This is a genomic window from Micromonospora sp. NPDC049662 (assembly GCF_040675055.1).
Lineage (GTDB): Bacteria > Actinomycetota > Actinomycetes > Mycobacteriales > Micromonosporaceae > Micromonospora.
The window spans coordinates 247,415-304,859 of sequence record NZ_JBFAOC010000001.1; the positions used below are offsets into that span (position 1 = coordinate 247,415).

Consider the following 57,445-nt stretch of genomic DNA (forward strand, 5'->3'; position numbering starts at 1 on the left):
TCACGGGAGCCCGCCATGACGCCGGTGAGCCGGTCGGTGGATACACCAGCGCCACGACCTCACGACCATCTGTGACGCGGACCCGCAGCTCTGTCGGCGTCGACACCTCTACCCGGGCAAGCCCGGAGTGCTCCGATCGGGCAAGCACCTCCACCTGCGGGTCGTCATCGGCTAGGTGAACGAGCGCGATCTGGGGCGCCGCCGTTGGTGACGAACCGATCAACGCCACCGTCGTACCCAGCGCGGCCAGATAGGGCTTGATCGACGTGTACGGCAGATTCACCTGGCGGACGGCCCCGCGAGTGTCGATGACAACGAGTCGGTGTCGCGGCCCGTCCTGCACTGCCACGACGATTCGACCGTCGTCGAGGAAGTCGTATGACGCGTAACCCAGCTCCCACGGCTCTGCGGCGCACTCGCCGGCGATGGATGCCACCGCCTCGACCTTGTCTCCATCCCAGCGGAACAGACTCCACCAGCCGCTGCGGTCTGACATGAAGTACAACGCGCCGTCGGGTCCCCACCGAGGCTCGATCGCTGACTCGTCGGCACCGCCGGCGACCTTGACCGGTGCCTCAATGTGCCCGTGCGATGAATAGGGCGCCACCCATACCTCGCAGGCATCCCAAGGCATGTCGCGCTCGGTCCAAGCACACCAGGCCAGGGAACTCGGACCTGGCCTGGGTGCGCTCAGGAAACCTCTGCTGGCGACCAGGGTTCTCAGCTGTCGTGCACCCGTGAGTGGAAACGCGATCAGCTCGTCGCCGTGGTCTGACTCTCGCACCGCCAGCAACTCGCCGTCGCCGAGCGTCAGATCTCCCAAGGACGCCCGGCTGACCAGGTCGAGCTCACCACCATGACGACCCTCGTACAGGCCACCTTCGCCGACACACCACAACGACTCCCCGGCGATGGCGAAAGACCCGCCACCGTATGCGTGCACGTTGTTGGTGACGTTGAAACCCGCAGGGCTGGCATCGAACTTGCCCTCGTCGGCCCGCCAACGCGTCAATGTCGTGACCCCGCCAGCGTCCGGACGGGTTTCCAACCAATAGAGCGTGCCGTCAGAGACACGAAGCTGGTCGTAGCTGACAGACGCGCTGACAGCGTCGGCCAACGAGACGGCGGCGACAGAATCCGCCACTTGCACGGCCCTCCTCGAACAACTCTGGCATGCCCCACCCGTCGCCGGCCCGGCCGGGGCGAGTGTCCCTCGGACATCGGCGACTCTACGCCGGACTTGCCTGCCCCGGCCGCCGGACATTCTGTGCGACCTGGCCGCTGGCCGGGTCGCCGCGCAGAACCCTCTTCATGCGGACAACTCCTCTGTCCGCATTTCCGGTATCGACCCGGCTATCCATTCCGAGCGACCCTCTCGAGGTGGAAAGGCCCGCAGGCCTGACCGGCGATGGCTGTCCTGCCCGAACCAATACGAGATGAATCGGAAGGACTTCGATGCAATTGCAAGAGGAATTGATGCGTTACGGCTACCGCCAAGAATTGAGCCGCCGTTTGCGGTTCCGGGACCTGCTTGCCTACGGCCTGGTGTACATGGTGCCGATCGCGCCGATGGCGATCTTCGGCAGCGTGTACGCCGGCTCCGGCGGGATGGTGGCGCTCGCGTACGCGGTCGGTGTCGTGGCGTTGGTGTTCACGGCGTTCTCGTACGCGCAGATGGTGAAGGCGTTCCCGATGTCGGGCAGCGTCTACAACTACGCCGGCCGGGGCATCAGCGCACCGGTGGGTTTCCTCGCCGGCTGGGTGATCCTCCTCGACTACGTGCTCGTACCGGGGCTGTTGTACCTGGTGGCATCAGTGGCGATGCACGCCACGGTTCCGTCGGTGCCGGTGTGGCTGTGGCTACTCGGCTTCGTCGCGGTCAACACGATCGTCAACTCGGTCGGCATCCGCATGACGGCGGCCGTCACCCGGGTGATGCTCGTCGGCGAGCTGATCATCTTGGCGGTCTTCTTGGCCGTCGCCGGCTGGGCCCTCGCGACCGGGAAGGGCCGGTTCAGCTTGGACGCGTTCTACGACTCCGACACGTTCACCTGGTCTCTGGTGGCGGGAGCGGTGTCGATCGCCGTGCTGTCCTTCCTCGGCTTCGACGGCATCTCGATGCTGGCCGAGGAAACCAAGGGTGGCTCCCGGCAGATCGGGCGCGCGATGGCCACGGTCCTCGTACTGGCGGGTGTGCTGTTCGTCGCGCAGACGTGGCTGGCCGCGATGCTCGTTCCCGACCCGGGCAGGCTCCTCGCCGAGGGTGATACGCACGGGACCGCCTTCTACGACGCCGCCTCCGTGGCTGGCGGGGGGTGGCTGGCGACGGTGTGCGCGGTCGCGACGGCGATCGCGTGGGGGTTGCCGAACTCGATGGTTGCGCAGGTCGCCACGTCTCGGTTGCTGTATGCGATGGCTCGGGACCGGCAGCTGCCGGCGTTCCTGGCGAAGGTGTCGATCCGCCGCAACGTGCCGATCAACGCGACGCTGCTCACCGGCGCGGTGTCCCTGGCGCTGGGCCTGTACATGGCGACCCGTGCGGATGGGATCACGCTGCTGTCGTCGCTGATCAATTTCGGGGCGATGGTCGCTTTCCTGGTCCTGCACGTGTCCGTCGTGGTGCATCACCTCATCCGGAAGCGCAGCGGGAACTGGTGGGCGCACCTGCTCATGCCCGCGATTGGCTTTACGATCTTGGTGTGGGTGGTGGTCAACGCCAACATCGCCGCCCAGCGCCTCGGCCTGGCCTGGCTCACCCTCGGCGTCATCGTCCTGGCTGGCCTGTACCTGTCCGGCCGCCGACCTGCGCTGTCGGGGTTGGCGCCTGCGCAGCCGCAGGCGCGTCACGTGGAGCGGGTGTGACCGGCATGGGCAGGTTCACTTACCGGCCGGCTCGGGATGAGCTGGCGTACACCTTCGGCGGTCGGATGCCGGTGGCGCACGTGCGCGGCGGGGACGTGTTCACCGTCGTGACGGAGGACTGCTTCGGTGGTCTCGTGAGGGGGCCGGCGGACCTGCCGTCGCAGGTGTGCCGCATGCCGTACCTCAACCCGGTGTCCGGGCCGTTCTTCGTCGAGGACGCCGAGCCCGGCGACACGCTCGCCGTGCACCTCGCCGCTATCGTCCCGGCGCGGGACTGGGGTGTGTCGTCGACGTTCCCGCACTTCGGGGCACTGACGTCCACCGCGCATACCGCCTCTCTGCAGCCGCCGCTTGAGGAGCGGGTGTGGATGTATGGCATCGATCGGCAGGCCGGGACCGTAAGGTTCGAGGCCACCCGCAGCGACCACAGCGTGGACCTGCCGCTGGACCCGATGATCGGCACGATCGGTGTCGCCCCCGGCGCGTTCGAGGCCCGCTCCACACTCGTGCCCGACACCCACGGCGGGAACCTCGACACCCCGCAGCTGCGTTCCGGCGCCACCCTCTACCTCGGGGTGAACGTGCACGGGGCGATGCTGGCCCTCGGCGACGGGCACGCCCGCCAAGGCGAGGGTGAGGCCTGCGGCGTCGGCGTGGAGATCGCCACGACCACCACCCTCGCCATCGACGTCATCAAAGGCGTCACCACACGGTGGCCGCGGTTGGAAACCGACCGGGACATCCTGACGATTGGGTGCGCCCGCCCGTTGGAGGACGCCTACCGCATCGCCCAGCACGACCTCGTCGGCTGGGCCGCCGCCCTGACCGGCCTGGAAACCCTAGACGCCTACCAGCTCGTGTCCCAGGCGGGGCGGGCGCCGATCGGCAACGTGTGCGACCCCAACTACACAGTCCTCGCCGCCATCGACAAAACCCTGCTCCCCGCCCCCGGTCCCGCGTACGGCGGGGCACACGAGCGGCTGCGGCGGCTCACCGCCGGACTGCGGTAGGAGCCGCGCCGATGACCGCGTCGATCCCGCGCCTGCCGCTGCGCGATGACCTGTTCCTCCTCGGCCACGACGACGACACCGGACACCCCCACGTGCACCGGCAGACCCTCGCCCTCGGCCTCGCGGGCGCGGTCCTGATCGACCTGTACCTGGCCGGGCGGGTGAACCTCGACCCGAACGACGACACCCGCCCGGCCAGCCACCAACGGATACACCCACACATCGACCGACCGGTCGGGGACCTGATCGCCGACGCCGCGACCGCCACCATCCGCCACACCCACCCACCCCTGCGCGGGTGGCTGCGCGGGTTCTCCGACGACCTCTACGACCGCACCCGCGCCGGCCTCGTCGCCAGCGGAATCCTGCGCCACCACACCCGACGGCGCCTCGGCGGCCTCATACGCGCCGACATCTACCTACCGACCGACACCAGATGGGCGGTCGTCGCTCGTTCCCGCCTGCGCTACCTCGCCACCGGCCGCGAACAGCCCACCAACCACAGCGCCGCCCTCGCCGGCCTCGTCGCCGACCTCGGCTTCACCCACCACCTTTACCTCGACGACACCGCCACCCTGGCCGCTCGTCTAAAGGCCATCGCCGGGCAGCACTACCAGCCGGTACGCGACATCACCGCCGCCGTAGACGCCGCCATCGGTGACCTCGCCACTGCCGCCTACCGCTGACTCTGCCGCCGTCACCTACCGGAAATCACCGTGAGCAACTGCCTCAGGTGAGACCCATAGCAACCTGCGCATCACAGGAGTAAGCATGACGAGCATCAGCACCAACGTGACCGCACGTCAGGCCACGCCCGACGACGCGGGCAGACTTATCGGCGTCCTCGCCGAGGCGTTCTTCCACGACCCGGTCGCCCAGTGGCTGATCTCCGACCATAACGATCGCCGCTTCGTCTCCTACCGCTACTTCACCCACGTTGTGGGGCACAGCCTGCAATACGGCCACGTGGACACAACTTCCGACGGATCCGCCGCCGCAATCTGGTACGCCCGCCCGGCACCGTCTCCCAGCATCGCCGCCGACCGCCACGTGGGCGTGCAGGAAGCGACCGGCGCGTACGCGCCGAAGTTCCTCCTACTCGAGACGATGTTCGAAGCGCACCACCCACCCGAGGCGCACCACTACCTCGCCTACGCCGCCGTCAGCCCCGAACATCAAGGCCAAGGAACTGGCACCGCGCTGTTGAGTAACCACCACCAACAAATTGACCCGCTAGGCTTGCCCGCCTACGTGGAGGCCACCAGCCCCCGCAACCGCGACCTCTATCTGCGGCTCGGATACCTACCCGGTCCGTCGATGGTCCTGCCCAACGGAGGACCGAAGATCTGGCGGATGTGGCGCGCACCGGTGGGCGGCACGATCCCAGCCAGATTCTTCACCCCGCTTCTACCCTGACCGGCGAGCGCAACGAACGCGGTGGGGACCATGCTGGTTCAGCTGGCTATCCCTGCTGACGTCGCAGCCATCGCGGCCATGCTGACCGCCGAGTTGCAGGGTGATCCGCTCGCCGAGGGCCATCACCGCGTTCATCTGCTGCAGCCCGAAGCCCGGGCCACGGCGCGCCGGGTCTGCCAGGTAGTCATCGCCAATCTGGTCGAAGCACAGCAGCGCCCGCCAGAACGGCAGCACATCAAAGCCGACGAGCGTGTCGAGATTGCCTTGAACCTCTCCCCGCACTGGCAGCGACCGGAGCTGTGCAGGCCAAAAAAGAGCCATACGATCTGCGTGAGCAGGCGGCGACAGAGCGACTGACCGGGCGCCTCAACCAAAGCCTGGCCGGGCCTGTGGTCGCAAGTCAATGAAACAACTGCCGATGAGAGTGCGACCACTGAGCGACATCAGACGCGTATGTGTACCCGAGTTCCGGGCCGGTTCGGGTTCACCCAAAGACGTGGACAATGTGCTCAATAATTGCCCGAATTCCGGTCCAGTCCGATTCCGGCGTGATGCCGTCCCTTCGTGCGCACTCCACCTTCCACTTAAACGCGTCTTGGACGGCCTTCTTGTCTGGTTCCATCAGTGTGCCGTGGTATCGCTTCAGCAGCGGATTGTAACTTCGCCACTGCACCGGAACCAGACTGCCGTCGACGGTCAGAATGTCATGTCCGAGATACATCTCCAGGGAGCCCGCACGGCCGTTGACGTCGGCGAGGACCGGCTCGTCGGAGTATGGCCCAACGGTTGGGTAGCTCGACAGCAGGGCCAGGTCAGGGTAATGGGCCACTCGGCAATTCTCTGGAAGGCTTTCGCGTTTGAGTTTGGCGAGCCCGGCATGGCCTTCCGTGTCGTTGTCGGCGATGGCAACGAAGCGGTTGACCACTCCGGCGGCAATGAACGAGTAAACGGTCTTGGCCAACGCGCTCACATTGCCCTCGGCCCCGCTAACGCCGTCAAAGTCAATAAACTTTACGAATCCAACCAGATGTGGGTGTGTGACGGCCATTGCCATCTGGAGAAGGCGAGAGTCCGTTCGTCCTTCCGTAAGCACGATGAGTGGTGCGTTCGTCGAGACGGTAGCCAACTGAGTCACCCGCGCCGCCTCAGCAACGGGCTGGTCCGCGTCCATTTCAATGCAGCACCCAATCAACTCGTGCAGATCGAGTCCCACCTCGGTTTCTTCGGAAGCCGATTCAAGGAGTAGACGCAGGAGACTCCGTGCGTCCACGTGGAACCGGAGCTCGTCGATGGCCTCGACCACTTCTCCTGCCCGAGAATGGTCCTCCCATTCGAGCTCGGGATCCTCGAACACAGGTTGAATTGCGATGACATCGCGCAAGGCGGCAATGAGTCCGTCCGCATCAGGTAGCGACCTGGGCTCTGAACTTCCAGAACGTTCTCGCTGTTGCCGTTCCGCTTCGTCAACGCGCCACTGCTCGATGCCGCTCTTGAGGTCAGCCAACGCCCGCGCATCGGTGAAACCCTGGACGTGCAGTCGCTGACGCAACTGCCAAGCCAGGGCGTAGTACCCGTATCGGTCGACGTCGTCCTCGACAATCGCCTGATGGTACACCCTCTCGTTCTCTTGGAACAGCGCCGCCAATTCCGAGTCGTATCCGTCGCGCGAGAACAGGAACGTGCGCCGACCGACCGTGATGTATGAGTGGTGGCCCATCCTGCCAAGCCCTCCATCCAAGACCTGAACAGACTGCTCAAGTATGACCAGGCGTCGAGCGGACTTTGGGACCTACCCCTCCCCACTTGTTGACGCGGAGGACGAACCCGACCAGACCGAGAACCTAAAGTCGCTCCAGGACATCGTCCGACACGCAGATTTTCGCGCGGCAACACCTACCCCTGCCCGAGTCACTAAGGGTGGCGACGTGGTGGTCTGCACGTATCACACGTCGTGGCCGCTGGGCAACGTGCGGCAGCAGCGCGGTGTCGACGAGGTCCATTCTGGACATCGACGAGCGCCAGCAGTCGCTACATCGCTATCTCTCGTCAGCAAGGTCACCTGCACTGATCTGCCGCGATCCGCGCGTGCCCTGCGGCCCACGGTCGGTTCGTCGCTGAAGGTACTGTGGCCGTACTCGCTAGGCTCAAGGTTGTAGTGGTCCACCAGCAGTGTTGCAACGACCGCCAGAATCCGCCCCGTCCCGGTGGTGCCATTCCGGGCCGGCAGAATCACGCACCAGAATTTCCGGCCCAGGCACCGGTGGCGGTCCCGCCCACCGAGGGCCACCCGACCTCCAACGCGCCCTCTCGACGCGGATCTGGTCGTCGACATCGTTGGTCGCAGGCGGTGCCAGACATCAAGGACCAGGACCACCTCACCGACGCGAGACCGGCAGCGCGGGCAGATAGCTACCACAGACCCCGCCCGGGCCAGCGGGCGATCGAGCCAGAAACGTCAAACGGACGGCGCCTTCAGATCAGTTTCGCTCGACTTTGATGTGGCCTTCTTCGAGGGCCTTCTCGATCATTGCCAGCATCTCGGCCCTCTCATGCGCCTCAGCTGTCAGCGTCCAGCTCAGGTACCCGCGTCCGTCGTCGATCTGGTCGACGAGCCCAGCCTGGCGCATCTGCTTGAGCGCCTTGGACAGGTGGCCGTCGCCGGGTCTCGCTCCCCAGCGCTCAACGAGGGCGGCAGCGAGCTCGGTGTATCGCAGTTGTCGGTCAGCGAGCGTAAGCAAAATCGAGGCCCACCAGCTGTGTCCGAAAACCTGCTCCAAGATCCGAAAGTGGATCAATGCCACAGTTCACCGTCTCCCCCGCACAGGTGCCCAACGCCTGACCCGAGACGTCAGCTGTCGTGAATCTGACATTGCGCGAAAGACTCACTTCACCGAGTAGTCGCAGCGGTGTCAAGGCCCCTCGCTTATCGACCTGACGGAGAGTTGCCGGTTAGAGCCGCTTTGGGTGAGAACGAAATCCAGCTGTAACGAGCAGTGGTTGTCGATGGCTCCGCTCTGTTCAGCCCCTGCTCGGCGCTGATCAGTCCGTCGCGGTGGCGCGATGCGGCCCTACCAGCGGTGCGCACGATCGGGACGCACGATTGGCGCGCGCGGTTGTAGCGCACTCACGTGCCGTAGCGGCAGGCTCTGATCCTGGGATAGGACAGAACATGTTGACCGTGATGGAGGCAACTGGTGGCACACCGTAGGGGGAGGGTGGTGGCCGTGCTCGCGCTCGTCGGCCTGGTGGGAATCGGGGCAGGTTGCACACGTGGTGACGGTGACGAGGAGAGCTCATCGACGCCGACGCCCGGCAACCAGTCCACCTCACCTGCGGAATCAACTACGCCCGGGGATCTCGCGCTCGCCGCGTACCGCGGCATGTGGTCCGCCTACGACGAAGCCGGGCTGACGTCCAACCCGGACCATCCGGAGCTGGTCAAATTCGCGGCCGGCGATGCGCTGGAGGTCTTGAGAAGCGGCCTGGAATCAGATCGTCGCGAAGGGCTGGTCGGGCAGGGCGAAGTCGTTGTGAACCCGTCGATCCAGTCCCTCACGCCCGCGGCCGCGCCGACCCAGGCGAAAGTCCGAGACTGCGCGGATACCTCCGGCGCGACCAGGGTGAGAGCGACTCCGAATGGCACTCCGTTCACCGACTCACCCGGCGGGCGCCGGATGGTCAACGCCACCGTGAGCATGGTCGGCGAGAGCTGGAAGGTGACGTCCTTTGGGGTACAGGGAGTCGGCTCGTGCTGAGGCTCCGGCTCCTGGCCGCTGCCGGTGTCATGCCCGCAGCCTGCTGCCTGGTGCTGCTGGTGGTTGCGTCCCCCGCACAGGCCGACAAGTGGAAACCGGTGGACTGCGGCATAACCCCTGACGTGCCTGAATGTTCCGTCGAGGTGGGTACACCGCCCTCGATCGGCGACGGGAAATCCGGGGACGAACACAACGGCGGGTCGAACAGCGGCGGCTCCGGTGGTGAGCACAAGGGTGCGGACGGTTGCCGTTACATCTTGATTGGCCGGGACGAACCGCCGGCGGGTGCCCCTCAGCCCGGAGCGTGGTACTCACGCCACTGCGTCAACGATAGCGGGGCTTCGGCGAGGCTGCCCGTGTGGATCGCAGATGCACAGTCGCCGGATCCGGCGGTCTTGGCACGGTCTGCGATTTCACGGCTGAATCTGCCTGCGCCGGCGATCCGGGCCAATCCCGCGCCACCAGCGGCTCAGCTGCTGAACGTGCCGACGTGGCTGTGGCTGGACAGCCCCTCTTATCGGGCACGGTCAGCGACGGCTTCGGTCCCGGGTCTCAGCGTGACGGCGACCGCTTCACCGAAGCAGGTGCGGTGGTCGACTGGTGACGGGGCGTCCTTCACCTGCTCGGGTGCGGGGATGCCGTGGAGCGCGGGCATGGATCCGGCTGCAGCGTCGAGTTGCAGCCACACGTACAAGGCACCGTCGAGTGGCCAACCGGGCGGGGTGTACGAGGTGCGGGCGACGGTGACCTGGGAGATCGGCTGGGTCGGCGGTGGCACGTCGGGGTCGGTCGATGCAGTGACGACGACCGCCACGGTGCCGCTTCGGGTGCAGCGCTCGTCCGCGCTCAACGGGGCGGGCTGACCGATGGCCGTGTCGTTGACGAGAGCACCGGCCATGGCGGCGAACGGGCGGTCGTCGTCCACACCGGCGCCCGTTGGGGTGCGCCGACGTTCACCGCGCAACGTGGTGTTGGGGTTGGTTCTCGCGATCGCGTGCTCGCTGCTATTCGCCGGCGCCGCGCTGCGGACCGATCCGGCGACTCCGGTCCTGGCGCTGGCCCGCGACGTGGGGGCAGGCCAGACGATCCGGGACCCAGACCTGAAGGTCGTACGGATCGTGCCGGGTGACGCTGTGCAGGTGGTAGGCGAGTCGCAACGCGAGACGGTTGTCGGTCGGACGGCGGCGGTGCCGCTGGTGGCCGGGAGCCTGTTGTCGCCCGGCCAGATGGGTGGTTCGGCGTTTCCGCCGGTGGGTCAGTCGGTCATAGCTGTCGGCGTCAAGGCGGGCAAGGCGCCGGCCGGCATGACGGTGGGTTCGCGGGTGACCGTCCTGGTAGTGCCCCCGACAGCCAACGGATCTCCATCTGTGCAGCCCGTCCGGGCGTCCGCGTCGGTGTCAGCGATCGAGGTTCCCGACGCTGCCGGGCTGACGGCCGTGTCGCTTCTGCTGTCGTCAGACGCGGCACTGCAGGTCAGCGTCGCTTCGGGAGACGTGTCGCTGATTCTGCAGGGCTCGGGCGGTTGAGCGCCGTGTTGATCGGGGTGACGAGCGCGAAGGGCTCGCCGGGCGCAACGACGCTCGCCCTGGGGCTGGCACTGCGGTGGCCCGAGCCAGGCGCCGTTGTCGTGGAGGCGGACCCTGCGGGCGGCGACCTGATGGCACGGTTCGGTCGCACGTACCACAATGGCGGGCGGGAGCCAGGGCTGGCGTCGATGGCCGCCGATGCCCGATCCGGGGCCGGCGTTCGGGTCGATCCGTCTCGGTGGGTGCAACCGCTGCCATCAGGGGTGGACGTGGTCCTGGCGGAGCCTGGGGCCGCGGCGGCAAGCCTGCGGGCGTTAGCTGTGCGGGGACCTCGGATGCTGCGAATGCTGGCCGCTGGCAGGCCAGCGGTCGTGCTCGACGTGGGCCGGTGGGAGCCGGCTTCGCCGGCGTCGGCGCTGCTATCGGTAGTGGACGTCCTGCTGGTGGTGCTGCGGCCCGTACAGGATGAGGTACGGGTTGCGGATGTGCGACTGAACGGCCCGACGGGCCGACCAATCCCATCAGCAAAAGGTAGAGACCTCAGCCAGGGACGCGAGCACGTCGAGCAGCTGACCGGGTTGGTCCGGGACGTACAGCTGGTCACCGTAGGTGGCGACGGGTGGCCGGCAGTGGAGGTGGCCGGCAGCCTTGGGCTGCCGCTGGCCGCGACCGTCCCGAACGACCGCCGAGGTGCCGGGATTCTGGCCGGACGCATGGTGCCGCGGCGCGGTTGGCAGTCGACGGGCTGGACGCGGTTGCCACTGCTGCGGGCCTGTCGCGGCCTTGCACTGGACCTCGATCGGCACGCCATTACCGAAGCGTCCGTCGCGCCGGTGACGGAGCACGCCGGGGTGAGCGGCCGATGAACGCTCGGCATTCCGCTCCGGGGAACAGCATAGGCGTGGGAGGCGCCCACGCGCTGACCAGTGGCGAGCGAGACGTCCTCGATGCGTTACGAGCCACGGTCGCCGTCCGGCTACAGGTGTCGATCGTCGGCGGAGCAGACAGCATGGGCGACGTCGACCTGTTGATATCCAACGCCCTCGACGAGTACGCGCGCGAAGCGTTGCACCGCGGGCAACCCCCGCTGAGCGAGATGGCCGAGCATCGGATTCGACAGGCGTTGCGCAACTCCTTCGTTGGTGCCGGTGGGCTGCAGCCGCTCCTCGACGACGAGGCGATCGAGACCATCAACATCAACGGCTGCGACAACGTGCAGGTGCAGTACCGCGACGGCCGCCGCGCCCGGGTGGCCGCAGTCGCACACTCCGATGCCGAACTGATCGAGCAGTTGCGCGACATGGGCGCCCGGCTCGGAGCCCATGAGCGGCGATTCGACCCGGACGCCCCCGAACTCGCCATGCAGCTGCCTGGCGGAGCGCGTCTGCACGCGATGCAGGTCATCAGCGACCGGGTCGCGGTGTCGATCCGTCGGCACCCGATGGTGAAGGTGAGCCTGGATGACCTGGTGGGGATGGGCGAGCTGACGCCGACGATGGCGGATCTGTTCACCGGCCTGGTGTTGGCCCGCCGGAACATCGTCATCAGCGGCGGCCCTGCTGCAGGAAAGACCACATTCCTGCGAGCCCTTGCCTCCGCGATTCCCACGCAGGAACGCCTCATCGTGATCGAGGACTCCCGCGAGCTGTCGCTGGACCCGCAGGTCCACCCGGACATGATCTCGATGCAGGCACGGCAGGCAAACATCGAAGGCGTGGGCGAGTTCAGCCTGGATCAGTGTGTCCGCGCCGCGCTGCGCTTGACGCCGGACCGGGTCATTCTCGGCGAGGTCCGCGGTGCTGAGGTCGTACAGATGGCCAAGGCAATGTCGATCGGGGTGGACGGGTCGATGGCGACGGTGCATGCCTCGTCGAGTTCGCAGGCGCTGCTGCGGATGACCACCTATGCGATGGAGCCGCCGGCGTCCTATCCGCGAAGCGCCGCGACGGCGCTGCTAGGCGAAGCCGTGCACATCGTCGTGCACTTGGACCGCACTCCCAATGGCCTTCGAGTGGTCTCCTCCGTTCGCGAGATCGTCGGCACTGACGGGGATCAGATCCTGTCCAACGAGGTATACCGGCCCGGTCCTGGCCGCCAGGCGGTACCGGCGACGAGGCTGCGGGACGAGACCATGGACCGGCTCGTCGATGTTGGCCTGGATCCTGCTGTCCTCGACCGTGATGGGCGGTGACACGGATGGCCATGCCGGTCGTACTGCTGGTCGGACTACTCACAGGCCTCGGCCTGTGGATGATCCTCGACGGATTCCGACGGCGCGACCGTGACAGCACGGCACCGGTCGACGGTTTGCTACGACGAGCTGGTGCGGCCGTAACTCCCGTGCGGGCCGTAACGGTGATCATCGCGGCGGTGGTCTCGGGGCTGGTGACCGGCTGGCTGGTCGGCGCGATCTTGGCTGGCCTGGCAGCGTGGAGCCTGCCCACGGTGCTCGTCGGGAACCGGGTTCATCAGCGTGAGCAGGAACAGTTGGAGGCAATCGCGGGCTGGACGGAGGGCTTGCGCGACACGCTGGCCGCGGCAGCTGGGCTGGAGGAGGCGATCGCCGCGACGGCCGGCACGGCGCCATCGGCGATCCGACCGCAGGTCGTCGCGCTGGCGGAGGCGATCGACGCTGGGGTCCGCCTGCCGGTCGCGCTGCGCGCGTTCGCCGCTGATCTCGATCATCCGACCGGGGACATGGTCGTGGCGTCGTTGCTGCTGGCGGCCACCAGGCAGGCTCGCAACCTCGCCGAGCAGCTCGGTGCGCTCGCGGCAACCGCACGGGAGCAGGCCGCAGCACGGATGCGCATCCAGACCGAGTGGGCGACCACCCGCACATCAGTGCGGATCATCATCGCGATCACCCTGGTCATGGCCATCGGACAGGTACTGCTCAACCGCACGTTCCTCGCTCCCTACGACACCCTGGCCGGGCAGGTCGTACTCGCCATGGTGGGCGCGATGTTCGCCGTCGGGTTCATCTGGCTCAGCCGGATGTCCCGGATCGCCCGTGACGAACGCGTGCTGGCCGGCGCCAACCCCCACCCCCAGGTGGTGACGAGGTGATCCGCGACGCGCTGCTGCTGGGGGCCGGTACCGGAACCGGCCTTACGCTGGTCCTGCTGGGATTGCGTCCCAACCGACCTGCCCTGGTCGACGTGCTCGACGGCCTACGTCGTCCGGCGCCGCCTCCAATGACCGCCCGACAGCGCCGCTATCAGGTGCTGGGGGCGCCCCTCCTACGCCTGGGCCTGCCCACCGCCCGCACCCGGACCGATCTGGCAGTGCTGCAGAAGGATGTCCCCACGTTCCTTGCCGAGCAGGCCGCGGCCATTGGGCTGGGGGTACTGGCGTTACCCGTCCTGGCTGCGTTGTGGGGTGTCGGTGGGCTGGTGCCGCTGTGGCTCGTCGGCCTGGGCGGACTGATCGGCTACCGATGGGCGGTCACCCGGGCCCGCGCCCAGGCGGAGAGGCGGCGTGCCCAGCTGCGCCACACCCTGTCGGTAATGCTCGACCTGGTCACCATCAGCCTGGCCGGTGGTGCCGGCGTCGAACAGGCCCTCGACGATGCGGCAAGCGTCTGCACCGGCTGGGCCGCCGACCAACTGCGTGCCGCGCTACGCACCGCCCGGCTGACTCGGCAGCCCCCGTGGCGACCCCTTGGCCAACTGGGCCTCGATACGGGAGTTAACGAGTTGGCCGAGTTGGCCGCCACGATGCAGTTGGCCGGCGCGGAAGGCGCCCGGGTCCGTGCTTCCCTCGCTACCCGGGCCTCGGGGATGCGCGCTCGCACAACCGCCGCAATGGAATCCGCTGCCCGCTCGGCCGGGGTCCGGATGTCCCTACCCGTCATGCTCATCGCCCTCGGCTACGGCCTGTTCCTGCTGTACCCGGCCATCGCGGCCATCCGCACCGGCCTCTGAAGTGTCCGAGAGCTCACGAATTTTGAAGTGTCGTTACGCCGGAACTGAAGGGAGGTACGCAGCTATGCGGCTATCCGAGTCCGTCGGTTCACGAACTGCTTGCAGGTTGATCGCCGTTCATCGATCAAAGGCGGCAGATGCCGGACGACCACAGCCGGTGGCGCTACCTCAGCCGGTGGTAGACGACGCCTTCGAGGTCGTCGCGGTTGAAGGCAGCTGCGTTGGTGAGGTGGCCGTCGTATGGGCCAACCTTGGTCACTGCTCGGCCGTCTCGCAGAACGATCTGGAGTCCGTGTTCGGGCTCCCAGTCGCAGTTGCATTCCACGGTGACGTACACATGCTGGTCGCGGAAGCTGTCGCGCTCGACGGCAGCCTCGACGGGGTGGATGTGTGCCCAGACTTCGTCAGGATTGGAGATCGTTACGAGCACGGTGCCGTCGGTGGCCTCGGATACGACGTCCTGGTAGTAGTCGAAGATCGCTGGTGCGGCGGCCTTGAGGACGGAGTCGTCGACGTCGAGGAACGCCGCGATGGCCGTGTGGAACTCTTCCTTGGCCGGGTCGTCGTCGTATCCGTTAACCATCACGTTGAGTACGCGGTCGCCCAGGGCTGGCACGTGGACGGGCTCGCTGCGGTACCACCCGTCGAGGTCCTCGAAGACCGTCCCAAGGCCGGGGATGTCCATGCGGGCACCCTACGGCAGCGGCGGCGTGGTACGTGGTTCGGCAGGTTCGATGCCGCCGGACGTATACCGCTCGGCGGTGGGAACGGACACGCCGAGCATGTCAGTCAGTCGGCGCACGTCTCCGGGGGACGTGATGGCTTCGTGCACGATGCGGTCCATCCGCATCGCTTGGGCCGAGAAGCCGATCGTCTTGGTGGTCCAGTGGGTGCTGGCCAATGCGGTGCGGGTGGCGCTGTAGTGGTTGAGAAACAGGTGCGGGTTGACGGTGTTCGGCCAGCGCCGCTGTCGTTCGTGGAACCACGCGGTGAGTCGCTGCCTGACGGGGCGGCGAGCGCCGTGGCGCAGACGGCTGTCAGGGATCTCATGCAGCTGGATGGCGACGACCTGGTGGGATCGCTGCGGGCGGAACGCGATCAGGGCAGCGAGTGCGCCGCCGCCGCGATACTCACCGACCCGCCACCTGAGAGTGGCGATCACTCGCTTCGAATCAGAGAAGCGTCGGAAATCTCGACAAGCAGTCAACGGTGGCTCCACGAGGCGACCAGCGCTGCCACCTCGACCTCGACCGGCATCCCGCAAGCGAGCCGTGAAACATCCCACGGTGTGACCGACAAACAGCATCCTTACGGCTGCTCGAAGGAGTTGATCACCATGATCCGCCGCCTACACGCCAACCTTGCCTATGGGCTCAGGACCATCCGTGAAAATCCCGAGCACGGAGCCGAGACCGTCGACACAATCATGTGGATCGCCATCTTCATCGTTGTCGTCGGCGGAATCGGCATGCTCTTCCGGGACACCGTGACGCAGTACTGGAACTCCCTGGTCATCACCATCGGTTTCTGATCGTCACGATCATGGGCAGTCCGAGCAGGATCAGAGAGCACCTCCGCAGCAGACTCTGCGGCGACCGGGGCTCCGTCACGACCGAGACCGTCGCCCACACCGTCATCTTCCTGCTCGCACTGACCGTTATCGTGCAAGCGGCCGTCTGGTCGCTGGCCGATCAATCGGCCCGGCACGCCGCCAAGGAGGCACTTCAGGCGGCGCGGGTCTACGGGGCGACGGCCGAATCCGGCCGCAGTGAGGCCGCTGAAGTCCTGGCCGAGACCAACCCGGCCGGCATCGACGGCATCCAGATCACCGTGGAGCGTGGGCCGGTGACCACAACCGTCACGATCACCGGCACGGCGAACCGTGTCGTTCCCGTGCCAGGGCTCACCGTGCCCATCGAGGTTCAAGTCCAGGCTCCCACCGAAGATGTCCCACCCGTGAGCTGAGACCGGGCGAAAGGAACGAGGCGTCGATGACGAAGCGCACCCGGGGACGACCTCCTCAACGGAGTCTGTCCGGAGACAGCGGCTCGGTGTCGGTCGAGGTCGTCGGGCTCGTCCTGCCGGTCATGGTGATCTTGGCGATGCTGATCGTCGGTGCATGGCGGTTGTCAGCCACTCGCCTCGACGTACACGCCGCCGCCGCATCCGCCGCCCGCGCCGCATCCCAGCAGCGCACCGCCGCTGCCGCGCAGTCCGCCGCTGAGGAAGCCGCCCGCGCCGACCTCGCCGGCCGTGCACGCGGATGCACCCCGTTGACCGTTGTCACGGGCCTCGACGACTTCGGCCGTGGCGGTTCGGTCACCGTCACCGTCACGTGCCACGTCTCCACCGGTGACCTGATCGGCGTCAGCGCCCCGGGCGGCGCCGACACGACCGCGACCGCCAGGGCCCCACTGGACACGTATTCGGAGATCGTCCCGTGAGCCGCACCTGGTTGGAGACGGTCCGCCGGCAGCTGCGCGAAGACCGCGGCTCGGGCACCGGATGGGCAGCCGGCATGTTCCTCGTCGGCATGCTCGCAGCCGCACTGATCGTCGACGGCGGCGCCGCGATGACGATGCGCGTCGACGCACGCCACGTCGCCCAACAGGCCGCACGGGCCGGAGCAGACCAGATCGATCTACTCCTACTCCGCACGGCCGGCACCGTACAACTCGACCCGGTCCTGGCCGAAGCTGCGGCGACCGAGTACCTCGCCCAGGTCGGAGCGACCGGCACCGTCTCCGCCACCACGACGTTGGTCACGGTCACCGTCGCCAAGACCGGACCCACACCGCTACTCGCCGCCATCGGGATCACCACCGTCACCGTCTCGACAACTGAACGCGCCGAACCTGTGACCAGCTAACCACCGTGAAGGGGGTGCCATGAACGTCACTGCGGCGCTCGGCCGGCTCCTCATCCGCCTCGCCAGCGCGATCGCGCTGCTGTCCATCACCGTCGGCATCCCCTACGGTCTCGCCGCCCACATCGGTTGGCCCCTCCCCCGCACCGTCCCGCGGGACACCGCCGGCTGGCAGGCATGGCTCACTGCCGGCTTCACCGACACGATGGCGGTCAACCTGCTGGCCATCGCCCTGTGGCTGCTCTGGGTCGTGTTCACCGCCAGCCTCCTCGCCGAGGCGATGGCCGGAATTCGCGGCCTGCCCATGCCTAGACTGCGCGGCATTACGTCCGTACAGACCCTGGCAGGTTGGCTGCTCTCCGGACTCACGGCCGGGGTCGTCGCCACCGCCACCGTCGCGCCGGCCACGGCGGCTCCCCCGCCATTCCCGGCGATCGTGCCGGCCGCTGCGGCGCACGCCACCCCGGTGGTGCTTGTCGGCAACCAAGCGACCGGCCCAACCAAGGTCAGCGTCGGGCAGCAACCGCCGATCCTGTGCGCTGGTGAACACCACGTATTCATCAAGGACAAGAGCTACGTGTACGTCGTCCAACGCAACGAAAGCCTCTGGGTCATCGCCGAGAAGTGCCTCGACGACGGCAACCGATGGCCCGAGATCTGGCAGCTCAACCGCGGCCGACACTTCGAGGTCGGCGGCACGTTGCGAGCCCCCCGCCTGATCCAACCCGGCTGGGACCTACGGATGCCAGCCGACGCTGTCCCGCCACCAGCCACCGATCCGGCACCCGCCAAACCCGCCCGACCACCGGGTGCCGGCCCAGTGCCCGCGTCACCGGGCCCGGCCACGACGACAGCCCCACCCATGTCGACACCGTCCTCGTCGACTACTGATGATCCGGACGGTGTGGTTGAGCCGGCACCAGGCATGCCGGCGTCTTCCGGTCCGGCCTCGACCCCAAGCAGCGCCAGCCCGGCGACGCCCGACCAGAGCGATGCCGTTCGGCCGACCGGTGAGGATCGCGGCGTGGGCGTACCGGGCGGATGGGTGAGCATCGGACTGGCCGCTGCACTGGCCGCCGCCTCGTCGATCGTCTGGCGACGCCGACGCAACCGCTACAACCCCATCACCGACATCGACCCGGCCACCGATCCCACCCTGCAGCCCTTGCCTGCCGTGGTGAGCCGGCTTCGCCGTGCCGTCCGTGAGCAGGCACCCGAACTGTTGGCACCTCCGCCGCCACAACCAACAATCCGTGACCTCGCGGGCGCCGAACGGCCACCGCTGGCACCGATCGGGCCGTCCGGACCGCAACTGGCCGGGCTGCCCGATCACCCACGAGGAGGCCTCGGCCTTACCGGACCGGGCGGTGCCGACGCCGTCCGCGCGATGCTCGTGGCGACGCTCTCCTCCGGCGGTGTTCACGACCCAGACGCCCGCGGGCAGGTGGTGATCCCCGCGACCGTCCTCGCCGACCTGCTCGGCGGCACCGCGATCACCGACCTGGTCGGTGCCTTACCTCGGCTGCGAGTCACCGCCGGACTCGACCATGCCCTGACCTACGTCGAAGAACAGATCATCCACCGCACGCGTGCTGTGACCGACGCCGACGTCACCGATGTCGCCGCGCTCCACGACGCCGACCCGCACCACGATCCACTTCCGCCGATCACACTGATCGCCGACATCCCCGACACCGCGATCCGGGCTCGGCTATCCACCGCACTACACCTGGGCCACCCCCTGGCCATCAGCGCAGTCATCGCCGGCGACTGGCCGCGCGGCACCACCCTCACTGTTGCGAGCGACGGCACCACCGCCAGCAACGAGCCGGGACAGGCCCCCAAGCTGTCGGTCCTAGACGCCGACACCACCCTGCAGCTGCTCACCGTCATTCGCGAAGCTCACACCGGGGAGCCGCCATCTCCCCCGCCCAACGACCCGACGCCCGAAGGACCGGTCTCCACGAGCAATGGCGGAAACACGTCTACCGCAGAGACCACCGCGAGCCCAGCACCGCCAGTCAGGCCTACCCCACCCGCCGAACCTCCCCGAGCGAGCGGGAAGCGGCAGTCACGGGTACGCGTCCAGGTCCTCGGCCGGCCGATCATCTTCGGCGCCGACGGCAACCCCGTCCCCGGCGTCCGCCGAGCAAGTTACGAACTCCTCACCTACCTCGCCGTCCACCGCCAAGGTGCGGACATCGGCGACATCGAGGTAGCGATGACACCGGATGCCACCCCACGCCGCGCCCGCGACCGCCTGTCCACCAACGTCGCCAACCTCCGCAATCGGCTGACCCACGCCACCGGGTTCGACCCCAGCGCGGTCAGCGAATCGTTCAAACCGGTCGTCAACCCCGGCGGGCGCTACTACCTCGACCCGGCCCTGCTCGACATCGACTGGTGGCGCGTCCTCGACGCCGTCAGCCGCGCCGGCGCGACAACCGACCGAGACGCCCAGCGCGCGGCACTCGACGACGCAGTCAGCGACTGGAACGGCCTGCTCTACGACGACAGCTTCGAATGGATGGACGGGCCACAGCACAGGTGCAGGCAGGTCGGCGTCAACATCCACGCCCGACTCGCGGTTCTGCTCGCCGACACCGACCCCGGTCGAGCTCGGACTCTCCTCGACGCTGCCTGCGACATCGACCCGATCAACGAGGAGGTCGCGCGCCTTGCAATGAACGCTCATGCCGCCGTCAACAACACCGCAGCCATCAACGCGCGACTGGCAGCACTCACCTCAGCGCTTCAGGAAATCGACGAGGACGTCTCCGACGAAACCCATCGACTCGCAGGTCGACTGCTCCACAAGTCCCTACCGCACACCGACGGGCCGTCAGGCTGCCCACCCGCCAGCACCGAACCACCCGACGCACGGGAGTGACCGATGTTTGCGAGGTCTTGATCATGGCACCCGCGGAGCAGCTCGACATCGCCGACGGGGTCCGCATGCCCATGGTCGGAGTGGGTACCTGGCGGCTCGACGGGGCCCCTCTCGTCTCGATCCTCGATCGAGCGCTGGGCATCGGCTATCGACTCGTGGACACGGCGTCGTACTACCGCAACGAGTCGGCCGTAGGCGCGGCCCTCGAAGCGTCTGGCCTGCTGCGGAACTCATTCTTCGTCACGACCAAGATCCGGGGATACGACCAGGGCCGCGAGCGTACGGTGCGGGCCCTGGGTCATTCGCTGCGACGATTGCGCCTCGATTACGTGGATCTGCTCCTCATTCATTGGCCGTTGCCCATGCGTGACCTGTACGTTGCCACCTGGGAGGAGCTGATTGCTCTGCGGGACCGTGGCCTGACCAGGGCGATCGGGGTCTCCAACTTCGAGCCGGTGCACATCGAACGGCTGGTGGCCGAAACAGGGGTGGTGCCTGCCGTCAACCAGATCCAGTGCAACCCGGCCGTGCAGAACAACGCCATGCGCCAGCACAATCGCGTCCGCGAGATCCACAGTCAGGCCTGGGAGCCCTTGGGGAACCGGAGTCGGCTGCTCGATCATCCGGTGGTCCGCGCGGTAGCCGGGGAGGTCCGGCGGACGCCCGCACAGGTAGTTCTCCGCTGGCATCTCGCGCGGCACAACTCGGTCGTACCGAAGACCGCGACAACCCAGCGACTGGCGGAGAATCTCGACATCTTCGGCTGGGACCTCGATGATGATCACCTGCATAGAATTGACAGTCTTGATCAGGGTGACGAGGGCCGGGTGAATCCTGCGATCAACCTCGTCGAATGAGCATGAGGGGGCGGGATGCGATGTTCGCCCTGTTGCTGATCGGTGCCAGCCGCATCGAGGGCGGGCAGGCCGACGCTCCTCGTCCGGGGCCGGGCGAGGAAATCATTGAGGTCAGCCTCACCGGCATCTGCGGTAGCGAGGTCGAGGATTCCAAGGCCCTGACGTACCGGCGGCCGCCGGTCGTCATGGGACACGAGATCGTCGGGCGCCTGCCGAACGGCTCCCGGGTCGCGGTCAACCCACTCCTGACGTGCGGAGGCTGCGGGTCGTGTCGGTGCGGGCGCACGAACATCTGCACGTCGAGGGAGGTCCTCGGCATTCACCGGCCGGGCGGCTTCGCACCCTACGTCGCCGTACCGCGAGGTCAGCTCCTCGGCGTGCCGGATGACGTCTCGGACCGGCAGGCGGTCATGGTGGAGCCGATCGCCAACGGGCTGCACGCCTGGAACATGTCCGGTGCCGGTCCGGCCGCCCGGGTCGCAATCCTCGGCGCCGGGCCGATCGGGCTCTCGGTCGCCCTCGCCGCGTCCTCACGGCGCGTGGCGGCGATAGACGTCGTCGAACCGGTCGCCGAGCGCCAGCAGGCCGCCGCCGCCATCGGAGCGAGCGTCCGGGATCAGCCGGGCAGTGGCTACGACGTCGTCGTCGACTGTGTCGGCAGCTGCGAGACCCGTCAGGCCTCGGTGGCGGCCCTCGCACACGGCGGCACGGCTGTCTGGCTGGGTCTGCATAGCCCGGCCCCCGGCTTCGACAGCCTCGACCTGGTACGGACGGAGAAGACCGTCCGCGGTTCCTACGGCTACACCGCCGGTGAGTTCACCGAAGCCCTCGCCCTCGCCGCCGGCGTGCCGCCCGGCTGGGTCACTGAGCATCCTCTCGAGGACGGTCCGGCGGTCTTCGACTCGCTGTGGCGAGGCGACCTGAGTAGTCCGAAAGTGGCACTTCGCCCGGCCGCACGAGGTGTCGCATGAGCGATGACGTCTACGTCCCGCCGCAGCGGATCGGCTTCCGGGAGCTGTCCGCGGCGGAGATGGAGCGATTCACGGAGATTGCCGGCGAGGCGCTGGGCCGGTTCGGAATAGCGTCCTTCAGCCTTCCGGACATGGTGCTGCACTCCAACGTCACCGCCCGGGTGCTCCGACCCAGTGGCCGGCCACTGGCTCTTCGGCTGCGTACCGGGCCGGCGGTCAGCGTGGCAACCGAGATGGCCTGGCTCAGGGCCGTCCGCCGGGGCACCGGGATCCGAACCATCGAGCCCTACTCCGACCGGAACACCATCCGGATCGGCATCGGTACCGATACCGGTACCGCCGAGATCGAGTGTTCTCTGTTCTACTGGGCCGAGGGGGAGCCGCTGGCCGCCCATCTGACGCCCGGCAACTACCGGAAACTCGGCCGGTTGTCAGCGGAGCTGCACGAGTTCGCCGTGACGTGGAGCCCGCCACCACACCTGAACCCGCTGCGCTGGGACCGCACGATGTACTACGAGGGCACCGAACTCGTGGTAGACGACCCGCGATTCGCCACAGTAATCTCCGCCGCCGACGCGGCCGTGGTCCGGCGGACGGCCCAGCGCGCGGACGGGGAGCTGGCGCGGATTGCCGCGTTACCGGGGCCTGTCTTCCTGCACGGCAACATCGAGATGTGGAACGTGCTGGTAGACGACCAGGGACGGCTGCGACTGCTCGACTTCGAGGACGTCATGGTCGGACAGCCAATCCACGACGTGGCGATTACCCTGTACTACGGTATGGAGCGGCCGGACTACCCCGCGCTGCGAAAGGCGTTTGAATCCGGATACCGCTCAATTCGGCCCTGGCCGGTGGCACCGGGAGACGACCTCGATTTGCTCATGGCCGCGAGGGCGATCATGTTGCTCAACCACACGCTGCTGACGCATGTCGATCCCGGGCCAATCGTCGCCCGTCTGCTTCCCGTCGTTCTCCGCGCCGCCTAGCGGTACCGGCGTACGGCGGCCTCGATCGCATCGGCGGTGAAGTCCAGATCGACATCGGTGTGTGCGGTCGAGACGTAGAGGATGCCCTTGGGCATCAGGTGTATCCCGTGCGCCAGCAGATCCGCCGTGAACCGGCGGTACAACTCGGTGTCCGCCTCGAGCGTGTCCGCGTACCGCTCGACGGCGACCACCCCCGCGAACGCGTGCCCGACACCGGTGTCATGGCGGACGACCAGCGGCACCCCGGTGCCCTTGGTCGTCTCCTCGAGGATGCCGGCCAGGCGACCGATCAGCGTACCTAGGCGGTGATAAACCTCCGGGGCAGTGCGCTCCAACTCGGTAACCACGGCGAGGGCCGCCGCCACCGCGATTGCACTGCCGTTATAGGTACCGGCGTGCGCGACCCGGCCGTCGGCGACTACGGCCATGATGTCGGCGCGACCGGCAACCGCGCTGATCGGGAAGCCACCGCCAAGCGCCTTGCCCAGCACCGTCAGATCGGGCTGCACGCCCAGCTTCTCCTGTGCGCCGCCGAGGCTGACCCGATAGCCCGTGATGACCTCATCGAAAATTAGCACCGATCCGTTGCGGCGGACCAGATCCGCCCCGGCCCGCAGGTACTCGTTCGTCGCGTGCAGGCAACCGCCGTCCACGTTGATCGGCTCCATCAGGACCGCCGCAACGTCGCCGTCCAGCACCGACCGCAGGTCGCCGATGTCGTTCCAGTCGCACACCACCGTCGACGACATAGCCGCCGTGTCCTGTCCGCCGGAACCGGGCGCAGGCCCGGTTTCCCCGTAGCTCGCGAGGTTCACGTTGTCGATCCAACCGTGGTAGTGGCCGAGGAACTTCACCACCTTCCGCCGGCCGGTCGCCGCCCGCGCGATCCGCAGGGCAACCTGCACCGCTTCGGTTCCGGTACTGCTGAAGACGCACATCGCCGCGCTGGGCACCGTTCGGCAGATGGCCTCAGCAAGTTCCGTCTCCAGCGGATGGTTCGCCCCGAAGGTGCTGCCCCGGCGCAGCTGTTCGCTGACGGCGGCGATAAGCGCGTCCGGGCTGTGCCCGAGGATCAACGGGCCGTAGGCGAGGGTGTAGTCGACGTAGCGGTTTCCGTCGACGTCCCACAGTGCCGAACCTGAACCACGGTTGAACGTCACCGGAACGGGAAGCTGCTGGGCGCGGATCCCCGAGGAGACGCCGCGGGCCAGGTGCCTGCTCGCCCGCTCGAAGTGCTTGATCGACGCCGACAGATCATGCCGGACGTACATGTGATTTCCTTCCGATCAGCTCGCTAGGCCACAACGGGCCGCGGCGAGCGGCGAGCGTGTCGACCAGTCGCGGGATCGTCGCGGCATCGGCCGCAACACCCTGGAACGGCCGGTCTTCGTGGGACAGGCAGAGATTGGCCGCGACCAGCGGACGAGTCAGGCCCGCTTCGTACGCCCACACGTCGTCGGCCGCGCCGGTCGCGAGTGCCCGTTCCAGCGCCGGGCTGAAGTTGCCGATCCCGTCGAGAAGTTCGAACGTCTCCCGCGGATAGCCACGAGTCAGCAAGCTCGTCCCGGCGACCCCCATCTTCAGCGGACCGGTCGCCGAGCGAATCGCGGCCAGCACGTCCGCGATGTGCCGGTCGAGGAAGGAGCCACCCGCCGCGAACGCGCAGACGAAGTTGGAGACGTTGTCCAGAAACCGCAGGCGGCCGTCCGGCCAATGCTCCATCCATCGCTCCCGAGCAAACGCGGCGTCCAGGGGCCTCGGCAGCGGGAGGAAGTCGCCACCCCACACCACGACATCGGCATCCACCCACACCGCGTACGAGTAAGTGGCCAGCAGGCGGCGGGCGGTCAGCAACCGCGCGAGATCGGTCGCCGGGTTGATCCACGTATCGCATCTTTCCAGGACCCACACGGGGATCTTGGCGAAGAAGCCGGCATCGCCGACCGTCCGGTAGTCGGCACCGTGGTGCCGTGCCCAGTCGGCCACCGTGGTCATGCACTTGTCGACCCAGGGCTGGCGAGCCTCGGGCATCGACTGGAAGACAACCGTCCCGGGCGGCATCGCCTCAGTGCCCGTCAATGTAGGACTCGGCCTGGCCGACGGTAGCGGCGGACGCAGACCCGCCTCGATCGACCAGACTCGTCCACTCGACGGTCAGCGCTGCCATCGTCCCCAAATCGAGTCGGTGACGCCAGTTCAGTAGCGTGGCAGCACGGGACCCGTCCAGCCGCAGCAGCCGGTCCTCCGGGAACGCCGTCGCCTCCGGCTCACCGCCGAGCCGGGCCTCCGGTCCCCATGCCCTGGCGAGGGCCTCCAACATGTCGGCAACAGTCACATCCATCCACGGCGGTCCGAAGTTCAACACCACACCGCTCGGGGTCCGGCGTTCCAGCAGAGCCGACGTCAGCAGAACCAATCCGTGCGCAACGTCCAGAACGTGCTGGAACGGTCGGACCGCCGAACGGTCGCGTGGGGCGAACGGCCGCCCGTCGCGAAACGACCGGACGCAATTGGGGACCAGCCGGTCCGCCTCGTCGCCGCCCCCGATCACGTTCCCCAGCCGGATCGAGGCCGCCCATGGCTTGTCATCGCCGGGAAGGCCGCAAAACTCCCGGAAGAGAATCTCCGCGATGGTCTTGGAGGCCGGATACGGCCCGGTGCCGGCAAGTTCGTCGTCCTCCGTGAGAACTCCGGATCGCAGCGCGGCCGGTGCATAGCATTTATCAGATGTCACGTGCACCAGCGCTGGCGTCGATGTCTGCCGCACCGCCTCCAGGACGTTGAGGGACCCGCTGATGTTGACGTCGAACGTCAGATGAGGTTCTGCGTAACCCGTTCCGAGAAGAGGCTGGGCCGCCAGGTGGACGACGGCATCCGCGGCCGCCGCAGCGATCGCCCTTTGCAGTCCCTCGAAGTCACGGACATCCCCGTCGACGGCGTCGACCCCGAGATCCTTGAGCCAGGCCGCACGCTCGTTCGTGACGGCCGTGTCGGACAGCGAGTATCCGATCACCTCGGCGCCGGAAAGCCTCATCATCGTGCAGAACCAGGAACCGACGAAGCCGCTGTGTCCCGTGACAAACACTTTCTTGCCCAGCCACCCACCGGTGGCGCCGGCGCTCACCATCCTCGTGATCCGTCCTTCGACCGCGCGTGCCGTTCGTCCAGGCGCGACGGCCGCAGCAGCCAGTCACAGATCCCGACAGCCCAGCCGCCGATCCATGCAAACTCGCCGAGCACTCCGCGGAGGTCTCCCTGCCGCATACGGCGCCCGCGCCGCCGCAACGCGTACCAAGCCTTGACGATCATGTACCAGTCGCGCGACGCCAGGTGTTTGCCGTAATAGCCGCCCTGGCCCCGACCGTACGAATAGCGGACCGAGACGTAGTTGCGATCGGCCCGCCAGGAGCGGTGGTGGACGACCGCGTCTGGTTCGAACACGACCCGGTAGCCAGCCAGCAGAAGGCGGTAGCCATAGTCGTTGTCCTCGGAGGAGGGAAACCTGGTACCCGGGCCGATCCGCGAGTCGAACGGGCCGACCTCCGCGAAGGTCGACGCCCACATGGCCATGTTGAAGGTGGCCAGCGGATCAACCGTGATCCGCCCGGTGTACTCGGCCGGCACCTCGTCCGCGTGCAGGGAAAGTGCGAAGGCGCCTTCCTCCTCCGCCGGGCCGGCGAGAACCCGCCCGGTGATGACTGCGCGATCACCGGCCTTGATCAGTGACTGGACTATCGTCCGCAGCCAGGCGCGATCGACCAGGCAGTCGTCGTCGGTCACGACGACGACCGGGTGCGACACGGCCGCGAATGCGACGTTCCGGCTACGACTGATGCCCACCGTGTCCGAGTGCAGGTAACGGAAGGCGACTCCGGCCGGCGGGCTCAGGCCGGCGAGTTGCTGATTGGGTTCCTCGCTTTGGTCCACCACGATGATCTCATCGGGCCGTACCAATCCCTCCAGCACCGAGGCGACCGCATCGGTCAGGAGTCTTGGGCGGTTTCGTGAGCTGACCAGAACAGTCACGCCATACCCGTCAATCACGTCCGGTCCCCCGCTCGCCACCGGCGACGAACCGGAACGCCTCGCGCGCGACGGCGCGATCCGGCATCGAGGTGAGCCGGACGACGCCGGGCCTGAGGCAGAGAACGAACTCACGGCCCACCGAGCCGGCCTTCTTGTCCTGCCCCATCAGCGTCCAGATCCGCTCGAAGTCGACCGTGGCAGAGAGCCTGGTCGGCAGGCCGACCCGAGTCAGGTAGCGGCGAGTCCGTTCGGGCAGTTCACGCGCGCCCTGGACGATGGCGGCCACCGAAGCGGCGAACAGCATGCCGATGCCGACGGCCTCACCGTGGTTGTACTCGCGGTAGCCGGTGGCTGCCTCCACCGCCTGGCCGAGGGTGTGGCCGTAGTTGAGGTAACGGCGCGGACCGTGGTCCTGTTCGTCCTGCTCAACCAGTCCCACCTTGACCCGCACGCCGCGGTCGACCAGCTCACGGAGCAGGTCATCACCGACGGGACCGCCGGCGGGCAGGCTGTCGACGAGATCGAGGATCACCGGATCGCCGACGAATCCGCACTTGATGATCTCGGCCAAGCCGGCGCGGAAGTCACGGTCCGGCAGGGTCCCGAGCACGGCACGATCGGCGATGACCCGTTCGGGTTGAAAAATGGTTCCGACGAGGTTCTTACCGTCGGTGAGGTTGACACCATTCTTGCCGCCGATCGCCGCGTCAACCTGGCCGGTCAACGTCGTCGGGACCAGGACGAGTCGTGCGCCGCGCTTCCAGGTCGCCGCCACGAAGCCGGCGAGGTCGGTGACGGCCCCGCCACCCATACCGACAATGATGCCGGTACGCGGGAACCGGGTGTCCGCCAGTCGTTCGTAGACGCTCGTGACGACATTCAGCGACTTACCCGGCTCGCCGTCCGGCACGATGACCACCTGTGGCTGGCCCAGCGCGTGCCGCACCTCCGGGAAACGGTCGAGCAACGGCTGGCTGGTCAGCAGCGCCACCGGCGTTCCCGCTGGACGGATTGCGCTCCAATACTCACCATTTCCGAGCAGTCCCAAACCGTAGTCGAAATTGCACGTCCGGCCAGCGGTGTTGATGACGGTCGTTCCAGTGACGCGGTAATGGCTTCCGATGGCCACCACAGGTCCACCCTCCGTGTTACCAGCTAATCGGAACGCCGGTGTGGGCGCTAACGAGTCCGGACTTGCGCCGTTGGTCGTCAGACTAGTCGGTGGCGGCACCGTCTTTCAATCATGAACGAGCGTTGCACGACGCGTGCCCGGGAAGACCATCAGTGCCGTCCAGAAGCACCGCTAGCGACCTGAAGGGGGCGAAACGAGGGTCCGCAGCCAGGCGCTGTGCGCGACGATTCAGTGGCACCGCCACTCCGGCCAGCCTGCCGAGCAAAACCACCTCACCGTTGAGATAGTCCACCTCACTGGTGGCACCACGAGCAAAGCTCTGCCATGTCGAGAACCGGCCGGGTACGTGTCCGGCGACCGGCAGGATGATCAAGCGGACTCCGCGGTAGTCGAGACCGTGATGCGGCGTCAGAGGAATTCCAGCGGCCTGAAGCGCAACGACCGCTTCCTCGCGCAAGAGAATTCTTGCCCGGTCGCGAAGATCGTTGGGGCCGCTGAGAAGGTCGAGGGCATTGCCCACGCTCCCCAGCAGTTTTGCCGCTTTGTGACACCTCTCGTCCATCACCGAAAACGCCGCAAACCCAGCCTTTTTGAGGTCCCGCGCGATACTGTCCTGAACGTCGTCACGGCCGCCCGGATGGCGACCGAGCCAGATGACCCCGGCGACCGGCGGAAGCGACGGAGAAACAACCTCGCCGGGCGTGATGAAGCTGGCCGCGACCGCGATCGTCGCGCCATAGACGTTGTCGAAACGCCGCAACGCCGCGCCCTCGGCGGCGAGCCCGTTCTGAAACGTCACCACGGGCAGATCGGCACCGACCCCGACCGGCCCGCCGGCGGAGTGGACCGGTTTCCAGGCCCACTCCGCCAGGACAGACTCGACGTCCTGCGTTTTGACGGTCAGGAACAGCACATCCGACGGCGACAGTCCAACCTCACCTGCCGCCTCCGCCACCGTCATGCCAACCGTGTGCACGCCGTCGGGCCGCCGGACGACAAGCCCTCGGCTACGAATCCGGCGAGCGTGCTCGCCGCGAGCCACCAGCACGACATTGTGGCCGGTCTCCACAAGGTGGGCGGCCACCACTCCCCCGACCGCTCCGGCCCCGATCACCACATAACGACGACGGCCATCAGGCTCAAAGACCATGAGGCGAATCTACGAGCACACCGCCACTATCGGCCTCGGTGATCACGACATCCGTCATCGGTGCTGCTACTTAGTCAGGATCGACACCGCTCTCTCCACAGTCCCGCTTCGTCGGGGGCGGCGGAAGGTTTCCACGTCGAGTCGGGCGAGGCGCCATCCCGGTTGCCACATCCAGGAGAGGTCCGATCCATTGATGGGGACCGCCATAGTAGCCAGCTACCCCAACGGTGCGCCAAGGTTGATCATGAATGGAACCGGGTCCATGGCCGCATCCGCACTGGCATCACCGTTGGCGTGGACCTCGAAGTGGAGGTGCGGCCCGGACGAATGACCGGTCGAGCCGACGACCCCAATGGGCTGGCCGACGACGACTTGGTCGCCGACCTCGACCCGCGGTGGTTCGTTCATATGGCAGTACCGGGTGATGATCCCGCCGTCGTGACCGATGTCTACGTACCAGCCGCAGCCGCTGGTGAGATTCGGGTCCCCGTCACGATCGCAGCCCCAGTTGCTGCCGTCGCGGTTGTCGATCGCGTTGCAGCGAACCCGGCTGACGATGCCGGCGGATGCGGCTCGAATGACGGTGCCGCGTGGTGCGCCGAGGTCTACGCCGTCGTGACCGGGCCGGCCTGCGGTGCGGAAGCCCGAGCCGACAGGCGCGAGGACTGGCTGTGTCCAGGGCCCGCTGGGGCCGCCACAGCTGGCCAGCCGGCCAGTTGGCAGTGAACTCGCGCCGCTGGTGATCGTGCCGACGAGCTGAGCGGCTTCCGGCTCCCACTTCGCGTACGCGTCGGGATGGGCGCTGACTTGGACACGTTGGGCTGCCTCGCTAAGCGGCATGGACTGCCAGCCTGGGATCGTCAACAACTTGGCGTAGAACCTATCGGCGGCGTAGGTCGGGTCGAGGAGTTGCGCGACGGTTCCCCACCCTTGGCTGGGTCGTTGCTGGAACAGTCCGACGGAATCCCGGTCGCCGCGGGGAAGGTTGCGTAGCGTCGATTCCTGCATCGCGGTGGCGACGGCGATCACCCACCCCCGAGTGGGCACGCCCTTCCTGGCTCCGGTAGCGGCGATGATGGCAGCGTTGGCTACCTGATTGCGATCCCACCGGCCGACAGCGGGCCACCCACCCGGCGGCGCTGGGGCGAGCGATCGGCCGGGTGTCGCACCAGAGCCGCAGCCGGCAGCAAAGCCTCCCAGCAGGAGGCCGGTGCCCGCGAGGCAGACGAATACCACCGTGACGACGGCAGCGAGCAGAGTGGCGAGCAATCGACGACTCACCGCCGGCTCCAGCAATCAGGTCCATTGGTGGTGCTGAGACGTGGCTTGATGGTCATGTTTCCTCCACTGGTGAGCACTCCCCAGCGGCGCCAAGGAGCTGATCCCGGCGCGTCCGGCGAGTCGAAGGGGGTCTGGCGCTCCGACGAGCAGGTCTACCAACGCAAAAAGGGCCGCATCTGCGGCACCAGAAGGTGCAAATCGAGAGGACAGGCCGGTCGCGAACCGCGGGCAGGCCGAGGATTGAATCGACGGATCAAGCTCCAGCTGGAGTCAATGGGCGCGAGGACCGGGCGGGTCGCCCTTCGACCTCGAGAAATGAGTCGTCCAAGGTGTGGCCTCGTGCCGGCCCCCTCTGCCCCTCCATAGGAGTGAGGCAGACGACCCACATCCGGGGCAGAGGGGTACCGGCCGGAACCGACATGCGGCGTCAGCGCTCTCTGAGACTCAGGACCCAGGGGTCGAGGGTGCCGCTGGCGCTTCGGGCGAGCTGTCGTGGCTCCCGTTGTGGGGGGCCAGCTCGGCCAAGCGGCGAGCGGTCGGGATCGGGTGGTCGAGCATCCCGACCTGGCCGGCGCGTCGTATCGCCTGGACTGAGCGCACATCGAAGTTGTGTCTCTGCCCGAGAACATGAAGGTCGGTCTCGCCGTCTTTCATGTCCGCCCAAACGGCCTGCCAGCGACGGTAGCGGTCGGCGTTCACGGGGATGCGGCGGATGAGGTCGACCGGCCACGGCTGCTCGAAGTCTTCGCCGGACTCGTGGTCACCGCCGTCGTGCCGCGACACGCCAGGTTCATCCCGCGACACGTCGGGATCGTGTCGCGAACCATCGTCCGGCCTGATGCCGTCGTGATCCAGCGCCCCACTGCTGATATCAGGCTCGGTGAAGTGTCGCGTTCCGCTCGCCTGCGGCTCGGTCGTGTGATCACGCTGCATCGAGTCGTCGGCGGGGTGTTCGAGCATCCGCGACAGCATTTTGATCGCGGCGATGAGCGCAACCGCGGGCCAGCCGGCGATGATCCGGGCGATGACGTCGTCCTCAGCGATAAGGATGTTCGCGCCCAGGCTGACGACACCGCCGGCAGCGAGGGCGATCCACGGAAACGCGCCCGAGGGGCGGCCGGCCCGTCGATCGGCGAGGATCGCCAAGGTGGCGACGACCTCGATGCCATCGACTGTCAGCGGGAAGGCGTGTGCCTTCCAGCCCTGCTCACCGCGCGATTCGGCAAGTTCGCGGAGGTGGTCGTAGCTGACCGCACCGGCGACACCCGCCAGTCCGAGGGTGGTCAGGGTGGCTGCAGTGGTGATGACGAGGTCAGTCAGGGACCGTCCCGGTCCGACCGGGCGGGCGGTTCGCCGAAGTACTACGTCGATTGCCGTGACGGCGATGGCGACGGCGATTCCCACGAGGACGAGTCGGGTGTCCATCAGCGACCCGCCCGTCGTCGCGACGGCGCGACCCCGATGTCACGGGTCGGTCGGGCGAGGCTGCGTGCAGTGTCGGGTGTCGTGACATACGCCTGCCGGGCGGTCGTCCGAGCGACGACATCCACCGTGGGGCCGCTGTCCTCCCAGCGGTCCGAGGCTGGGCCGGTGGCGTGTCGATCCGGGGTCGCGGAGGTAAGCAGGCAGGGCGCGATGGTGACGAGCTGGCCACGCGTTCGGGTGTTCAATCGCATCAGGTTTGCGCCTTCCAGAAGGGCGGTGCCGGCGCCTCCAGGGCGCCGGCACCGCACATCGGTGTGATCCGGCGCCCAGGGGCGCACCTGGTGGTGCGTCACCCGGGGTGCGGGTGTGGAGAACGCGGTCGTCAGTCGGTGCCGAAGTCGTACTCGCGGTGGTGGACGGGCACCACGTCGACCTCGCGGATCTTGTCGGTGTGGGCGCGTGCGACCTCAAGGCGGTCCAGGTCGTTCGCTACGACGTCGACCGCGACGGAGATGGCGCCTCGTGGGTCGAGGGCCTTGACTTCGATGACGAGTGGCACCACGAAGACGATCCGATAGCGGGAACCTCGCTCGCCGCTGACGTTGCTGGTCGGTGGCGTGTCGTCGAGCGCGCGCAGCCGCAGCTGCCACTGTTTGGTCGGGTGGACGGATGCGTGCCGTATGCAGCGAAGTTCGACGCGGAGGAGGCGTTCTGCAGCGGCCACGGCCTCGTCGCTGTTGTCCGCGTCGGTCTCGATGGCGAGCGGGGTGTGAACAGTGGCTTCGAAGTGGGTCCGCAGTGGCGGGGGCATGGTCAGGTAGCGCAGGGCTTCGTTTGCGTCCGGAACGGTAAGTGCTCCGGTGTTGACCGCGAAGATGATCCAGCGCCGCACCAGGTCGACGAACTGCCGGTAGCGTTCCTCGATGGCCGCGCTGCTGTCGCGGATCTCGTGATCAGCCAGCGTTAGTGCGCCGCGAAGCGCGGCGATCAGATCGGTGTCGGCTTGCCGGACGAGGGCCATCTGTTGGGCGACGAGGTCGGCGGCGGCGCGGACTGCGTCCACGTCGGGGGCGACGGTGCGGGAGTGCTGGAAGCCGGCATACAGCAGGTCGAGGATCTCCTCGGCGCCCCAACGGTGTTGCTGCATGACGGTGGCGGCGGCCGAGTCAGTCGGTGGGTTGATCACGGTGCTGCTCCCCTCCTGATCGCGGCGGATCATGGGTGGTCCGTGTGCTGGTCAGCCCAGGTCTGCCAGTCCTCGAGGACGGACGGGGGGATGCCCGCGCGGAGACCGTCGAGGACGAGCAGTGCCATCCCGTAGCTCGGATCCGCGGTCAGCGCGCGATGCGCCGCGATGTCGGCCAGCGCACCATTCCCCTGCAGCCAGGCGGTGAAGGCCAGCAGACTGGCTGGCGCCGCGACCAGGTCCGGGTCGGCCCGCCGGGTGAGGTCCCGCCACAGTTCGAGGTGCCATTCCTCGCGGCTGGCGGTCAGCCAGGCATGGTCCCGAACGGCGATGGTGCTGAGTAGCGTGGTGAGCCAGGCGACCTCGTCATCGGTGCACCGCTGGCCGCTCCGGTACCGGTTGGCCGCCTCCGTCAACGCTGCCTGTCCTTCGGCCTCGACGGCGCTGAGACCGGCCGGCAGGTCCGCCAGCCGTCGGCGGGCGCGGTCAGTTGCTTTGGTCATGGCGGCACGGACTGCGCCGCCGGCGGATGCGATGGATGCCGCGAGGCTTGCGCGGTCCACGAACGGGCTGGATCCGGATACCACGGCCCGTACCGACAGTGGGCTGGCGACCGCGTCGTAGGGGGTGCCCTCGGGTGAGCAGCACGTCGGGTTGTCGCACAGGTAGGACCAGTACCTGCCATCGGTGACGCGTAGTGCGTCGTACACCTGCAGGCCGGCGACGGTGAGTACCGCACGGGCAGCGTCGACCGCCGGCGTAGCGAGATCTTCTGGCCCGTAGGCGGCGACCACCACGTGGGTCGCATTGACCTGGTCGAGGGCCGGCAACGCTTGCGCGATGTCGTCCAGTCCGGCGGGCAGATCTCCCCGGGTGACAAGGGCGACCTTCGTCCCGGCGATCGCGATCAGGACGATGCTGTTCGTCGGGTGGAATCCGACCAGGTGCGGCACGGCAGCGAGCATTTCTGCGGCCGAACGCACCGGCAGGATGGAGTTGTCGGGACTGGTCATCGTGTTTCCTTCCGATTCGGATCCACCACGCGAGAGCGGGCGGATTGGTGTGTGATTGCGGGGCCTGGTCGAGTTCGGTCAGGGTGTTGGCGGGCGCGTAGGACTTCGCCGGGAGCGCGCCCGAGCGCGCGGGCGTGTGTTGAGGTCCGGGCACGCGTCGGTGGGCAGCGGGGTGCCGTTCCTGGCATTGATCTCGCCCGCTTCCCTGACGAACTCGAGCAGGTCGAGCCAGTCCGGGAAGGCGTTCATGTCATCGTTCGCTCGGGTGAGCGTCGCTCGGCCAGGTGTCCGACGACGTCGGTGACGTCACGGACCAGACGCACCCGCGGCGTCTCGCGCAGCGCCTCGTGACAGCCGACGGAAAGGGCGGAGGTCACCGGACCGGGCACTGCCATCACAGGTCGACCGAGGGCATCGGCCTGCGCCAGAACGGCCCGGGCTCCGCTGCGGATCGCGGCCTCCACGAGCACGCATCCGCCGGTCATCGCCGCCAGGTAGGCCCCGTTGACGGCGATGCGGCTTCGGTACGGTGCGCTGCCGGGCGGCCAGGCGCTGATGAGAAAGACCCGCTCGAACAGCGCTGAATTACCCTGCGGGTGGGGACGGTCGAGTCCGGCGGGATTGATCGCGACGGCGAGGTGTCCCGCCGTCAGTGCGCCGCGAAGCGCTGCGGCGTCGACGCCGTACCCACCGGTGTTGAAGATGGTCCACCCGTTCTCGGCGAGGCCGTGGCCGAGTTCCGCGGCGACATGCTGCCCGTAGCTGGTGGCCGCGCGGGCTCCGACTACCGCAACAGACCGGTGCAGCGTTTCTACGAGGGGCTGTGCGCCGCGAACCCACAGGCACGGCGGTGGGGCGGGCAGCCGGACATCGTCGTCGGTGGCGTCGCGGTGCTGGTTCAGGTCCTCCAGCGCCGCGGGCCACTCCGCGTCCTGCGGGATGACGATCCGCGCACCGATCCGTTCGGTGTCGACAACGATCCTGGTGGCGACCTGGCGCAGACCGGCTGCACCCAACTGTTCGGCAGCTGCGGAACGTGCCTCGGCCTGCGGGAGGTGGCCGGCGATCAACCGGTGGAGGACCGCTTCCGGGCCCTCATCGTGAATCATCGTGTGGACGAGTCGGTCACCGACAATGGTCAGCCGGGCCAGGACAGCGCGGGCGATTCTTGGGTCGTCGATGGTGCTCATGTCAGCTTCTGTCTCCTTCCGAATCAGGGGATGCAGGGCTGGCGACGCCAGGCAATGCGTCCCTTGGGAAAGTTGTTGGGCCTGGGCGCGGCACTTCGCCACGCCCAGGCGCAGTCATGTCGGGATCGCCGGGGTACGGCCGGCGGAGGTCTGGGTCGAGGTGCGCAGCATCGTCAGAGGCGGCAGGCGAATCAGCGCGAGCTCAACCTGCGGAAGCGGGTGCCCTTCGAGGGCGCTCGGTCGCGGGAGTGCGGCGGCGACGCCCCTGTACGGCTATCGGCGCGAGTGGCACGGTCGCCCTGCGCGAACGGGTCGGTGTCAGTGGCTCCCGAGCGAGCCGAGACCGGTCGCGGAGATGACGACCAGGGCAACGACGTGGAGGCTGACCAGGGCAAGGACGTGGACCGCGGGATGCAATCCACGGCGCAGACAACGCCGCAGGAAGCCGCTCTTGGGCTCGGGGGCGACTTGCTTGGGCATCAACAAATTCCTCTCAGCTGGCCGCGCTTGCGGACGAAACGCGACTGGGAAGGTCGGGGTCACGGACACCTGCGTCCGCAGCGGGACGGGCCGTAGTTCGGTTCGTTGACGGGCGGACGGCGATTTAGCTCCGGAGCTGGCTCCCTCGGCACTCGAAGACACGGGAGTGCCTGGCTCTTCTGTCCGTTCACGATTGCTCGCTGGCGGCGTCGATGGCCGCTGATATGCGCCGAGCCAGTCCCGCGTACTTGGCCATCTCTGCTCCCGCGAAAGCAGCCGTACGGTCGAGTCCTTCGGCGGTGGGTGTGCCGTCAATCGTCTCGACCGGTGCAGTGGATGCCGCGGAATCGTTCGGCTCGGCCTGAAGTACGGCCGCCCACCGGTCGTGGGCGAGCCAGAGGGCGTTCGCGATGGTGGCCGCTTCGTCCAGTGAGCAGACCAGCCTCGTCGTCGGGGCAGTGCCGTCGGTCGCCCGGGCAGTCGTGTCGCGGTCGGGCTCGACATCCCGGCGGCGCACCCGAGGTCGGGTGCCGTCGAGCTCCGGCACGCCGTCACGGTCGGCGTCGTAGATGAGCGTCTGGTCACCCGCGCGCTTGGCGGTGAACATGGCAGCGTCGGCCTGGGCTAAGGCGTACCGGGCGTTACCACCGCCGCTAAGGGCGATGCCGACGCTGACCCGAAGTTGCATCCGCCGTCCTGCGACGATCACTGGTCTAACAAGGGCCACGCGGATCGCGTCGCGCAGGGCCGTGGTGTCCGCGCGAGGCACGAGGATCATGAATTCATCGCCTCCGGTACGAGCAACCTGCGCCCGAGCGCTGACGGAGGCGGCGGCGTGGAGCAGGCGGACGGCGATGGCCTTCAGGTATTGGTCGCCTGCGGCGTGTCCGTCGTTGGCGTTGACTGCGTGAAGGCCGTCAGCGTCGGCGAAGGCGATGGTCAGCGGTGCAGCCACCGCGCTGGCGGCGGCGATGGCCCGCTCAGCGAGAGTCCGGTTGGGTAGTCCAGTGAGCGGGTCTGTTTGGGCCGCCAGGAGTTCTCGCCGCAGCTGCTCCTCAAGAGCGGCACCAGCGGCAACTCGACGGTCCAGTTCTTCCTCGCGGGCATGGGCCGCAGCGAGTCTCCTTCGTTGCCGGAAGAGCCGGGTCGTCGCGATGATGCCAACCGGAATCCAGCTCTGCATGGCGATGACGGCGATGAGCACCGCCACCGCGAGATGGCCGTGAGCCGCCAGGAAGGCAACTGGCGCGGTCGCGAGGATCGCGACGATGGTGATCATGGCGGTCGTGCGGAGCAGATCACCTCTGTCGGTGGATCGCGCATCGGGTTTAGACATGGATGGGCTCCTTCACGGAGGAGCTCCGAGGGCGGGCCGCTGTCGTAGGCGAGGCCCGCCCCCGGGCCTTTGGGGTGGGTACCGGCCCTTGGTGGGCCTCGCCTGAGGAAGGCCAGCTCAGAAGAGCCGCCGCTCAGGGTGCCGCGCGGCGTGCCCGCACCTGCGGCCGCTGCTGCAGGTGCGAGAGCATTGGGCAGTCTCGTGACCGGATGGCGGCCGCTGCTGTCAGTCGAGGTCGTCGAGGTCGATGTCCTCGTCGCTGACTTGAGCACCTTCGCGGCGCAGGTCGTACTCGTCGAAGTCCAGGTCCCCGCCACACAGGTTGGCGCGCAGTTCGTCCTCAGCGCGGTCGTAGGCGTCTTCCTCGTCGGTTGCGCGTACCCGGACGGTGACCGGGACGAGTAGCTCGACGCTGTATTCCACGGGAAGGGTGGTGATCCCCAGCCGCTCCAGGGCGTAGTTCGTGCCCGACAGGCAGATCTCACGGTTGTTGACGGCACGGGCCGCCCTGCGGCGTACGTCATTGCTGAACTCGTCGCGAGCATGTTGCCTGGCGATGGCCTCAGCCGCGGCGGCCTCGGCAGTCGTCCTGGCGGTAGCGACTGCCGCGGTGAGTAGGTGGTGGGCCGTCTCGTCGGTGGGCGTAGCGGGCATCGGCCCATAGCCGGCGGCAAGGAGGGTCGCGACCCTGCTCAGCCACGCCGGTGTGTCGCCAGATCCATTCGTTGCTTGCCAGGCCGCAGCGAGCATCTCCTCAACAACGGCGGTGTGGATCATCAGGTCGGTGGCGGCCGGTCCGCTCTCCGGATCTGCGGCAGCCGAGGTTGCGGGGTTCTGGGCGTCGAGCAGCTCGACGGTGTCGGTCACGATCGTGTTACCTCCTCTGGCTGAGACAAAGAACGCCGCCCCTGGTGGGACGGCGACGGATCGTTCGGTTGGTCGGGGACGGCGATCGCGGTCACTCGTTGGTGACGGAGACGACCTCCACCTCGTCAGCGCTGAAGAGTGGCCGGCGGGGCAGCCGGGGCAACTCCTCGCTGAGTTCGCTGACGGCCAAACGGACAGCCTCGTCGTCGTCGACCGCAGAGATGCAGAAGGTGATCGGCACGCGAAGGGTGACCACGTGGTCCGAGGGGATCGGCGGCAGGCCCCAGTCGGCCAACGCCTCGCTGAGGCTCTCCTCGAAGTCGGGGTTCTCGCCGAGAGTGCCGAGCCCGGCTGTACGTACGCCGAGTTGCAGCCGGCGCAGGCCGGTGCGGTGCTCGGCGGCCTCGTGGCGTGCGCGGCTGGCCCGCGCTCGGGCCTGAAGCAGATCCTCGATCAACCGGCCGTGACAGACGATGCGGTCATCGCCGTTGGTGTGGTCGTGCTCGCAAGCGGCGACGGATCCGTCGCTGGCAGGGCTGCTGGCCGCAGCGAGGAAGGCGGTCAGCAGGTCATCGGGCATCGACTCGCCGGTAGCCTCCCGCCACGCCTGGGCAGCCGTGCAGCTGAGCCGCCCGATGTCCCCGGAGAACGCTTCGGTCATGGGTGCCTTCCCTTCGTCGACGCCCGCGCTGGCGTACGGGCGGGAGTGGAGGTGGAGGTCGCTGTCTCAGGCCAGGCCAGGACCGGACGACGGAACACAGCAACAGCCTGGCCACCGGTCGCAACGGTGGTAGCGACGGCATGAACGTCGTTGTCGAACAGGTCCCGCTTCAGGGCTGCGAGATCGATGTAGCGCCGAGGCATTCCGACACGCTCCAGCGCCGTGGCCCAGCCGCGATCGACCAGGTGCTTCTCGGCGTAGTCCGAGCGGTGCGGGAAGAGGCCGACGAAGTCGGCAGCGAAAATCGCCGGCAATTCCTCAGCGGGCATGTCCGCGTCGACGCCGCCGCTCGCCGCGAGCCAGTCGCCGACCGCAGCCAATGGCAGCTGATGGGTTGAGGCGATCCGACGCATCGCGCACAGCACCGGCAGCGGCAGTCGGTGTGAGTCGCGGCCGTACCGGCCAAAGCCGTGCGCGTCGATGACCACCGCCTCCGTTGCGGCCCTGACCGGAAGCACCTTCGCGATGCTCGCCTGGGCTGCGGCAAGGTCGCCGTCGAGGAGGACGGCTGCGGACGAGGTCAAGTCGTCGGCAGGCGCGATACGTACGGCCCCCTCCTGGCTCATCACCGACTGGACAACCGCGGCCTCGCTCTCCGCCCTGTCATCGGCGAGCGCGACCAGCACCCATCGGGCAAGGTTGGACATCGCCTGCACCGCCATCCGCTGGTGCCGTGCCGGCGTTCCGTCGAGTACGAGATCAGGGGTGACGACGGTGGCCCGGACCGTGCACCAGGCCACCGGAAGGTCGCCGGAGTAGACCAGGTAGGCGGGGGTTTCCCCGTCGATGACCCCAGCGGTCCGAGCTTCTATCGAGGCGCCCAGCACCGCAGCCTGCGCTGGCGGCAGTGTGTCGACCTTGAGTGGTGGTGAGGTGCGGTACCGGTCTGCCAGGGCGACCCCGACCAGACTTCCGGCGTTGACGCTACGCAGTCGTTGGAATGCTCGGACAGCGTCCGCAACGGTGCTTCGCCTCATGCTCTCCCCCGTCCAAGCGGGGTGCCGAGGCGGCTGTCGGCAGCCAGCCTGACGCCAGGTCCTGGTGAGAGATCGCTGGACCGACGCGCAGTGAGCTCGTCGAACAGCGCCGTCGTCGACCTCATCACCACAGCTCCGTTGCGGCGTGGGCGTCCACGAGCAGCGAGAACTGCCGGTCAGTGAGCCCGACCGGTTCCTCGTGACGACCGGCGCCGGTGAAGATGACCGGCCCGCACAGGTAGGGCGCGTCCCACGGGCCGAGGTATGGACGGCCGGTGGTCTCGAGGGCCATCTGGGTTGCCGTCCAGTTGGGGACGCCGTTGCCCTGCTGGTCGTCCTCGAGCCACATCACGGTGTATTCAGCGAGCTGGACTCGGTAGGCGGCGCCGGTGGCGATAGGTCGGCCGCCATCGGCAGGGGCTTCCAGGACGGTCAGCCGTCCGGACGGACCGACCATCAGGTAGGTGGCCTGTTGTGCCGGAGCGGGCACCGACCTACGGATGTCGAGTGGCGGCCACATCGCGGTGATGGTCATCTTCATTCTCCTCTGCTGTCGTGGGGTCGGTGACCCCTGGGCACGAAAACGGCCGGCCAGGCGAATGCCTGATCCGGCCGGGAGGTACGGCGGTTGGCAAGTCAGCCGAGCCAGTTGGCAGGGCGGGGGTCTCCCGTCGCTGCACCGGTCGGAGTCGATTGCGGCTTGTCGTTGGTTCTGCTGGTATGCCAGGCCCGGGAGGTTGCGCCGCAGGCTGGACGGTTGCTAGGCGAGGGGCCAGGCGGCCATGGCGACAAGTTGCTCGTTCGGGCGCAGCCGGTCGACGTGGTCGTTGGCAGCGTGCAGATAGTCGAGCTGGTCGGTCAGCCGGCCCGATCTGGGCGTGAGCCAGTTGGCGTCGGCGGCCAGGGCATCACCGGGAACGGCGGAGAGCGCCGCGAGGGTGCGGTAACTGTTGAGGCCGGCCTGGAGAGCCTCGATGTCCGAGGTGGGAATCGGTTGCTGCCGGTAGGCGGCGTTGTAGGTGGTCATCGCGAGCACCCGAGGTTGGGCGAGGTAGGCCTGTTGGGCGCGGCTGAGCGGCCAGTGGGCCGGGTCGTCGCGGTGACGGTCGACGAAGACCGAGAACGGTTGGGCGTCGCGTGTGCCGTCGACGACGTCTCGCCATCGGTGCCACAGCCAGACAGCACTGGTGGCGGCGCGGGCACGCATGCCGGCCAGGTCAAGAAGGCGGACCGGGCCGCCGGCGGCGTAGCCCTGGTAGCGGTGCAGCAGTTGACGAGTCAGTCGGTGACGGGCGGCGAAGTGGCCAACAGGGCCGGCGGGACGGAGCTGTTGTGCAACGAGGCGGGTCGCCGCGAGAGCGGGCATGGACTGGGGTGTCGCGTCTGTGGACAGGCAGACCACGATGGTGTGCACGGCAAGACGTGCGGGCATGGGCTTCTCCAAGCAGGGTGCGGGGACACGGCCGCGGTGCGATCGCGCGAGAGCGCGCGGGCCGGCGACAGCGTCGGTGGGCATGTGGTGAGGTGCCGGGATCACGGAACTGGCACCGGTAGAAGCTCTGGCGGGCGGGAATCCCGAGCGTGATGGCGCGAGTGCGTCGAGACGATGCTGCCTGTATGGCAGGACTGGCGCGGTGGCGCCGGGGTGGTGCAGGTGGGCGTGGATGCCGGGGAGGATGTGTCGCGGCCGACCGGCCAAAGTGGCGGGTGGGCGGGTGCGGCTCCTGCCGTGGCGAGCCAAGGCCCGAGGTGGTGCAGTGATGGGGGTTCTATAGAAGAGAGTTCACGATATCCTGCCGACCCAACAGGTAACGATCATGGCAAGCCGCTTCGACGGCCGACTATTGAACAGGTGTGTTGGGTGCTCGACGACCGACATCCATGGGTGGGCCAAGGTCGTTGGGTGCCGCGGCAAGGGTGTTGGTTTCGCAGCTACCTGATGTTGGCGGACGACCGAGACCCGCCCCGACGACTGTTCCCCTCGAGTGAGGCGACGATGACAACGGCCTTACCGGAACTCATGAGGCGTTGATCAACCTCCTCATGGCAGCCCTCGCCGGGCGACTGTCATCGCTGGCTGAAGGTCTCACGCACCGTCGACAGCAGCGGCGGCGCGAACGGTCCCGACTGCGACGAGCGCACACTCCATCCGGGCCGAGTTGCCGCGCAGCGCTGCTTGGCTCCGTTCGATGCGGCGACTTCCCGCCGGACGTCTTTGTGCTGCCCGGAGCACGGGACGCTTACAACCGGGTACGCCAATCAATTGCATGTCGACGCGCCGACGGACGCGCAAGCCCACGGGACTGTGGCATCGTTGTTGGATGAAGCTGGGTCGATGGATCTTGGTGATCACTCTCCTCGCGGTCGCCGGCCTTGGGTTCTGGTTCTCCGTGGCGCGATGGGATGACGCGAGCAAGATCGCCTCTGCGCTCTCGGCTATGGCTGGCATCGCGGCCGTTGGTGTCACGGTGTGGGCGGCACTTCGCGGCACCGCGACATCCTCCAAGTACACCGTTAAGAACAGCGGGAATGCGTCGAGTTCCTCCGGCGACGCCAACACAGGGGTAAGAGGCAAGGCAGACCCCGCGGCACTCTCGGTCAAGATCAGAAACAGCGGCGACGCCGAATCAAAGGACGGAAACTCCAACACCGGCCTACACTTGGGTCTGTAAATGTCCAAGCCAGCTACATCCATCGACTTGTCAGACACGGGCACCGCGACAGCGCACCGCGGGTACGCGAACTCGGGTGTACACATCGGCGATGTCAACCTCCGGAGCGGAGCATCGGTCAAGACCCGCTATCGGCATCAGGTCCAGCGGTTCGTGCCCGACGCACTCACCGGGCGGGACGCAGAGATCGCGATGATGGCCGAGTTCGCTCGCAGTGCGGACACTGCGGGTCAATACTGGTGCTGGGAGGCCGGACCATGGTCCGGGAAATCCGCCCTGCTGTCCTGGTTCGTTCTGCACCCGCCGGAGTCGGTCCGGATCGTCTCCTTCTTTGTAACGGCTCGTCATGCGGCGCAGAGTAACCGCAACGCGTTCGTAGCGAACGTCTTGGAGCAGCTCCTGGCGTTGTTGGGCGAAGATCTACCTCCGCTGCTCAACGACACTACCCAAGATGCGCATCTCTTGGGTCTGCTCGACGACGCAGCCGACGCCTGTCAGGAACGCGGCGAGTCGCTGGTGCTGGTTGTGGACGGCCTCGACGAAGATCGAGGTGTAACCGTCGGCGCCGAGGCACACAGCATCGCAGCATTGTTGCCGGAACGGCTGCCTGCCACCATGAAAGCCATCGTGTCGCGGAGGCCGAACCCGCCGACCCCAGCGGATGTCGGCGCGCGCCATCCGCTACGCAATCCAGCGACTGTGCGGGTGCTCGAGCCATCGCCAGCCGCGCAGATCGTCCGCGGCGACATGGAGCGCGAGCTGGACAGTCTCCTGCTCGGCTCGCCCGAGGAGAGGGACCTCCTCGGGACACTCGTCGCGGCCGGGGGAGGCCTGACTGCGCGTGACCTATCGTCGTTGACTGGGCTCCCGGAAGCGAAGGTGGAACGGCAGCTGAGCGTTGTCAGCGGGCGGAGCTTCTCGCGCCGAGACAGCCACTATCCGAGCATGCCTGCGCCTGATGTATTCATCCTTGCCCACGAGGAGCTACAGGAGACCGCAAGGCGGACGCTGGGCGCCGTGGGTCTACGGCCCTATCGGAATCGGCTTGCCGAATGGGCCGGCGACCAAGCTAACAAGGGCTGGCCGGAACCCGTTCCCGACTACCTTCTTTTCGGCTACCACAGCCTACTGTTAGCTGAAGGGGACCTGGCAGCGGCAACCAACCTAGTTACGGATCCGAACCGTTACAATCGCATGCTCGACCGGTCCGGCAGCGACGTCGACGCGCTTAGCCAGATCAACACTGCGTTGCGAGCCGCGACCGTCGACGGACAGAACCTGCCCAAGGCCACGAAGCTCGCCGTGCATCGGGATCACCTGCTCGACCGAAACAGTGCAATGACGATCAAGCTACCGCTTGCCTGGGCGAAGATCGGGAACTTCTCCAGGGCAGAGCGTCTGATCCGATCGATGATCCAGCCGGAAACCGCATGCTTCGCGCTCGCCCTACTCAGCGGAGAGCTGCACCACCGCGGCCAGGTGGATCGAGCTGAGGCACTGCTCAAGGAGGCCTCGGCGGCGTCCGCCTCCTTTCCCGACGCTCAACGGCGCAACTGGACTCGGAGTGCGGTGGTGTTCGCGCTCGCAACCACCGGTCGGCTCGACGACGCTGAAAGGCTTGCTGTGTCGGACGCTGCGGACACCAGCGGCCACAGTCGTGTAATCCGAATGGTGGTGCAGGAAGCTGCACGGGCGTCCGACATCGCCCGTTGCGAGCGGCTCATTCCCCTCGTCACGGCACCATTCCAAAAGGTAACGGCCTTAATCGCGACCGCCGACGCGGATAGTTCCGACGACGCCTCTGGTTACCTCGACAGGGCTCTGGCTGCCCATGAATCGATGGCAGCAGGGGAGCCCAAGATCCGCGCCGGCATGCTTCTGTTAAAGGCATTGATGCGGAAGCAACAACGTGATCGAGTTGACAAGCTGCTCGACGAGTTGGAGACGGGGTCCCGCAGCCTGCAGAAGGCCAGCACCAGAGCAGAGGCCATGGTCTCTGCAGCGCGTGCGGCTTTCGCGCTGGGTTCTGCGAACCGGGCACGGATCCTCGTTGACGAGGCCGTAGGCCTGCTTCTCAAATCCCGTGCTGACGCCCAAACACGGCTCCGCCTTGTCGCTGCTATCACTGACGCCAGCGTAGAGATCGGTGGTCTGGAAGGGGCGCGGAAGTTCGCGGACTCGCTGGAGGAGTCGTTCTTGCGGAGCGAGTCCCTAGTAGCGCTCGCTGGGAGCGCCGCCTCGATGGGGGAAGAGGCGCTTGCCCTCGAATGGCTGCAGCTATCCGAGAAAATATCTCGATTTGCCTTCGGCCCGGATCGGGTAGATCGCACGAAGGCTAGCGCGGCGTTGATCTCGGCGGCGCGGGGAAATCTTCGCGCAGCGACCAGGATCGCCAACTCGATCACGTCGGCGGCCAACCGGGGCAAAGCTTTCGTCGCAGTGGCCCACGCGGCTGGCACACATGTGATGCACTGGCCCACCGACTTCCTGACAGACCCCGCCCTGAACGTGCCCGACTTTCGGCGGGTACGCCTTGCTCTCATTCAGGAGGCCGCTTCCGCTGGGGCAACAGATCTCGCAGTAAAGATGGCGATGGAGATACCCAACGAGACTCAGCGGCGGCGGGCGATGATCGTGATTGCCGAGGCGGTGGCCATCCGGGGCGAACTCGACGAGGCGACCGCCATGGCGCAGACCATCCGCAACAACGAAGCCGTTCTCGCTGCGGTGGCTAATGCTGCGGCGTCTCAGGGGCAACTGGCTCGTGTCGAGGCGCTCTGTAGCACCATCCAGGCGCGTGGGCCATTAAATCGTGCCCGGCGCGCCTTGGCTGAGGCAGCAGCACGCACGGGTGACCTGGGTCGTGCGCTGTCGATCGTCGCCGGCGTGAGCCCTCAGACGCTCCAAGACCAGGCGCGAGGGGCGGTGGTAGTCGGCCTCGCCGGAGCCGGCAGGATCGCCGACGCCGAGCGGGTGGCTGCGGCTGTGGAAGGCACCGCGATGCGGAACCGTGCCATGGCCGCCCTGGCGGTCGCGGAGGCGGAGGCGGGGAATCTGGACAGGTCAGCCGTGGCAGCTGGCCGGGTCACCAACCCCAGCCTGATAACCGAATCCTTCACTACCGCAGCCATGTCTCGCAGCGAGGGCGCGGGCAAATGCCTTCTGGCCCATGCGTTGCTTCATGGTTCATGGATAGGATGCGTCGTTGCTCTTCACCGCCTTCATCCTGAAGCGCTGGACATGGCGGAATCCGCACTGCAGGAGACAACAAGACACGCGGAAATCAGGGCACAGCGGTAACTCCACCCTAGCGGAATGCGCCTGCCAGCCGCCGCATGGCGTGCGGCCGGAGTTCACACTCCCGCAGCGACACCACGCCGCGTATAGAACTGTCGCAGCAGTGCGGCCAGTCACGGTCTCAAGCCCGGCACAGTACGGATTGGCCCGCGGAGCGGTTGCGAAAGTCGCTGGAGCCCGTGCCCGGGTCGGTTAACCTGCCCGATTCCGCCGTTGTAGTGTCGTCCAGAAGCTCACCGATGAAGGCCGTGAGCGCGATGAGGACTTGGGTCAACTCGCGACTCTCTGCCGACCTCAAAACCGAGCAGCCATCCCGGAGACTCTGCCGTTAGCGCGACATGGCGTGGCAGATCCGGCCGCTCGATCATCAACTCGATTGCATCGCGAAGTGGCGGTGAAGCAACAGCAGTCAGGCGATGAGACCACCGACGCACATCCGGCGGCGACGGCGACCCGCCGCCGCAGGTGCTACGTTCGCATCGGCCTGCGGAGCGCACCTGCCACTCAACAGGACCACGCCGTATTCGGCCTGAACATCCAACAGGCTCAGGCTTTGAGTGCTACCCGGACGACGCTCGCTCCGCTCACACCTTCACCACCCTGATGGACGGCAAAGATCAGGTTGTAATAGCCAGGCAGCGCGTCCTCCGCGATTGGGATGACGCTGACCGGTCGTTCGCCCGCCGCACCGGATGGCCGCACCGGCTGGGCCTCGAACGTCACCTCGCCCAAAGCGGGCCGAGCCGTACCCCCTCCAGCGCTCTTCACTTCGCTGACATCCCCGTACGGGCCAGTCAAACGCGCAGTCAGCTCGGCCTTTGCCGGCTTCGCGGCGGGGTCGGTCCCCGGCCTGACGATCCAGTGAACCGTCATCTCCTGGCCAGGCTGGTAGACCGTATCGACGTCCTCGCCATCGCAACATGTGTAGGTCGTCGGGGTACCTGCTGCGGTTGTGGGCCGCCAGGAGCTACAACCCGGTGTGACCAGCAAGGCCAGGCAGGCAACGACCACAAGCCGACACACATTCATGAGCATGAGTTTAACGAGCACTGTCCTCGAACGCCCCCGGACGAAGCCGATGCGCACCAGCTTCCAGTCTGAACTCCCCCGTGTTCAGCGAAGGTCGGGACCGCCCGCTTCGGTGATCTCGCCGAGCACGCTGATCACCTCGTCGGCGTCCTCCGGGACCACATCACGAAACGTTGCGGGCGCTTCGTCCTCAATGAGGTGCGGGTACTTCTCAAGGAGGAAGCGCCGCCGATACGCGGTGTCGGCGGCGTCAACGATCGCCTCCAGAGTGGCCCAATTGAACGACATGCCAAGGACGATGCCGACTGCGGGTACGACCTTGCCCAGCGACTGCTTGGTATAGCGTTTGCCGATTGCCTTCGTGACTTGCTTGTAGACCTGCGTGACCAGGGACTTGTCCAGGACGGCCCAGGTTTTCCCTCGGACGAGTGCTTGGGTGAGCCGCGAGATGTCTGCCATGGCGGCGGTCTTCGCGCTGGCTGACATCGCCGTCCCGGCGTTGACGACAGACATCACGAAAAACTTTTCGCTAGGATCTTCGGGATCGTAGCCGTAGAGCAGTGACACATGACCGACGGCGCGAGACGCGAGTCCGAGAACGGCTGCGGCGTCGGCGACGAGAGCGCCGGCGATTGCAGCTCCCGAGGGCGCCGCCGAGGCCCCAGCGGAAGCGGCGGTGACGAACTCTCCTCCGGAGATTACAAGCCCTGCACCAGCCCCCGAGACTGCCGCGGCGACCGGGTAGTACAGGCTGGCTCCTCGTCCACGGACACCGTCGATCTGCTCAAGGTCGAGGCGACGTAGATCAAAGAGAGATTGGACGTCGTGCCCTCGCTTCTGGTGGAGCGCCACCACCTGCTTGGGGGAAAGTCCCACTCGTGAGGCTCGTGCCACCATTCGTCGCATGGATCCAAGAGCAGAGCCTCTCCAGTCAACGATGCCGTCTGGGATGGCCTTGGCGGCTTTGCGAGCCCCCGTGCTGACTGCATAAGCGCCCTTGGCAGCGATTTCTTGCCCACGCGAGACGGCCGCTTGCGTTCCCGGGTGGTTCTCCAGGTACTGCGTCGCACGCTTGCCAATTTCCGCAGCGCGGATGGCAACCTGCTCGTTCGCGTTTCTCATCACTCGTGACAGGGGGCGGCCTTTGAACCTCTGGATGCTGCGCCACGCGTCGAGCTCGTAGTCCGAGGGGTCTCCCATGCCGCGATTTTAGGGGCGAAGAGCTACGCGCAGCGCCCCGTAGGCCTGCACTGTTGGCGGATCCGGCTGGTTCTTCGACACGCTCGCGTTCACCCGCCGACGCCTAGATACCGAGGGCCGGGTGGCCGCCTCTACCTGCTGCTACACCGCGGCAATCGGGGAGCCAATCGTGGCGATGTCTTGCCGCAGTTCGGCAACGGTGAGTTGAGGGTTCAGCGCCTGTAGCACGCTGTCGGTGAGCGGCCGGTTGGCGACAACGTGCTCGACCGCCGCCCGATCGACCTCGATCTCGTAGTAGTCGCTGGCGAACTCGACGAAATGGTCAACGATGTCGTCAAGCAGGATCTCGAGCATGCCGGACCCGTCCGGCCCCGTGTCGTCGACCGGCCGACGAAGTGGCGGGAAGACGATGCCGTCGCCGGCGTGCCAGCGGTCGTCACCGGCCAGCCGCCACAGCACCGCGGTGGCGATGAACTGCCCGGCCTCGTCGCAGAAGGCAGGTTCCTCGATCTGCGGACGCAGCTCCACGGGCAGGCCGTCGAGCAGTCCCGGCCACAGCTCGTAGTCTGGATCGCCGTAGGGCGACATCGCCGACTCGTGATCGAAGACCCGGATGAATACGCCGTCGGGGGTGAACACGACGGCCCACTCGTCGCCGCTGCCGTTGCTCATCAGCGCCGCCTCGTCCGTGCCCCAGGCACGGGTGTAGGCGTAGTACGCGGAGCCGCCGTCGATGATGCATTCCAGCAGGGCCAATGCCTTACACCGCTGCCGCAACCGGTCGGGGGTAGGCAGTCTGGCGGCGATGTCGTACACGGTCACCGGGAGACCCTACTGGGGCGTCCAGACAGCGACTCGGCAGGTCCTGAGCTGCCAGCTTCGACGCCCACGAAGGTTCACGCCGCTTCGACACGCAGCTCGTGGAGCGGATCCTCGGTCGGACGTGGTGGTCCGGGGTTGAGCGGACCTGGTTCGTCGTCGGTGGTGGGTAGGTCGGCCAGGCTCAGCCGGTGTCCTCCGTTGCCCACGAGTCGCCATATCGGTCCGGCCGGGCTGTGTCCGTTGATCCGGTCGCGGGCGCAGGTGGCGATGGTGAGTGTGGCCAGTGCGTCGGCGATACGGTGATCGTGACGGGCGGCGTCGGCGAGCTTGGTGTGGAAGTTGCGCTCGCGTTCCCGGCTCGGCAGGGAGAACAGCAGGATGTGGCCAGGTCCGCCGTCCATCCGTAGGCGCCGGTAGGGCTCCAGCTTGTCGCGTAGGCGCGGGTGGTCTTCGGTGGCGCGGTCGTACTCGAGCCAGAAGCCGACGCTGCTGCGACCGTTGGTCCAGACACCGTGTGCGTCGGGGCGTACCCGTTGTCCGAAGACGGCGGCTGTCTGCTGCTCGGACCACCAGCGGGTCAGCCTCGCCTCGGGATGACGGCGCCCGTGGGCAATGAGGTCGATGAAGAACTGGTTGGCCTCGATGGTGTGTTGCCGGATCCGGTTGGACAGCACCGAGTCCGCGGCGAGTGCGACGGATTTCGGGGTGGGCGGGGTGTCACCGCGGGCGAGGGCCACGAAGCGGGCGGAGAGCCGGCCGGGCACCCAGAACACCTGTGCGGGTTGGCCGGGGTGGGAGCGCAGGACACGGTCGATGAAGTCGAGCCGTCGCAGGGTGTAGAGGCGATGGGCGCAGGTGACCGGGGAGTCGAACAGGGCCGAGGTGATCTGGTCGGTGGTGAGGGAGGTGTGATCGGACAGCAGGAAGGCGATCACCCGATCGCGAGGGCGAAGGCGGGCCGAGACATCGGACAGCGTGGTCGTGGAGCGGCGGATGGGGGATCGGGCTCGGGGGGTCACGGGGCACCCCCCGATCGGAGGATGTCCCCCCGGTGGGACTGTCGGGACGGCTGATCATGACTCATGTGCGTCTCCTAGCTGCGCTGTTGGGTGAGCAGCGACCGATTCCCAGGCTGCTCGCAACGACCATGGCTGGGCCGGACCGCCGACCAGGGTGCGAACCCAACCCCGGTGTATGGAGTGGGAAGCTCCGACGTCAGTTGCTGCGACGGGATGTCTTGCCTCGGTCACTGCCGGCGAGGCGCTTGGCGAGCTGCTCGATGGCGGTCGGGTCTGTCGTGTTGCCGCTGGCAGCGGCACAGGCTGCCCGGATGTGTGTGGCGGCGCCGACCACGGGGCGGGGTGGCCGGGTGTGCAGGGTGAACGCGGCGGTCTCCCGATTGCCGATGACAAGCCGCGCGGCTGCCTGGTAGGCGTCCAGATGGCTCAGATCGTGTTCGGACAGTTCGGGGAACATGTGCCGGGCCATCTGGTGCGCATCTTCGGGCGCCACGTTGAACGTGATCTTGTTGCGGGCGTTCGCGCTCAGCGCGAGCTGGGTGGGTCGTGGCAGTTGACCGAGGTCCTGGTGGGCCAGCACCAGACTCATGCGGTAGCCGCGCGCTTCGGCGAGCATGTCGTCCACCGAGCCGGGCAGATTCAGGAAGTTGTGGCACTCGTCGACGAATACGGTGCAGTCGCGTCGCTTGTCTTCGGGCAGTCTCGCGCGGGCGGTGGCGGCCTGCCAGGCGCGAGCCAACACGAAGGAGCCCATCAACCGCGAGGTGTCCTCGCCGAGTTGCCCCTTGGGGAGGCGGGCGAGCAGGATGCCGCCGTTGTCGAGCAGTTCCCCCATGTCGAATGACGAGCGGGGCGTGCCAAGGGTGCGGCGTGGGAAGTCCCGCAGCAGGAACGCTCTCAGCCGGGCCATGACAGGTCCGATGACCTGCGCTCGCACCGGCGGCGGCATGGACTCGTACCAACTCCAGTAGCCGAGCAGGCCTTCTGGGTCGTCGAGGCCGTCGGTGAAAGCCATCCGGAACTGACGGTCGTTGAGCAGCGGTGGCACCAGCGCGAGCGTGGCGTGCGCCTTGCGCATCAGGGTGAGGCAGGCGACCCGCAGGGTGTCGTCGATGCGCGGTCCCCAGTGCCTTTGGAAGATCTTGCTGAAGATGGAGACGACGTTGTCGACGGCGAGGTCGTGGTCGTCTCCGGAGAGCGGGTTGAAGTAACCGCCCTGGTCCTGGTCGGGATCGATGAGGACGACCCGGTCGGCGACGGTCTCCGGCAGCCGGTCCAGGACGTCGGTGACGAGGTCTCCCTTGGGGTCGATGACCACGACACCGCGGCGGGCGGCCACGTCGTCGAGGATCATGTTGACCAGGAAGGTCGACTTGCCGACGCCCGTGGAGCCGAGGACGTGCAGGTGTTGGCGGGCGTCGACGACGGGCAGCCCGACGGCGTGACCGCCGATCTCGGCGTGTCCGAGTTGTTTGACGCCGCGTCCGCCGGCGGGAACCTCGACCGGCGCTGGCATGGGCTTCGCGCGAGCGCGTCGGAGGCCGGGCACCGCCAGGTCGGTAGGTAGGGCCGCAACGGCGGCGAGTTCAGGGACGCCAAGCAGGTACCCGGAGCGCAGTGGTCGAGCGGACAGCACTGCGGCAGGCTGCTTGAGCCGGACGCGGCGCAGTCTTTGGCGGGCGGTGTAGACGCCGTAGGCGGAGGCGACGCCGTGGGCGAGGGTTTTCAGTCGGGCCCGCAGATTCTCTTCTGCCACCTTCCGAGGGTTGGTGTGGGCAACGCCGTACCGGATTGAGGTCTCCCACAGCTGCCCGGCTGCGAGCTTGTCGACACCGGCGCGGGCGTCCCGATCACGTTCCGGATCTGTCGGTACCGGCCGGGACGCGGCGAACCGAGTGCCCGTGGGGGCCCGGCCGGGACCGGGCACGATCAATTCGAGCAGTCCGCGCATCCAGGCTGTGGGGTCGAGTGGCCCTCGTGCGGGCTGGCCGGTGCGGAGGGCCCCGGTCCCGGCGCGAAGCCGACGGATCTGCCGGGGCGTGGCTGGGCGGGTGAGTACCTGCACGCAGGCGTACTCGGGATCCTGCAGCCCGGACAGCGCGGAGATCAGTGGTCGCAGGGGGTCGCTGTCGTGGTCGGTGACGATCGGGTACCAGGCGGCGAGGGTGGGGACCAGGGCGCCGCCTTCGTCGAGAGTCGCGAGGGGTATCGGTGCGGTGGCGTCATTGACGGCGGCGGTGGCGCCCGGCCAGGCGCCGTTGATGGCGGCGAGGACCGGTCCGGTGGGCACCGTGCCGGGCAACCAGATGTTGATGGTCAACTGCCGGCCGGCCCATCGGTATTCGAGACCGATGTGTGGGGTGCCGTGGATCAGCCGTCGCCATCCGGCGGGGCGGAGGATCTCTGCGCAGGTCGCCCACCAGCGGGCGGCGCTGTCTGGGCCGACTTCCGGTGGCGGGGTGATGACGACCTGGTGGGCGTGACGGTGTAGCCGCCGGTGCCGCCAACCATGCAGTTGCCCTCGGGCGATCAGGAAGACGAGCTCGAGGACGGCGGCGACGATGGCGAGCCACGGACGGTCTGTCACCCACCGGAGTACGTTCACGATGGCGTCCGCCATCGGGTTGGACGGGACCGGCGGAGGCACGAAGGGCGGCGGTGTGTAGGGGATGAGTGATGTCACGGTGTCTGCCTGTCGAGGTCGCCCGTGACGCAGAGTTCGTGTTCGCGTTGCGAGGACACGGCGTGGGCGCCAACCCGGTTGGCACCTGCCAGGAGGAGGCTCTCCCCGCGTTGCGCTGACAGCAACATCCGCGCCTCTCCCCCGGTCAGGTTGAAGCTGTCGGCGACGACAGCGATCGCCTGCGGGGCCTGGCGCATGAGGAGCTGGGTAGCGGAGTTCGCGACGACGGCCTGTCCGAGTTCGGAACCCAGCAGGTCCGCGGCGTCCTGTGTCACCACGGACACCCCGGCACGCCGTTTCCGGGCGGCCTTCGCCAGCCGGTTGAGGAATCGGACGCCTTCGCCGTCGCGCAACAGGGTCCAGGCCTCGTCGACGATGACGAGGTGACGTGGGTCGACGGTCGGGCCGTCGGCGGGTGGGGCATCGACGGTGCGCCAGATCGCGTCGAGGGCGAGGAGCATCCCGGGGGCGCGGAGTTCGTCGGCGAGCTGCCGGGTGGACCAGACCACCAGGTGCCCGATGGGGCCGGTGGTGGTGGGTCCGTCGAAGAGGTGGTTGAAGCTTCCGGTGGTCCAGGGTGAGAGGCGGGCGGCAAGGGTGAGCGCCGGCGGTGTGGCGTCGGCCTCCAGGGCCGCGGCGACGTCGCGTAGCAGCGGAGCCGGGCGGGCCCAGGTGCTCGGTTCGTTGGTGATGCCGGCGGCAAGGTACGCGGTGTTGACTGCCCGGTCGAGGGCGGCCCGCTCGGTGGGTGCCATCGCGCCGTCCTGGCCGCTGGCGCCGAGTAGAACGTTGACCAGTGTGTGCACGAACAGCGCTCGCCGGTTGCGGGCGTCGGGTCGGTTGTCGTCGACGGCGATGTCCAACGGGTTGAGCCGGACGTCGGGTGCGCCGAGTTGGATGACGGTGCCGCCGACCGCTTCGGCGAGCCGTAGATATTCGTCTTCGGGGTCAATGACGTTGACCTGCACTCCGTCGTAGAGGGAGCGCAGGGTTTCGAGCTTGATGAAGTACGACTTACCGGCGCCGGATCGAGCGAGTACGACGCTGTTGTGGTTGTCGGCGGCCCAGCGGTCGTGCCAGATGATGCCGTTGGTGGCGGTGTTGACCCCGTAGAGCACCCCGGAGGCGCTGGGCGGGTCGCCGGGCAACGGGGCGGGCAGATCCGCGGAGGCCAGGGGCATCGCTGCGGCGAGAGCATCGGTGTCGAAGACCCGCCGCATGCCGATGCTGTCCACACCCATCGGCAGGGCCGACGTCCAGGCCGGTAGTTGCCGCCAGGTGGCCGGGACGGTGTCGAGCATGACCGAGGCGGCGGTGGCCCGTACGTGGGCGACGGACTCGGTCAACTCGTCCAGGTTGGGCGCGTGCACGGTGACGTAGTGGCCGACCCGGAACAGGCGGCTCGCGCCGCGGGCGACCCGGTCGGCGAGGTCGGCGGCGTCCGCGGCGGCAGCCTCGGTGCCGGGGTCGTCGAGGCGTCCGTGTTGGGCATCGGCGCGCCGGGAGGATTCCAGTCGGGCGCGTTGGCGGCGCAGCCGGGATGCGGCGACCTGCGGGGCGAGCGGTTCGATGTGGATGACGACGTCGGCACGGCCGGGCCAGCCGGTGAGTGGGAGCAGCCAGCCGGCGCCGACCTCCGCCGGGTAGCCGTTGACGATCAACGTCGAGGCGTACCCCTCACCGATCTTGAGGTATCGGGGGGTGACTTCCACGCTGGCCGGACCGATAAGCGCGGCAAGGGTGCCGGCCTCCGCCGGCGGGGGTGTGGCCGGGCTGGCAGGCCGACGGGGACGAAGCAGTCGCAGCAGGTTCACGACGGCTCCTCGGAAGTGATGGGCTCGTCAGGAAGGGCCCGTTCGCCGGCCACGGGCAGGGTGTAGGGATCGACGGCGGCCGCCAGCACTGCGGCGACGGCAGGGCCGTCCAGTACGCGGGTGTTGGCGCCCAGGCTCTGCAAGGCACCAGCGGTGTGCTCGGCGGCGCGCAATGCGTCCTGGTCGCGCCGGGCGCCGGTAGCGGTATGGACGACGGTGACGGTGCGCCACAACGGCTGTCGCTCGTCTTCGAGATCGAGGAGAAACTCGGCGTAGTCCGCTGCGGCGTCGGCGAGCGCAGCGTTGGGCAGCAGGTCCGCAGCGTCAGCGATGCGCTGCGCGTGCCCGGCCAGGTCGACGCGTTGGGTGGAGACCACGATCTGCACCGGGGCCGTCAGGCTGTTCAGCCACCGCGCGTAGGCGCCGACCAACGCGGCCTGCTCCGCTGGGGTACGGAGTCCGAGGTTGACGGTGCTCACGGCGACCAGCGCGGCGCTGGTGCCGCCGAGGTCCACCACCCCGTTGGTGGCGATCGACCGCGCCGGCAGTCGCAGTGGCGTCGGCGGGGTCAGTTCACCCTCGGCGCTGCTGGGGACCGGTGCCCACCGCGGCGCCTTGAGCACCCCGGCGGGTGCGGGAACCTGCCGTCGTGAGGTACGGGAGCCGCGAACTGCGGCGAGCAGCCAGGCGTCCAGGCTCAACCCGTCCCGGCGGCCCAACGCGATGACGGTGGCGGTGCCGAGCAATGGGACCAGACCGCCGAGCAGGACCGGCATCGACAGAACGTCGAGCAGTGTCCGAAACAGCAGGTAGGCGATGGCCACGGCGGCGGCCATGATGGCGACCTGACGGGTGGTCAGGTTGAACAGCAATCGATCGGGTGTTTCAACGTCGGCAGGGATCCGGGCACGAAGATCGACATCAGACATGGGGTCTCCTCAGGCAATCGGTTGGACGAGGCGTGGGGTGTCAGCCGGGCAAGCCATCACTGGCGCTGTTGCGTCGGGTCCGCTGTAGGGAGGATGGAGCCGGTGGCAGAGCGCTGGTGGCCTGGGATCGCACAGCCGCTGACGCACGGATGGTCCGCGGGCCGTACGCCGTCGTCGACGGCCAACCCGTACCACTCGGGGCGCGTGCTGACGCCGGACCTGGCGCGATCGATGACGGCGCCGCTCCGGACCACTGCGGTGGCCGATCCGTCCTGCGCAGGCCCTGGGTCAGGGAGTCCGCTGGCCAGCCGGTGCCGGATTCGGTGTAGGCCCACCACCGACGCCGGCGAGGCATGCGCTGCGGCATCGCGGTGGCCGGGGTCCGCCCGGACGGCACCTTCGGTAGAGCACGCTCCGCAGGGGCCGGTGCCGCCGTCGGCGCGGTTCTGCGCGGAACCGGCCCGGGCCGTGGTCCGCCGCCGGTCGGTCTCGGCAACGATGGGCCGGTCCCCGGTCCCCCGGGGCCAGCCTGGCCGGCGGCCACTCGCGCCGCTGACCGGCTGGCCTGTCGGCCACCGCGCCGGAGCCCTCCGGTCAGGGCCCGACTGACCTGCTGCACGATCGCGACGCGGATGAACGTGCCAACGACGTTGTTGGACTGCCCCCCGGTGACATAGCGGCGCATCAGGGCGGGGATCTTCACCACTGCCAACAACAGGCAGCAGATGATGAACAGGTTGAACGTGCCGGTCGGGTCGTTGGGCAGGCCGAGGGCGGCCAGGTTCGCCGTCGGACTGAGGAAGACGGTCAGCGCGGTGTGCAGGGCGAGGGCCTGGGCGATGACGGCGGCCAGGGCACCGATGAAGGCCCGCCACCACAGCTTCGCCGCGGGTTCAGTCCACGGCGTGGCGTGACAGGCCAACGCCACCGGTGCGATGCCGACGAGGATCACCAGCAGGCCGAGGCGCAGGATCCAACCAACCATGATCATTGCGACGAGAGCTGCGATGGCCGTACCGATGATCAGTGTGAGAAGCGCGTTGGAGGGGTTGGTGAGGGCGTCGACGACGGTGCGTTTCATCTGGGCGAGGGAGCCGTCGGTGGCCACGGGGTCACTGGTGAGCGCCTGGGTGAGCGCGTTGCCCAGTTCGATGAGCCCCTTCGACAGCGGCGTCGAGAAGTTCGCTGCGATGAAGCCGATGACCAGGCGCGGCGCCAGTTCACCGACGCCGTAGCGTGCCTGCACGCTGTCTCGAGCCATGATCACGATGCCGCAGGCGATGATCGCCAGCACGAAGCAGGTGTTCACGATCATCAGGGCTCGGGCGCTGATCGACTCCACCTGCGGCAGCCCAGTGACGTCGGGTACGACGAGGAACGCCGAGGACAGCAACGACCACAGGGCGTCGATCATGTCCGCGACCCGCTGTGCCAGCCAGGTGAGGATCTCGTCCAGCAGGGTTCCGACTCCGACGATGTCCCAGAACATCGGGGTCAGGTCCCCAGGATGCCGCGCAGGATGGTCAACAGCACCGGGGCCAGCACGGCGAGCGCATAGCCCGTCGCTGCGCCCTTGAGTGCGCCCTTGGCCTTCTCCACCTGCCCGGGGTCGCCGCCGGCCATCAGGTACAGCGCCCCGCCGTAGGTGAGGAACAGGGTGGCGACTCCGACGAGGATGCCGACGATCCAGACGACCAGGTTGTTGATGACGGTCGGGAGGTTGTTGACGGCGAGCAGGTCCGGCGCTCCGGCGATGGCCTGCGCGGTCAGGCCGAGCAGCACACTGGCGTTGGTCGTAGTGGACAGGGACAGTCGATTCAGGATGCGGCGCATCGGTGGTCACCTCCCGCCCCACCTCTCGGTGGGGCGTGCTCGAAAGCGGGTTGGGAGGCGCCGCCCGTACGAGCGGGGACCGTGGAAGCACTGCTCCTTCCACACCGGGTTTGGGTTTCGTGGTGAGCACGGACCTGAAGCCGGACCGAGTCACCACCCGTACCGGGCGGCGCCCGAGACCGCTCGCGTACCCCGGCTGGCGTGTCGGAGGGGTGATCGGTCTCGTGACCGCCAAGAGCCCGTGTTGGGCCCGGTTCCCCGGGGCTGACCGGCCAACACATGGCCAACCGTCACCCAACGG

General features: G+C 67.7%; 54 protein-coding genes (1 of these 54 only partly in view). 21 read left to right on the plus strand and 33 right to left on the minus strand.

Features of this window, described 5'->3' with window-relative positions; translation table 11 throughout:
• Positions 1-1,144: the 5' portion of a prolyl oligopeptidase family serine peptidase gene (locus AB0J36_RS00975; protein WP_363659868.1), read on the minus strand. It extends 680 nt beyond the left edge of the window; only the first 1,144 of its 1,824 coding nucleotides appear in the window; the start codon lies at positions 1,142-1,144; the stop codon falls past the left edge of the window.
• A 311-nt stretch (positions 1,145-1,455) separates the two neighbouring features.
• On the opposite strand from AB0J36_RS00975, the gene AB0J36_RS00980 reads away from it, so the two are divergent.
• From AB0J36_RS00980 to AB0J36_RS01000, 5 genes are all read left to right on the plus strand, one after another.
• A complete protein-coding gene (locus AB0J36_RS00980) occupies positions 1,456-2,862 on the plus strand; it encodes an APC family permease (RefSeq protein ID WP_363659869.1) in 1,407 nt (468 codons plus the stop codon).
• 5 nt (positions 2,863-2,867) lie between these two features.
• Positions 2,868-3,872, plus strand: coding sequence for an acetamidase/formamidase family protein (locus AB0J36_RS00985; protein ID WP_363659870.1), 1,005 nt, complete (start codon positions 2,868-2,870; stop codon positions 3,870-3,872).
• Positions 3,873-3,883: 11 nt separating this feature from the next.
• A complete protein-coding gene (locus AB0J36_RS00990; protein ID WP_363659871.1) occupies positions 3,884-4,558 on the plus strand; it encodes a GPP34 family phosphoprotein in 675 nt (224 codons plus the stop codon).
• Between the two features lie 85 nt (positions 4,559-4,643).
• On the plus strand, positions 4,644-5,288 hold the full coding sequence (locus AB0J36_RS00995) for a GNAT family N-acetyltransferase (protein WP_363659872.1): 645 nt from the start codon (positions 4,644-4,646) through the stop codon (positions 5,286-5,288).
• A gap of 30 nt (positions 5,289-5,318) precedes the next feature.
• On the plus strand, positions 5,319-5,645 hold the full coding sequence (locus AB0J36_RS01000; protein ID WP_363659873.1) for a hypothetical protein: 327 nt from the start codon (positions 5,319-5,321) through the stop codon (positions 5,643-5,645).
• 127 nt (positions 5,646-5,772) lie between these two features.
• Here the strand turns inward: AB0J36_RS01000 and AB0J36_RS01005 are convergent, their stop codons facing one another.
• Both AB0J36_RS01005 and AB0J36_RS01010 read right to left on the minus strand, forming a co-directional pair.
• Positions 5,773-7,005 (minus strand): HEPN/Toprim-associated domain-containing protein, encoded by a 1,233-nt coding sequence (locus AB0J36_RS01005; RefSeq protein ID WP_363659874.1) that lies wholly within the window; start codon positions 7,003-7,005, stop codon positions 5,773-5,775.
• 760 nt (positions 7,006-7,765) lie between these two features.
• Positions 7,766-8,065 carry a hypothetical protein gene (locus tag AB0J36_RS01010; protein WP_363659875.1) on the minus strand — a complete coding sequence of 100 codons (300 nt, stop codon included), beginning with the start codon at positions 8,063-8,065 and terminating at the stop codon, positions 7,766-7,768.
• Positions 8,066-8,506: 441 nt separating this feature from the next.
• On the opposite strand from AB0J36_RS01010, the gene AB0J36_RS01015 reads away from it, so the two are divergent.
• On the plus strand, positions 8,507-9,043 hold the full coding sequence (locus tag AB0J36_RS01015; protein ID WP_363659876.1) for a hypothetical protein: 537 nt from the start codon (positions 8,507-8,509) through the stop codon (positions 9,041-9,043).
• 514 nt (positions 9,044-9,557) lie between these two features.
• Here the strand turns inward: AB0J36_RS01015 and AB0J36_RS01020 are convergent.
• Positions 9,558-9,968: a hypothetical protein gene (locus tag AB0J36_RS01020; RefSeq protein ID WP_363659877.1), complete on the minus strand. Its 411-nt coding sequence runs from the start codon at positions 9,966-9,968 to the stop codon at positions 9,558-9,560.
• 52 nt (positions 9,969-10,020) lie between these two features.
• Here AB0J36_RS01020 and AB0J36_RS01025 point away from each other — a divergent pair, with 52 nt between their 5' ends.
• The 5 genes from AB0J36_RS01025 (at position 10,021) to AB0J36_RS01045 (ending at position 14,492) form a co-directional block, all read left to right on the plus strand.
• Positions 10,021-10,569, plus strand: coding sequence for an SAF domain-containing protein (locus tag AB0J36_RS01025; RefSeq protein ID WP_363659878.1), 549 nt, complete (start codon positions 10,021-10,023; stop codon positions 10,567-10,569).
• Positions 10,566-11,435: a hypothetical protein gene (locus AB0J36_RS01030; RefSeq protein ID WP_363659879.1), complete on the plus strand. Its 870-nt coding sequence runs from the start codon at positions 10,566-10,568 to the stop codon at positions 11,433-11,435. Before AB0J36_RS01025 ends, AB0J36_RS01030 begins: the two co-directional genes overlap by 4 nt.
• Before the next feature lie 143 nt (positions 11,436-11,578).
• The gene (locus tag AB0J36_RS01035) at positions 11,579-12,760 is read left to right on the plus strand and encodes an ATPase, T2SS/T4P/T4SS family (RefSeq protein ID WP_363659880.1); all 1,182 of its coding nucleotides are present in this window, start codon (positions 11,579-11,581) and stop codon (positions 12,758-12,760) included.
• Between the two features lie 5 nt (positions 12,761-12,765).
• On the plus strand, positions 12,766-13,635 hold the full coding sequence (locus AB0J36_RS01040; protein ID WP_363659881.1) for a type II secretion system F family protein: 870 nt from the start codon (positions 12,766-12,768) through the stop codon (positions 13,633-13,635).
• Positions 13,632-14,492 carry a type II secretion system F family protein gene (locus tag AB0J36_RS01045; RefSeq protein WP_363659882.1) on the plus strand — a complete coding sequence of 287 codons (861 nt, stop codon included), beginning with the start codon at positions 13,632-13,634 and terminating at the stop codon, positions 14,490-14,492. Before AB0J36_RS01040 ends, AB0J36_RS01045 begins: the two co-directional genes overlap by 4 nt.
• Positions 14,493-14,655: 163 nt before the next feature.
• Here the strand turns inward: AB0J36_RS01045 and AB0J36_RS01050 are convergent, their stop codons facing one another.
• Both AB0J36_RS01050 and AB0J36_RS01055 read right to left on the minus strand, forming a co-directional pair.
• A complete protein-coding gene (locus tag AB0J36_RS01050) occupies positions 14,656-15,177 on the minus strand; it encodes a hypothetical protein (protein WP_363659883.1) in 522 nt (173 codons plus the stop codon).
• Positions 15,178-15,186: 9 nt separating this feature from the next.
• Positions 15,187-15,654: a hypothetical protein gene (locus tag AB0J36_RS01055; protein WP_363659884.1), complete on the minus strand. Its 468-nt coding sequence runs from the start codon at positions 15,652-15,654 to the stop codon at positions 15,187-15,189.
• Positions 15,655-15,780: 126 nt separating this feature from the next.
• Between AB0J36_RS01055 and AB0J36_RS01060 the strand changes: the two genes are divergently transcribed.
• The 8 genes from AB0J36_RS01060 to AB0J36_RS01095 are packed head-to-tail and all read left to right on the plus strand — an operon-like array spanning position 15,781 to position 23,062.
• On the plus strand, positions 15,781-16,023 hold the full coding sequence (locus AB0J36_RS01060) for a hypothetical protein (RefSeq protein ID WP_363659885.1): 243 nt from the start codon (positions 15,781-15,783) through the stop codon (positions 16,021-16,023).
• Positions 16,024-16,034: 11 nt separating this feature from the next.
• On the plus strand, positions 16,035-16,457 hold the full coding sequence (locus AB0J36_RS01065; protein ID WP_363659886.1) for a TadE family protein: 423 nt from the start codon (positions 16,035-16,037) through the stop codon (positions 16,455-16,457).
• A gap of 26 nt (positions 16,458-16,483) precedes the next feature.
• On the plus strand, positions 16,484-16,936 hold the full coding sequence (locus AB0J36_RS01070) for a TadE/TadG family type IV pilus assembly protein (protein WP_363659887.1): 453 nt from the start codon (positions 16,484-16,486) through the stop codon (positions 16,934-16,936).
• A complete protein-coding gene (locus AB0J36_RS01075) occupies positions 16,933-17,361 on the plus strand; it encodes a pilus assembly protein TadG-related protein (RefSeq protein WP_363659888.1) in 429 nt (142 codons plus the stop codon). Before AB0J36_RS01070 ends, AB0J36_RS01075 begins: the two co-directional genes overlap by 4 nt.
• 19 nt (positions 17,362-17,380) lie before the next feature.
• Positions 17,381-20,248 (plus strand): BTAD domain-containing putative transcriptional regulator, encoded by a 2,868-nt coding sequence (locus AB0J36_RS01080; RefSeq protein ID WP_363659889.1) that lies wholly within the window; start codon positions 17,381-17,383, stop codon positions 20,246-20,248.
• Between the two features lie 23 nt (positions 20,249-20,271).
• The gene (locus AB0J36_RS01085; protein WP_363659890.1) at positions 20,272-21,105 is read left to right on the plus strand and encodes an aldo/keto reductase; all 834 of its coding nucleotides are present in this window, start codon (positions 20,272-20,274) and stop codon (positions 21,103-21,105) included.
• A complete protein-coding gene (locus tag AB0J36_RS01090) occupies positions 21,102-22,076 on the plus strand; it encodes an alcohol dehydrogenase catalytic domain-containing protein (RefSeq protein WP_363659891.1) in 975 nt (324 codons plus the stop codon). Before AB0J36_RS01085 ends, AB0J36_RS01090 begins: the two co-directional genes overlap by 4 nt.
• A complete protein-coding gene (locus AB0J36_RS01095; RefSeq protein WP_363659892.1) occupies positions 22,073-23,062 on the plus strand; it encodes a phosphotransferase in 990 nt (329 codons plus the stop codon). The genes AB0J36_RS01090 and AB0J36_RS01095 overlap by 4 nt, the downstream gene beginning before the upstream one ends.
• Here the strand turns inward: AB0J36_RS01095 and AB0J36_RS01100 are convergent.
• From AB0J36_RS01100 to AB0J36_RS01185, 18 genes are all read right to left on the minus strand, one after another.
• Positions 23,059-24,333 carry an aspartate aminotransferase family protein gene (locus tag AB0J36_RS01100; protein WP_363659893.1) on the minus strand — a complete coding sequence of 425 codons (1,275 nt, stop codon included), beginning with the start codon at positions 24,331-24,333 and terminating at the stop codon, positions 23,059-23,061. The two genes, AB0J36_RS01095 and AB0J36_RS01100, sit on opposite strands and share 4 nt — an antisense overlap.
• Complete coding sequence (locus tag AB0J36_RS01105) at positions 24,317-25,141, minus strand: hypothetical protein (protein WP_363659894.1); 825 nt, start codon at positions 25,139-25,141, stop codon at positions 24,317-24,319. Before AB0J36_RS01105 ends, AB0J36_RS01100 begins: the two co-directional genes overlap by 17 nt.
• Positions 25,128-26,189 (minus strand): NAD-dependent epimerase/dehydratase family protein, encoded by a 1,062-nt coding sequence (locus AB0J36_RS01110; RefSeq protein ID WP_363659895.1) that lies wholly within the window; start codon positions 26,187-26,189, stop codon positions 25,128-25,130. Before AB0J36_RS01110 ends, AB0J36_RS01105 begins: the two co-directional genes overlap by 14 nt.
• The gene (locus tag AB0J36_RS01115; RefSeq protein ID WP_363659896.1) at positions 26,183-27,088 is read right to left on the minus strand and encodes a glycosyltransferase; all 906 of its coding nucleotides are present in this window, start codon (positions 27,086-27,088) and stop codon (positions 26,183-26,185) included. Before AB0J36_RS01115 ends, AB0J36_RS01110 begins: the two co-directional genes overlap by 7 nt.
• Before the next feature lie 10 nt (positions 27,089-27,098).
• Positions 27,099-28,220, minus strand: coding sequence for a 3-dehydroquinate synthase family protein (locus AB0J36_RS01120; RefSeq protein WP_363659897.1), 1,122 nt, complete (start codon positions 28,218-28,220; stop codon positions 27,099-27,101).
• A 109-nt stretch (positions 28,221-28,329) separates the two neighbouring features.
• Positions 28,330-29,370 carry a 2-dehydropantoate 2-reductase N-terminal domain-containing protein gene (locus AB0J36_RS01125; protein ID WP_363659898.1) on the minus strand — a complete coding sequence of 347 codons (1,041 nt, stop codon included), beginning with the start codon at positions 29,368-29,370 and terminating at the stop codon, positions 28,330-28,332.
• A gap of 216 nt (positions 29,371-29,586) precedes the next feature.
• Positions 29,587-30,651, minus strand: a complete 1,065-nt coding sequence (locus AB0J36_RS01130) for a M23 family metallopeptidase (RefSeq protein ID WP_363659899.1) — start codon at positions 30,649-30,651, stop codon at positions 29,587-29,589.
• 444 nt (positions 30,652-31,095) lie between these two features.
• Entirely contained in the window at positions 31,096-32,076 is a 981-nt protein-coding gene (locus AB0J36_RS01135) for a DUF2637 domain-containing protein (protein WP_363659900.1), read from the minus strand.
• A gap of 382 nt (positions 32,077-32,458) precedes the next feature.
• Positions 32,459-33,262 carry a hypothetical protein gene (locus AB0J36_RS01140; RefSeq protein ID WP_363659901.1) on the minus strand — a complete coding sequence of 268 codons (804 nt, stop codon included), beginning with the start codon at positions 33,260-33,262 and terminating at the stop codon, positions 32,459-32,461.
• A 29-nt stretch (positions 33,263-33,291) separates the two neighbouring features.
• A complete protein-coding gene (locus AB0J36_RS01145; RefSeq protein ID WP_363659902.1) occupies positions 33,292-34,275 on the minus strand; it encodes a DUF4192 domain-containing protein in 984 nt (327 codons plus the stop codon).
• A gap of 245 nt (positions 34,276-34,520) precedes the next feature.
• On the minus strand, positions 34,521-35,567 hold the full coding sequence (locus AB0J36_RS01150) for a DNA-processing protein DprA (protein WP_363659903.1): 1,047 nt from the start codon (positions 35,565-35,567) through the stop codon (positions 34,521-34,523).
• 216 nt (positions 35,568-35,783) lie between these two features.
• Entirely contained in the window at positions 35,784-35,945 is a 162-nt protein-coding gene (locus tag AB0J36_RS01155) for a hypothetical protein (RefSeq protein ID WP_363659904.1), read from the minus strand.
• Between the two features lie 187 nt (positions 35,946-36,132).
• Positions 36,133-37,281, minus strand: a complete 1,149-nt coding sequence (locus tag AB0J36_RS01160) for a GGDEF domain-containing protein (RefSeq protein WP_363659905.1) — start codon at positions 37,279-37,281, stop codon at positions 36,133-36,135.
• Between the two features lie 225 nt (positions 37,282-37,506).
• The gene (locus tag AB0J36_RS01165; protein WP_363659906.1) at positions 37,507-38,148 is read right to left on the minus strand and encodes a hypothetical protein; all 642 of its coding nucleotides are present in this window, start codon (positions 38,146-38,148) and stop codon (positions 37,507-37,509) included.
• A gap of 91 nt (positions 38,149-38,239) precedes the next feature.
• Positions 38,240-38,809: a hypothetical protein gene (locus AB0J36_RS01170; protein WP_363659907.1), complete on the minus strand. Its 570-nt coding sequence runs from the start codon at positions 38,807-38,809 to the stop codon at positions 38,240-38,242.
• Entirely contained in the window at positions 38,806-39,696 is an 891-nt protein-coding gene (locus AB0J36_RS01175; RefSeq protein WP_363659908.1) for a hypothetical protein, read from the minus strand. Before AB0J36_RS01175 ends, AB0J36_RS01170 begins: the two co-directional genes overlap by 4 nt.
• 274 nt (positions 39,697-39,970) lie before the next feature.
• On the minus strand, positions 39,971-40,381 hold the full coding sequence (locus AB0J36_RS01180; protein ID WP_363659909.1) for a hypothetical protein: 411 nt from the start codon (positions 40,379-40,381) through the stop codon (positions 39,971-39,973).
• A gap of 225 nt (positions 40,382-40,606) precedes the next feature.
• Positions 40,607-41,278 (minus strand): hypothetical protein, encoded by a 672-nt coding sequence (locus tag AB0J36_RS01185; protein ID WP_363659910.1) that lies wholly within the window; start codon positions 41,276-41,278, stop codon positions 40,607-40,609.
• Positions 41,279-42,167: 889 nt separating this feature from the next.
• Between AB0J36_RS01185 and AB0J36_RS01190 the strand changes: the two genes are divergently transcribed.
• Together AB0J36_RS01190 and AB0J36_RS01195 are read left to right on the plus strand one after the other, a co-directional pair.
• Positions 42,168-42,518 (plus strand): hypothetical protein, encoded by a 351-nt coding sequence (locus AB0J36_RS01190; RefSeq protein ID WP_363659911.1) that lies wholly within the window; start codon positions 42,168-42,170, stop codon positions 42,516-42,518.
• Positions 42,519-45,818, plus strand: a complete 3,300-nt coding sequence (locus AB0J36_RS01195; RefSeq protein ID WP_363659912.1) for a hypothetical protein — start codon at positions 42,519-42,521, stop codon at positions 45,816-45,818.
• Between the two features lie 543 nt (positions 45,819-46,361).
• Here AB0J36_RS01195 and AB0J36_RS01200 read toward each other — a convergent pair.
• The 9 genes from AB0J36_RS01200 to AB0J36_RS01240 all read right to left on the minus strand — a co-directional run bounded on the left by AB0J36_RS01200 (position 46,362) and on the right by AB0J36_RS01240 (position 57,144).
• Positions 46,362-46,901: a hypothetical protein gene (locus tag AB0J36_RS01200; protein ID WP_363659913.1), complete on the minus strand. Its 540-nt coding sequence runs from the start codon at positions 46,899-46,901 to the stop codon at positions 46,362-46,364.
• A 27-nt stretch (positions 46,902-46,928) separates the two neighbouring features.
• A complete protein-coding gene (locus AB0J36_RS01205; protein ID WP_363659914.1) occupies positions 46,929-48,044 on the minus strand; it encodes an EcsC family protein in 1,116 nt (371 codons plus the stop codon).
• Positions 48,045-48,185: 141 nt separating this feature from the next.
• Entirely contained in the window at positions 48,186-48,866 is a 681-nt protein-coding gene (locus AB0J36_RS01210) for a hypothetical protein (RefSeq protein WP_363659915.1), read from the minus strand.
• 74 nt (positions 48,867-48,940) lie between these two features.
• Positions 48,941-49,885, minus strand: coding sequence for a replication-relaxation family protein (locus AB0J36_RS01215; RefSeq protein WP_363659916.1), 945 nt, complete (start codon positions 49,883-49,885; stop codon positions 48,941-48,943).
• Positions 49,886-50,081: 196 nt separating this feature from the next.
• Entirely contained in the window at positions 50,082-52,472 is a 2,391-nt protein-coding gene (locus AB0J36_RS01220; protein ID WP_363659917.1) for a DUF87 domain-containing protein, read from the minus strand.
• Positions 52,473-52,564: 92 nt separating this feature from the next.
• Positions 52,565-54,382 (minus strand): conjugal transfer protein TraC, encoded by a 1,818-nt coding sequence (locus AB0J36_RS01225; RefSeq protein ID WP_363659918.1) that lies wholly within the window; start codon positions 54,380-54,382, stop codon positions 52,565-52,567.
• Positions 54,379-55,311 carry a PrgI family protein gene (locus AB0J36_RS01230; protein ID WP_363659919.1) on the minus strand — a complete coding sequence of 311 codons (933 nt, stop codon included), beginning with the start codon at positions 55,309-55,311 and terminating at the stop codon, positions 54,379-54,381. The genes AB0J36_RS01225 and AB0J36_RS01230 overlap by 4 nt, the downstream gene beginning before the upstream one ends.
• Positions 55,312-55,351: 40 nt before the next feature.
• A complete protein-coding gene (locus AB0J36_RS01235; RefSeq protein ID WP_363659920.1) occupies positions 55,352-56,800 on the minus strand; it encodes a hypothetical protein in 1,449 nt (482 codons plus the stop codon).
• A 5-nt stretch (positions 56,801-56,805) separates the two neighbouring features.
• Positions 56,806-57,144: a pilin gene (locus AB0J36_RS01240; protein WP_278145121.1), complete on the minus strand. Its 339-nt coding sequence runs from the start codon at positions 57,142-57,144 to the stop codon at positions 56,806-56,808.
• Between the last annotated feature and the right edge of the window lie 301 nt (positions 57,145-57,445).

Bases quoted from the DNA above. Each gene is read 5' to 3' on its own strand.
- AB0J36_RS01085 (WP_363659890.1), top strand. From the start codon at position 20,272: ATGGCACCCGCGGAGCAGCTCGACATCGCCGACGGGGTCCGCATGCCC.
- AB0J36_RS01155 (WP_363659904.1), bottom strand. From the start codon at position 35,945: ATGCCCAAGCAAGTCGCCCCCGAGCCCAAGAGCGGCTTCCTGCGGCGT.
- AB0J36_RS01230 (WP_363659919.1), bottom strand. From the start codon at position 55,311: ATGTCTGATGTCGATCTTCGTGCCCGGATCCCTGCCGACGTTGAAACA.
- AB0J36_RS01000 (WP_363659873.1), top strand. From the start codon at position 5,319: ATGCTGGTTCAGCTGGCTATCCCTGCTGACGTCGCAGCCATCGCGGCC.
- AB0J36_RS01100 (WP_363659893.1), bottom strand. From the start codon at position 24,333: ATGTACGTCCGGCATGATCTGTCGGCGTCGATCAAGCACTTCGAGCGG.
- AB0J36_RS01160 (WP_363659905.1), bottom strand. From the start codon at position 37,281: ATGTCTAAACCCGATGCGCGATCCACCGACAGAGGTGATCTGCTCCGC.
- AB0J36_RS01190 (WP_363659911.1), top strand. From the start codon at position 42,168: ATGAAGCTGGGTCGATGGATCTTGGTGATCACTCTCCTCGCGGTCGCC.
- AB0J36_RS01235 (WP_363659920.1), bottom strand. From the start codon at position 56,800: ATGTTCTGGGACATCGTCGGAGTCGGAACCCTGCTGGACGAGATCCTC.
- AB0J36_RS01005 (WP_363659874.1), bottom strand. From the start codon at position 7,005: ATGGGCCACCACTCATACATCACGGTCGGTCGGCGCACGTTCCTGTTC.
- AB0J36_RS01050 (WP_363659883.1), bottom strand. From the start codon at position 15,177: ATGGACATCCCCGGCCTTGGGACGGTCTTCGAGGACCTCGACGGGTGG.
- AB0J36_RS01035 (WP_363659880.1), top strand. From the start codon at position 11,579: ATGGGCGACGTCGACCTGTTGATATCCAACGCCCTCGACGAGTACGCG.
- AB0J36_RS01205 (WP_363659914.1), bottom strand. From the start codon at position 48,044: ATGGGAGACCCCTCGGACTACGAGCTCGACGCGTGGCGCAGCATCCAG.
- AB0J36_RS01065 (WP_363659886.1), top strand. From the start codon at position 16,035: ATGGGCAGTCCGAGCAGGATCAGAGAGCACCTCCGCAGCAGACTCTGC.
- AB0J36_RS01185 (WP_363659910.1), bottom strand. From the start codon at position 41,278: ATGCCCGCACGTCTTGCCGTGCACACCATCGTGGTCTGCCTGTCCACA.
- AB0J36_RS01110 (WP_363659895.1), bottom strand. From the start codon at position 26,189: ATGGTGAGCGCCGGCGCCACCGGTGGGTGGCTGGGCAAGAAAGTGTTT.
- AB0J36_RS01135 (WP_363659900.1), bottom strand. From the start codon at position 32,076: ATGGACACCCGACTCGTCCTCGTGGGAATCGCCGTCGCCATCGCCGTC.
- AB0J36_RS01180 (WP_363659909.1), bottom strand. From the start codon at position 40,381: ATGACCATCACCGCGATGTGGCCGCCACTCGACATCCGTAGGTCGGTG.
- AB0J36_RS01125 (WP_363659898.1), bottom strand. From the start codon at position 29,370: ATGGTCTTTGAGCCTGATGGCCGTCGTCGTTATGTGGTGATCGGGGCC.
- AB0J36_RS01080 (WP_363659889.1), top strand. From the start codon at position 17,381: ATGAACGTCACTGCGGCGCTCGGCCGGCTCCTCATCCGCCTCGCCAGC.
- AB0J36_RS01070 (WP_363659887.1), top strand. From the start codon at position 16,484: ATGACGAAGCGCACCCGGGGACGACCTCCTCAACGGAGTCTGTCCGGA.
- AB0J36_RS01040 (WP_363659881.1), top strand. From the start codon at position 12,766: ATGGCCATGCCGGTCGTACTGCTGGTCGGACTACTCACAGGCCTCGGC.
- AB0J36_RS01095 (WP_363659892.1), top strand. From the start codon at position 22,073: ATGAGCGATGACGTCTACGTCCCGCCGCAGCGGATCGGCTTCCGGGAG.
- AB0J36_RS01170 (WP_363659907.1), bottom strand. From the start codon at position 38,809: ATGACCGAAGCGTTCTCCGGGGACATCGGGCGGCTCAGCTGCACGGCT.
- AB0J36_RS00990 (WP_363659871.1), top strand. From the start codon at position 3,884: ATGACCGCGTCGATCCCGCGCCTGCCGCTGCGCGATGACCTGTTCCTC.
- AB0J36_RS01145 (WP_363659902.1), bottom strand. From the start codon at position 34,275: ATGACCAGTCCCGACAACTCCATCCTGCCGGTGCGTTCGGCCGCAGAA.
- AB0J36_RS00995 (WP_363659872.1), top strand. From the start codon at position 4,644: ATGACGAGCATCAGCACCAACGTGACCGCACGTCAGGCCACGCCCGAC.
- AB0J36_RS01090 (WP_363659891.1), top strand. From the start codon at position 21,102: ATGAGCATGAGGGGGCGGGATGCGATGTTCGCCCTGTTGCTGATCGGT.
- AB0J36_RS00985 (WP_363659870.1), top strand. From the start codon at position 2,868: ATGGGCAGGTTCACTTACCGGCCGGCTCGGGATGAGCTGGCGTACACC.
- AB0J36_RS01240 (WP_278145121.1), bottom strand. From the start codon at position 57,144: ATGCGCCGCATCCTGAATCGACTGTCCCTGTCCACTACGACCAACGCC.
- AB0J36_RS01195 (WP_363659912.1), top strand. From the start codon at position 42,519: ATGTCCAAGCCAGCTACATCCATCGACTTGTCAGACACGGGCACCGCG.
- AB0J36_RS00980 (WP_363659869.1), top strand. From the start codon at position 1,456: ATGCAATTGCAAGAGGAATTGATGCGTTACGGCTACCGCCAAGAATTG.